We start from the raw sequence: 57,076 nt of genomic DNA on the forward strand, positions 1-57,076 counted from the left end.
ATCGGCCACCGCTTTGTCAAAAACCGCATCTGCTTTACTTTCCAAACGATTGATTTTTTTACATGTATCTTTGATAGCTTTAGGGTTTTTGAGATCTTTTAATTCTTTAATTCCTACTTCAATTAACTGACAAGATTCAAGATTAATTTCGGTTAACTTTCGAATGGATTTGGTAATTTTATCCACCTGATACAAACGAATACGACTGGCGCCACCATGCATATTATCGGCTACATTGTCGATTGATTTGATAAGGGAATGAATATCTTCACGGTCAAATGGCGTAATAAAATTGCGACTTAATTCTAAGTGTGTTTTGTGAGCAATATCTTCAATAATAGCTTCCAATTCTTCAACCTTGCGAAACAATTCCTCGCGCTCCGCCTTGGGAGCATTGACTGCATCATGCAACGTACTTGCCATCATGGTCAAGTTTTTTGAGGCTTGCTCGAGTAATGGAAAGAATTTTTTATCTTTAGGAACTAAGAACTGAAATATACTGTTGAGTGTCATGTTTTATTAATTTTATACCGCAAAATTAGAGTCATAATGTTAAGTTAACATTAACAAAAAAACAAGTCCCCGTTATTTTTTTACAATAAATTAATATAGAACATTTTTGGTGATTAGTCCAAATTCAATCGTTTTCGTACTTTAGCGACGCAAAAAATAACCCCATGGACCTGAATTTTAATAAAAACGAAGACCACAATAAATTACTGCTTTCCGAACTAAAACAGCGCTTTGCTAAAGTTAGATTGGGCGGTGGCGAAAAACGCATTGAAAAATTGCATGCAGAAGGCAAAATGACCGCGCGCGAACGTATTGATTACCTGTTGGATCAAGATGCGCAAAGTATTGAAATTGGCGCTTTTGCTGGTGACGGAATGTATGCCGAACATGGCGGGTGTCCCTCGGGAGGTGTCGTGGTCAAAATTGGATATATTCACGGAAAACAATGCATGGTTGTTGCCAATGATGCCACCGTAAAAGCGGGTGCTTGGTTTCCCATTACGGGAAAGAAAAACTTACGTGCCCAAGAAATTGCGATAGAAAATCGATTGCCCATCATTTATTTGGTGGATTCGGCCGGTGTTTATTTACCCATGCAAGACGAAATCTTTCCAGACAAAGAACATTTTGGTCGTATTTTTAGAAACAATGCCATCATGAGCAGCATGGGAATTACCCAAATTGCAGCCGTTATGGGGAGTTGTGTAGCGGGTGGAGCCTACCTTCCGATCATGAGTGATGAAGCGCTAATTGTAGATAAAACAGGAAGTATCTTCTTGGCAGGAAGCTATTTGGTCAAAGCTGCAATTGGGGAAAACATTGATAATGAAACTTTGGGCGGAGCCACAACCCATTGCGAAATATCGGGTGTAACCGATTATAAAGCCAAAGACGATAAAGATGCTTTGGACCGAATTCGACGTGTGGTTCAAAAAATAGGCGCATACGAAAAAGCCGGTTTCGATCGTATTAAAGCGGAGAAACCAGCTTTAGAACCGAGTGACATTTATGGGATTTTACCAAAATCACGCGCTGATCAATACAATATGATGGAAATCATCAAGCGTTTGGTCGATCAATCGGAATTTGATGAGTATAAAGCGGGGTATGGACAATCCATCATTGCGGGGTATGCTCGTATTGACGGCTGGGCTGTAGGCATTGTAGCCAACCAACGTACGGTTTCTAAAACGAAGAAAGGGGAATTACAATTTGGAGGCGTCATCTATTCGGATAGCGCTGACAAAGCGACTCGATTTATCGCCAACTGCAACCAAAAGAAAATTCCGTTGGTATTCCTACAAGATGTTACCGGATTCATGGTGGGCTCCAAAAGTGAACATGGGGGTATCATTAAAGATGGAGCCAAAATGGTAAATGCAGTATCCAACTCAGTAGTGCCTAAGTTTACCATTGTAATCGGAAATTCATATGGAGCAGGTAATTACGCCATGTGTGGAAAAGCGTACGACCCACGGCTTATTGTTGCTTGGCCCAGTGCCGAATTGGCCGTCATGGGAGGTGCTCAAGCCGCCAAAGTGTTGATGCAAATTGAAGCAGCATCCCTCAAAGCGAAAGGAGAAGTTGTTGATGAAGTGAAAGAACAAGAGTTGTTTGACCGCATCAAAGCGCGCTACGATGCACAAGTTTCTCCTTACTACGCTGCTGCGCGATTGTGGACCGATGCCATTATTGATCCGCTGGAAACACGTACTTGGATCTCTATGGGAATTGAAGCGTCTAATCATGCACCTATTGAAAAGAAATTCAACTTAGGCGTGATTCAGGTTTAAATTTCTATACATTTAGAAAAAAAATGCCCCGAGCCAAAAATAGACTTCACCCAAAAGTTTATACAAATAAACAATTAATTTTGATAATAGAAGCCGTCTCAGAACTTAAGACGTTTTTTTGTGTTTTTCTTTCATAAAAGGTTTATGATTTGTGCATTTATATCTAATTTACAGATAATTAGACATGAATTTCAAGCACTACAATCAACGTCAGACTACCCTTATACCTTATTCGTTTAACGATTTCATTTCCGAGAAACATCCTGTTCGAGTAGTTGACCAAGTTGAGAAATTAATTAACATTCAACCTTTGTTAAAAGTATCCCGTTGGGTGTAATTATTTGAAGTAAAATGAATAAATGTTGGTCAAGATACTGAAATTCAGCATCTTGAAGTCGCCAAACAACCAACATTTATGACAGATATAGTTAAAAATTATATTAGAGTTTTAAAAGTTATAAGTTTTTTTTACCCGAGCAAAGCGAATTGGCAAAGCAATTGTGAATTAAAATTTATATGTGGCGTAGGTAGAAAAGAAAAAATTTCTGATTTAGAATTAGTTGCAATGAGTTTAACAGCGGAATTTATATCAATTGACAGTGAGAATTTTTTGATTAAAGGAGATAAAAAATCAAAAAAATCCTAATTTAATTGAACAAAGTCAGTTCAATAAAAGAAGACGAAAATTGTTTTTTTTTAGAAGAAGTTAGAATTGGTAGTGTCTCACTAACGGTGTAAGTATAAAATTAATGGGGTTTATGGAAAAAACGTTTTGGGATTGCAAGTTGATTTTTTTACATAAATTAACATAACTTCCAAAAATTATGTCAATTAACAGTTATTTTATATAGCTCGCATGAGAGTGGCGTACCTTTGTTTAACATCCCTTTGTAATCACTTTAAACGTCTACCGACTCATGAAAATACCCACTGTAATTCAGCACTGGCGCAAAAAATTAACTCAAGCGGTAACGGGTCGTTTGGGACAATCTCGTCGTCCTATTCATAATCCTTCTAATTGCACCCCTACTCCCATTCGCCGTATTTTGATAATTCGGCCAAACCATCGTTTAGGGAATACTCTTTTGATTACGCCTATCGTTGCCGAAATGCAGCAACTTTTTCCTATGGCCACTGTAGATTTATTCGTCAAAGGAGGCATTGCATCCGAGGTTTTTCGTGAATATTCTCAAGTAGACCGTATTTTACCGTTACCCAAAAACCATTTTAAGGCTTTGGGGAAGTATCTGTGGACGTGGGTGCGATTGCGCCTGCGTGTGTATGACTTGGTGATTAACAGTGTTTCGCATTCGTCTTCGGGGCGTTTGGCCACAGCTTGGGCGAGTGGAAAATACAAATGGTATGGGGATCGAAATGAAAATTTACAAGACCTTCGCTCCCAACTAATTCCGCACATGGCGCATGGTCTGGTCATGGATTTTCGTACGTTTTGGATACCTCAAGTGCTTTTTATGACTCCTCGCCCGTTGCCATTGATGGACATAAAACTTTCGGCAACTGAAAAAAATATAGGGAGAGCGATTTTGGAATCATTAGTCTCTAGCGAGAAAAAAACCATAGCCTTGTTTACGTATGCCACGGGTGCCAAATGTTATTCGCCGGAGTGGTGGATTCCTTTTTACCAGCACCTACAAACCGAGTTTCCGGACTATCACTTCATCGAAATTCTACCCGCTGAAAATGTGTCTCAAATTGAATTTGCCGCACCAATTTTATATTCAAAATCCATTCGCGAAATGGCCTCTGTAATTGCCAATTGCACGCTATTCATTGGCGCTGACAGTGGTGTCATGCATTTGGCTAGTGCCGCATTGACGCCTACCTTGGGACTCTTTCAGGTGACCGAACCCGCGGTATATGGCCCGTACGGAAACCATAGTTTTGCAGCCGACACGCGTGTCATGTCGACAGAAACCTTGTTGGAACAGATTCGCCAAACTTTACGCCACATTGAGCGTGAAAATAAACAACGTATGTGGCCGAAAGTGGCGTAAAAATTAGATACTGTAGCACTCCCCAATCACTTTGCGAATGGAGATAAACCCAATGGCATTCAAGTCCATGGAAGGCGGATGACACCATTGCAGGGCGGCAATTTCGTCGGTAGCGGTGATGCCGATTTCAGGATTCTCAAGTTCGTATTCGTAAAAAATGTCAAGGGTTTTGTAGGGAACGGTTTTATACAAATAATGATTAGCCGCCGTGGTAACATACTTGAGCTTCCTCGGATCGAGAATGATGCCCAGTTCTTCTTTGATTTCGCGGCAAGCAGCAGCCTCAGCCCGTTCGCCAGGGTCAATAAAGCCGCCCGGTAAATCGAGGGTGCCGGCATCGGGGTCTTTTTGACGCACCGTGAACAACACCTGATCGTGATAGCGCAATACAACGGCAACTGCCGCAGCTACATTGTGATAGTATACAAAACCACAATGATTGCAAGAGATACGATACGCCTTTGTTTCGGTGATTTTGGTGGACGTACAACGGGGACAAAATTGAAAAAGCATGGTTGGGCATTTGTTCAAATGTAGCAAAAACTAGCGTAAATTAGTTACCTTGCTCCAAAATTGAATCATGAGTTACGTTTTTACGCACGACCAAAACTTTGCCCAGCAAACCTATACCCAAGCCGATTTACAACACACCGAATTTGAGCAATGCACCTTTACCGATTGCGACTTTACGGGCTGTTTCTTTCAGAACGTGACCTTTGTGGATTGCAATTTTGTGCACTGTAATTTTAAAGGAACAAAGCTAAATCATACCGCGTTACGTGGTGTTTGGTTTACCGATTGCAACCTTACGTTGGTCAATTTTGCCATGACGGATCAGGTGATTTATGAATTTCACTTTAAAGATTGCTTACTCGATTACAGTCAGTTTTACAAACTGAAATTACGGCAGATTCAGTTCATTCACTGCAGTATGATCGCCACCGATTTTATGGAAACCGATTTGTCGGGCGCCTTGTTTGACTCGTGCAATTTGCGCCGTGCGGTTTTTAGTAATACCAATTTAGAAAAAGCCGATTTCTATACGAGTTATGAATACCGTATTGATCCTGAAAAAAATAAAATGAAAAAAGCCATTTTCAGTGCGCAAGGGCTGAGTGGCTTGTTGGAGAAATATGCTTTGGTAATTAAACCCTAAATCAGCTACTTATTTCTTCTTGGCTTGTACCATTTCCTTTTTTGTAGCATCAAAGGTCCACGTTAACGTAGATGTTTTATTCTTTTGGGTGACCGTTCCATTGGGGTTGATGACCAATTCATAGCCTTCGCGACGCACACGCATTTGGGTTTCACTAGCATTTTTATTAAGGTCTAAATACACTTTTTCAGTGATGTTATTGGTGACTTGTATATTGAAAAAAACTTGCTTCTTATTAGCCCATTCATAAATAGCATGGGTAACGGTGGTAATTTCTTCCGTTTTATCGGTAGTGGTCACCGTCTTTTTTTCGGTCCAGGACACCGCATACAATTTACTTCCTGAGGCCGTAAAGGGAATAATTTTACAATCGACAGGATTTAATACTGTGGCATTCGCCTGTATTACAACGGTTTCTTTTGCCTTGGCGCCTTCCATTTGAACCAACTGCAAATTTTCACCTTTGAGTTCCAAGACAAGATTTTCGACTTTAGCTAATACAGGAGTGGATGCCAGAGCTTTTTTCTTTTGGGCGTTGACCAACGAGATGAAACACAACATAGAGAAGAACACGATTTTTTTCATAGTGAAAAGGATTTATGTGTTCCGAATATACAAAATATTTTGATGTAAAAAAAAACAGACGAACTCCGCTTGGAAATTCGTCTGCTTTTATGGAGGAAAAAAGGGTTAGTCTTTGCTAGACTTCACGGCCAAGTTATAAATGACCAAACCGAAACCAATTTTGTTGATGGCATCGGCAATGTTGTACGCCACATCTACATTTCCTTTGCCCAACATTGAAGTGTACCAACCTTCGGTACCCAACATGTAGCCCAACGGATAGATTGCCCAACCTACTAATACAAACCAGCATAAAATTTTGTGGGCTTCGAGTACCGAACCACCCGCAGCTTTGGCCAACTTGGAAGCTTCACCCAACCAAATTTCATACACGATAATAAAGTAAGCTAGTCCTGATACCAAGCCCCACAACCAAGCGTTTCCTGGATCAACGGCTTCACCAAAGTACCCCGTGATGAGCATCACCAAAGAGTAGCCAATCATTTTCCATAATAAGGACGTTTTGGCTCCCGCTACTTTGAGAATCAAATAAAATTCCAAACACATCAAAGGCACAGTCAATACCCAGTCGACATAGCGGAAAAAGGTGGGCGATTCTCCAAAAGCACTCCAATAATCACGCATGTAAAAATAGTGTACTGCCGCAATGAAGGTAATTAACCCAGAAACCAACACTGAGGTACGCCATTTTTTGTCAAACTGACTTAAGGATAAGAAGAAAAAGGCCGAAGCCGCCATCATGGCCATACATCCGATGAAAAATGTAAATCCAATGTAATCGGTAGGCATCATTTTGGCTACCCAACCGGTCAATAAACTGAAGTTTGTCATAATTTGTTGTTTTAGTTGTTATTATTAATAAATTGTTTAAATAAAATTACAAAACATTAAACACCAAAAAGTAATTTTTTACTATTTTTATTATATTAATTAAATAATTTTAACAAACTAAGCATGGAAATCACACTTCACCTTCGGATTTTACTGACTTTTTTCATGTTATGGTTGTCCAATTTTATTTCTATTGAAAATCAGCAGTTTATTGGTTTTGTAGGAATTGCCTTACTTGGAATTGTTCACGGTGCTAATGATTTAACAATTGGGCAACAATTAAAAGAGGACATTTCAAAATCTTGGGGAGTGAGATTGTTGTTGAAATACATCACCATTGTATTATTAGGTATGGTTGTATTCACGCTCCTTCCCTCCTATGGATTACTTCTTTTTATACTCATCAGCGGCTATCACTTTGGCAATCAGCATTGGACGTTGGAAATGCCTTCGTCAGTACAGCGCCTTTGGATGCTTTTTCAAGGCAGTTATGGTTTATTGGTGTTGGGCATTCTTTTTTGTTTTCATGAAAAAGAAGTACAGGCGATTGTTCAAACCATCACGCAAAAGTCGTACCCTGATTTATGGATTCAAGAAATCACGTTGTTCCTCGGACTGTTTGTTTTGGGATTAGGAAGTTTTTTAGTGAAACAAAGTGTGGCCTTTAGGTCGAGTATTGGGCGGAATCTTTTTTACCTTATCGTTTTTAGCCTTATTTTTTATCATGCCGGATTGATATGGGGATTTAGCATGTACTTTGTGTTATGGCATAGTGTGCCCTCGATTCAAGAGCAGATTCGGTTTTTGTATGGAACAGAAAATGCGCGCTCATGGTGGTATTATTTTAAATCGAGTGCGTTGTATTGGAGTTTGGCGGTGGGAACTATGGGTATTGCCTATTGGGCTATTGCCAATGATACTGTGTTTAAAGCCATATTCTTTTCCTTGATGGCTGCCATTACGTTTCCGCATACCTTAATCATCGCGCAAATGAAAAGGGCGATGCAAAAAAAAAGTCGGACCCTAAGATCCGACTTCTATTGATTTCCGTTGCTCACGGATTATTTTACTTCTTCAAAATCCACGTCTTGCGTTTGATCGCCGGTCGCTTCTTGCTGCGGCTGAGCCTCGTGGGTTTGTCCTTCAGCTTGGGCTTTGTACAACTCTTCTGAAGCATTTTTCCAGGCTTCGTTGATTTTGTCTAAAGCGGGCTGAATGGTGTCTACGTCTTTGGTTTCGTAAGCCTTTTTCAAGTCCTCCAAAGCAGCAGTGATGGCCGTTTTATTGCCTTCTGACAATTTATCCCCAAACTCGGTCAATTGCTTTTCTGTTTGGAAAATCATGCTGTCGGCTTCGTTAAACTTATCGGCTTTTTCTTTAGCCTTGCGGTCGGACTCGGCATTCATCTCGGCTTCTTTCTTCATGCGATCGATTTCTTCAGGTGTTAATCCAGAAGAGGCTTCGATACGAATGTCGTGTGATTTACCGGTTCCTTTATCGGTCGCCGACACTTTGATGATTCCGTTGGCGTCAATGTCGAAGGTTACTTCAATTTGAGGCACACCGCGAGGCGCTGGTGGAATGCCGTCTAAGTGGAAACGCCCAATGGTTTTGTTATCGGCCGCCATGGTGCGTTCGCCTTGCAACACGTGAATTTCTACACTGGGTTGGTTGTCGGCTGCCGTAGAGAATACTTGTGATTTTTTGGTTGGAATGGTCGTGTTGGCCTCGATTAACTTGGTCATCACATTCCCCATCGTTTCAATTCCTAACGATAATGGGGTTACGTCAAGCAAAAGAACGTCTTTTACATCGCCGGTCAATACCCCACCTTGAATAGCAGCACCGATGGCTACTACTTCGTCGGGATTTACTCCTTTGGATGGTTTTTTACCGAAGAATTTTTCTACTTGCTCTTGGATGACAGGAATACGTGTAGATCCTCCTACCAAGATCACCTCATCGATATCGGAGGTAGATAACCCTGCATCTTTCAAGGCTTTGGCTACGGGTTCCATCGAACGTTTTACCAAGCTGTCGGCCAATTGTTCGAACTTCGCACGAGTTAAGGTTTTCACCATGTGCTTGGGTCCGCTGGCCGTTGCTGTAATATACGGTAAGTTGATTTCGGTTTGTGTCGATGATGACAACTCGATTTTAGCTTTTTCTGCTGCTTCTTTCAAACGCTGTAAGGCCATAGGGTCTTTGCGCAAATCGACGCTTTCTTCGCTAATAAATTCGTTGGCCATCCAGTCGATGATCACTTGGTCGAAATCGTCTCCACCTAAGTGCGTATCTCCATTGGTAGATAAAACTTCAAACACGCCGTCGCCCAATTCAAGAATTGAGATATCGAAAGTTCCTCCTCCTAAGTCGTAAACCGCAATTTTTTGGTCTTTTCCTGCTTTATCCAAGCCGTACGCTAGAGCCGCTGCTGTGGGTTCGTTGATGATACGCATTACCTTCAACCCGGCAATTTCCCCTGCTTCTTTGGTCGCTTGACGTTGCGCATCGTTGAAGTAGGCCGGAACGGTAATTACCGCTTCGGTTACCGCTTGTCCAAGGTAATCCTCAGCGGTTTTTTTCATTTTTTGTAGCGTCATGGCCGACAATTCTTGTGGGGTATACAAACGCCCATCGATATCGACCCGTGGGGTGTCGTTGTCGCCTTTGACCACTTTGTACGCTACGGTAGAAGCCTCTTTGGCACTTTCCGTATATTTATTTCCCATAAAGCGTTTGATGGACGCTATGGTTTTGGTCGGGTTGGTGACGGCCTGACGTTTGGCAGGGTCTCCTACTTTGATTTCGCCGCCTTCCACAAATGCAATGACTGAAGGTGTGGTGCGTTTCCCTTCTGCGTTAGCGATTACTACGGGTTCTCCCCCTTCCATAACGGCTACACATGAATTGGTTGTACCTAAATCGATACCAATAATTTTTCCCATGATGTTAATCTCCTTTATTTTATTTCTGTTGAATGACCTCTCTAGGAGTAGGCCGTGCGTTGGCACGACTGGGATATGACAACTTTTATGCCAAGGCGATTTGAGGTAGTTTTTGTCAGGGATTGGGTGACAAGTTGGCAGGGATGGCGCAGTCGCAGTCGCAGTCGCAGTCTCAGTCGCAGTTTACTGTATTCAGGGTTTAGTAAGGACTCAGTCCCGTAGGCTCAGTAGCTCAGCGGCTCAGCAGCATAAAAAATACCTATATTATGGGATTTCTCCTTCGTCAAAATGACAAACGGGGCGTGTAATAAAGTTTTAGCGACGCTAAAACATTTTCAATGTATCAATTTAGTTATAACTCTCTTTTAAAATAGAGATTCTCCCAACCGAGCAGCTGTCATTTCGACGATAGGAGAAATCGCACTAGGGGTGGCAGGAATTTAACAGCCAAAAAGGGTCGGAATCAGTTGCAGTAGCAGTCTTAAGCTCTGAAGGGTCGGGATCAGTAAGCAGTTACAGTGGGCAGTGGGCAGTATTCAGTACTCAGTTGGGATCTCAGCAGCTCAGCGGCTTTTTTTGCCACGAAGGCACAAGCAATCGAGAAGCATTAAAAAGAATTAACTTGTTCTAAAAACTTAAATCCTTACTATTTAGAACACAAAAGTCTCAATATGTGCCTGTAATTTCGAGTCTGAGTTACTGCCATCACTTTCAACCTCCAATATTATCGAAGCAATTTGGCAAACGTATACAAGTCTTTTATTTAGCAATTAAAAAGACCTGCTGCAACGCACGAAATGATATGCGCCACATCATAGTATTGCCTGATGTGCATCATCTTTTTTCCCAAAGTAAAAAATCAATTTTGTCTTGTGGAACCCTGATTGATTATGCTATCGGTCAACTTTCCTCCACCTTTTAACCCATGTTGTCTTGCCTTAAAAAACGCGGTATACTATTAGAAAAAACCACCCACGGTTTTGAAAATCTCGGTGTGCTTAATCCCGCCGTACTTCGCAATCGAGATGGCATTCACATGTGGTACCGTGCGATTAGTAAAACCCATAGTTCTGTGATTGGCTATGCTCGTTTTGATGTACAAGGCCAACTCCTCCAGCGGGATGAAATTCCCTCCATTTATCCCCAAGCTTCATACGAGTGTCATGGGGTGGAAGATCCGCGTATTGTGATGATTGAGGGGCTTTTTTATCTTACCTACACTGCATTTGATGGACTCAATGCGCGCGGGGCTCTTGCTATTTCAAGTGATATGATTCATTGGGAAAAACAGGGTTTAATTGTTGCCGATATTCGTTTTGCCGATTTTATCCTTCTGGCTGAATCCAAGCGTCCGCTCAACGAAAAATACCACCGCTACAACCAACCGCCCCAGGGCATGCCAAATTCCCTAGAATGGAAGTTATGGGATAAAAATGTAATCCTTTTTCCCCGCCGCATTCACGGAAAACTCTATTTGTTACACCGCATCAAACCCGACATTCAATTGGTTATCATTCAGGACTTCAGTGACCTCACTACCGCTTTTTGGGAAAACTACTTTTTACATTTTACCGAGGGAATTCTCCTCAGTCCTAAATACGATCATGAAGTAAGTTATGTGGGAGGAGGCTGTCCACCTATTGAAACCAAATTAGGTTGGCTTTTGATTTATCATGGGGTACACGATACACTAGACGGATATGTATACAGTGCATGTGCGGCTTTATTGGACTTGGAAAACCCACAAATTGAACGGGGCCGACTATCCTACCCGCTTTTTGGTCCCGAATATGAATATGAAATTCACGGAATTATCAACAACATTTGCTTTCCTAGTGGAGCAGTGGTCGTTGACGAATTGCTCTACATTTTTTATGGAGCCGCCGACAAACGCATTGCTTGGGTGACCCTCTCGTTACCCAACTTACTGGACGAACTGCAACGTAACCCCCTCGAAACCCATGCGACTTAAAATACAACGCGCATCGCGTCTCCTCTTGCCACAATATACCCAGCGTATTCCCGCACCTCAGCCTTCACCGGCCGCTGTGCCCCAACCCGATTTGGTCATGATTACCACTTACCCTCCGAGAGCTTGTGGTTTGGCTACTTTTGCCTCCGATTTGATTGAGGCCATACAAACGCAGTACGAACAAGCTTTTACGGTCAAAATTTGTGCCCTAGATGTTCCTGAAGCAGTTTATCCCGCTGTTGTGTTTCATGTGTTACAACCCGAAAGCAGTGCTTCATACCACACTCTTCTAACCAAAATGGGGCAATTGCATCAGCAAGAATGGGTTATTGTGCAACATGAATTTGGCCTCTTTCGTTCGCATGAGTTCAAACTTTTAAATGCTTTGAATCAAATGGAGAAAAAAGTCATGGTGGTACTCCATACGGTCCTAGCCCATCCTGATGAAGCTACCCTGTTGTTTATGAAACGACTCGTTTTCTTGGCCCATACCCTGGTAGTAATGACAGCACACTCTCAAAAACTATTGGTCGAACGTTATGGTTTTCCCGCTTCCAAAATTAAAGTGATCCCCCACGGAACCCACTTGGTCGATCACTTGCCGAAAGCTGTTCTCAAAAAACGTATGGGGTGGGAACAACGCACTTTGCTTACTACTTTTGGACTATTGAGCTCAGGGAAAAATATTGAAACCACCCTTGAGGCCCTTCCGTTGGTCATCCAACGTTTTCCTGATGTTTTATTTTTAATTGTTGGGAAAACCCATCCTGGAGTTGTTGCGCAAGAAGGCGAACGCTATCGCCATTTTTTGGAAGAACGGATTACCGCTTTGGGCTTGCAACACCATACCCATTTTATCAATGAATATGTAGCGCTTCCCAAACTATTAGACTTGCTGCAAATGACCGATATCTATTTGTTTACCTCCAAAAATCAGGAGCAAGCAGTTAGCGGCACTTTTGCCTATGCATTGAGTTGCGGATGCCCTATCATCACGACTCCGATACCGCATGCTAGAGAACTTGTTCAAAAGGGCAGCGGCCTCCTTTTTGATTTTGAACAACCCGTTCAGCTGGCACGGCAACTCATCGCTTTACTCTCCCATCCCGAATGGCAAGAAGAACTTCGAGGAAACGGTTTGCATCAAATGGAACCCACCGCTTGGGAAAATACAGCCATGCACTATGTAAACTACCTGAAACAGCAAAGTACGACTCGAATACTGCTCACCCTTCGACTTCCAAACATAACCCTCAAACATGTTTGGGCGATGACAACTGGCAAAGGCATTTTACAATTTGCTCGACTTAATCAACCCGATACGAGCTCAGGATATACGCTTGACGACAATGCCCGTGCGCTCATTGTTACCGTGCAAAACTATCAAATCACGCGAAATCCGGCCTTGCTGACCGCGATGGAACGCTACCTTCAATTTATGCTTTTTTGCCTCCAACCCGATGGTCGTTTTCTAAACTATGTTTCCTATGCCCACCAATTTACCGCGCAGAACAAGTCCGATAACCTAGAAGACTCCTTTGGACGGGCGATATGGGCATTGGGGTATTGTGCTGCATTTGCTCCCACCGATCAAGTATCGCTCCAACAACCCATTCAGAACTTGTTACAAGCGACCCGGGACCCTCGTTTGACCCTTACCTCCCCTCGGGCGATGGCGTTTACCCTGAAAGGACTCTACTTTGTATACGAGTCGGGAAACGCCGATTATTGCACCGAAATCGAAATCCTTGGCGATCGCTTGCAGGGGATGTACGGGCAAACCGCTACCGACAACTGGCCGTGGTATGAGCCCTACCTCACCTACGGCAATAGTGTGTTGCCCGAAGCACTCCTTATGGCTTGGAAAGTAACCCACCGTATTGATTTTAAAACCACAGCGGTCTTATCCTTTTCTTTTTTATTAAGTATCCTTTTTCGTGATTCCTATTTGAGGGTCATCTCCAATAATGGATGGTTTCATCAAGGGCAAGCGTGGGATCGATTACCTCCTGGGGGCGAACAACCGATTGATGCGGCTTATACCGTTCTTGCCTTGGATACGTTTTATCGACTGCTCCAACAACCCATATATGCACAACAGATCGAAACGGCCTACCGTTGGTTTCTTGGCCTAAATCATCGGGGGGAAATGCTCTATAACCCCAAAACAGGGGGCTGCTACGATGGTTTGGAAGCCGATCATGTTAACCTAAATCAGGGCGCCGAATCGACCTTGAGTCATCTCTTGGCTCGGCAAGCCTTGGAACTTCACCAACGTAAATACACCAAACAACTTCAAAATCAAATGCACACATGAGTACAGACGAATCATTACAATTTACGGTTCAACAAGCGTTACGCTGGGAACCTCAAATGCACGACGTTCAATTAGGAGTAACGGCCCACCAAGGCATTATAACGCTTACAGGAATACTGCCCAATTACTTCCTGAAGGTTGAAGCGGAACGCATTGTAAAAAATATTGATGGGGTGCGCGCTATTGTTGAAAAAATAGCCGTGGTTTTTCCACAAGACCAAACCCTCTCCGATGAAAAATTGGCCGTGAGCATCTTACGGTTGTACCAATCCAGTTTTACCATTCCCGATGAACGTATACGTTTCAAAGTGGAAAACGGATGGGTTACGCTCGAAGGAACGCTACATTGGAACTACCAGAAAAAAGCTGCAGAAGCTGCTTTAAGCAGTATCAAAGGCATACGGGGTATTTCTAATTTGCTGCATACCCAATCCGATTACGAGAATGAACTCCTACAGGAAAGCATTGTCAAAGCCCTTCACCACAGTGCTGTGCTGTCGGATGCCGTAATTGCAGTTACCCTAGATCACCGCAAGGTTACCTTAACAGGGAGTGTCAATAACCTCTATGAAAAGGATGAAGCCGAGCGCTTGGCGTGGAATGCTCCCGGGATTGCTTCGGTATCCAATGAAATTGAAATCCGACCCTTTGTAAAAGTTTTTAGTGATGAACGCGAATGATGACCTCCAAAAAAAAGTTCAATTTGCTCTCTTTTGGGAGCCCTATATTACGGGGGCTGCAATTGGAGTAACGGCTCATGAGGGGATTGTCACCCTGAGTGGAACCGTAGCTCGCTACGATATGAAATTGGATATCGAACAAATTGTCAAGAAAGTCCGGGGAGTAAAAGCTGTGGTTATGCACATCAATGTACATGACCACCCCCAAGCAGCCGACGAGGACAGCTTGGCCCAACAAGCCTTACAAGCACTGGAGCTTCATACTTCCATTCCTCCCGAACACATCAAAATTGTGGTGGCCAATGGCTGGATTTACCTCGTCGGCTCGGTCGATTGGCAGTACCAAAAACAAGCCGCTGAAAAAGCCGTCTCGCGTATTATAGGAGTGAAAGGAGTCGTCAATTCATTGCTCATCCATTCCGATCGAACGGATATGTTGGAAAAAAAAGCATTGTATGATGCTTTCGACCGCAGTAGTATTCTTCGTGGAAAAACTATAGACGTTGGGGTTCATCAAAACGAAGTCACCCTCACAGGGGTTGTAGATTCCTTGTTTCAAAAAGAGGAAGCTGAACGGATTGCTTGGAATGCTCCTGGCATCTGGCGCATACATAATCAACTCGAAATTATCCATACCTAACGGTTGGAATTTCATTAAAACCAAAAGCTATGGGAAAAATTCTTGTCACCACTGACTTTTCTGGGCATTCGCGGAAAGGCATTCGTTTTGCATTTCAATATGCCCAACAAACCCAGTCCAAAGTGGTATTGTTGCACGTGCTAAACCTTTTTGACCCTGAAATTGCGATCGACTTGCGAACCGCCACCCCACAACTCCGGTGGGAGGAGGCCTTACAACTCAAAACCAACCAACTCAAGAAATACATTCATGTGGTTTTTCCGTCGGGTATACCCAAAGTGGATTATGAAATTGTATGCCTCAAACTCGAACGTAGTTTAGCTTCAACAATCATTCATTACACCAAAATGGAAGCCATCGAAATGGTTTTTTGTAGTGAAAATGGGGTTTCTATATACAAAACCTTATTGGGTAGTCTTCCAGAAGCGCTGCTGCAGCATTGTCCCGTTCCTTTATGTATTGTGCCGAATCGCTACCGAACAACACCTATCCACTCGCTTTGTTACCTCACCGACATGGCGCATATCGATGATGAAATGGCGCAGATTACAACGCTCCAACGTCGCTTGGAGGCGAGGGTAGATGTCTTATTCTTTGCATATGAAATGGAATTGAAAGCGCGGTTTACCCAATTGCATAAAACAGCAAAAAGTTATGAAAACAACACGGTACGATTTCAATACATTCAGCTGATTCCTCAAACGCCATTCAAAGAACTGTTGCATAGGTTGTTGCAACCCTTAAAACCGTCGCTGGTGGTATTGTTTCGTACTTCCAACCGTTCTTTAATGAGTCGGATGCTTTTTCCGTCCAAAACTTCGGCCTTGATATTGGAAAATCATCTCCCCCTCTTGGTCATTCCAAAACCCTAATAGTACACCATGGCTTTCCGTCCTTATGAAAACGAACTTGTAGGCTTGGGGCAGTTTACGCTCTTTTTCGGCCGCTTTTTTCGCGAATTAAATTTCAAAACCCTATCCAGTCGCGAGCTGCTCAAACAATGTTATGAGTTGGGCTACCGCTCCCTCCCTTTGGTCACCACAACGGGACTGATTATGGGATGGGTGCTCACCATACAGTCCCGTCCTGCCATGGCTAAATTTGGCGCGGAGTCGTGGATTCCAGGTATGGTAGGTCTCTCATTGGTACGCGAAATTGCCCCGGTTATTACAGCCTTAATTTGCGCAGGACGAATGGCTTCGGGCATAGGTGCCGAATTAGGTTCAATGCGTGTCACCGAACAAATCGATGCTATGGAGGTGAGCGCTATCCGCCCCTTTCGGTATTTAGTTATTACACGTACTTTGGCCACTACATTGATGCTCCCTATTCTCGTGCTGTATGCGGATGCTATCGGACTTTTGGGAGGGTATTTAGGCATTTCAAGGCATTTAGATCTAACGCTTGGTCATTACCTCCGGCAGGTTTTTGACTCTTTGGCTTTCAGTGATTTGATTCCTGCCGTGATCAAAACCTATTGCTTCGGCTTCTTTATTGGATTGGTCGGGTGTTTCAAAGGGTTTCATGCCCAAGGCGGAACGGAGAGTGTAGGACGCGCTGCCAATCAAGCGGTAGTCACGGCCTCGCTGAGTATTTTTTTGGTCGATTTAATTGCAGTTCAACTAACTGATTTACTATAATGACTCCATTGATTGCATTAGAACATGTGTACAAAGCCTACGGCCCCAAAGCAGTGCTGGTCAACCTAAGCTTGGTTGTCTATGCAGGGGAACATGTTGTCGTATTAGGCCGCTCGGGTTCGGGAAAATCGGTCGCCATTAAATGCATTGCTGGACTAACCAAAATCGACCAAGGTGTGGTGCGGTTGATGGGACATGACATTACCCACAGCGATGAAAATGCGTTGAGTCCGTTGCGCCAAAAAATGGGGTTCCTGTTCCAAAGTGCAGCCCTTTACGACTCGATGACCGTGGGGGATAACTTGGCTTTTACACTCAACCATAACCAACCCGGACTGGCCCCTGAGGTTCTTGAAAAAAAAGTACGCGCCACCTTACAAAACGTTGGATTGGAGTCGGCTATAGACCTGATGCCGGGTGCACTCTCGGGAGGAATGCGGAAGCGAATCGGACTCGCGCGCGCCTTGATCATTGACCCTGAAGTATTGCTGTATGATGAGCCTACCGCCGGACTCGATCCGATTACAGCCAAAGAAATTACTGACTTGATGTTGCGCATCAAAGCCGACTACCATCCTACAGCTGTAATCATCACCCATGATCTCGCGTGTGCGGCCCATACGGCCGATCGGATTGTGGTGTTGCATGAAGGACAAATTATCCAATCGGGTACCTATGAAGCCTTGGCGCAAAGTGATCATCCGATGGTTCATGCTTTTTTTAATCCGTAAGCTATGGACAGAAACCCTACATATTATTGGAAAGTAGGCCTCTTCAGCTTGGTGGGGTTGTTGCTTTTGGTCATTGCCGTTTACACTTTGGGCTTTAACCAAAATCTATTCCGATCGAGTTTTGTGGTCTATGCCCGTTTTCAAACCGTAAGTGGTCTTCGGCAAGGGAGTACCATACGTTTGGCAGGGATTGGCATTGGCACAGTGACCCGCATCGCATTTGAACCCGAAGGAACGGTATTGGTCAAATTGGCTATCGACAACGACGTTCAATCGTATTTGTACAGCGATGCCTTGGCCACGATTGGGAGCAACGGTTTGGTAGGCGATAAAGTATTGGAAATCAAAGCTGGAACGAGTGCATCGGGACCATTACAACACAACGACACCTTGCAGTCGGTTGCGTCAATTGAGGTAGAAGTTATTTTGGAAAGTGTATTACAAAGCGCCAAAAATGCCGAAGGCATAACTGCCGAATGGCAAACATTCAGCCACCGATTGAATCGCGAAAATGGGCTGGTCTCTCGATTGATTCGTAGTCGAACATTTGCGGATAAAATCGAACAAGTTGTCACCCAATTGGAACAGAGTACTGGGGCTTTGGCTCAATTTACACCGCAGCTGAACAACCCCCAAGGATGGGTTCATAGGGCGTTGACCGACCCCACTTGGAGCACCCATTGGAGTGAGAGTTTGCAAGAGCTGCATACCACGGGTACAGCGTTACGACAATTTTCGACCCGACTGAATGAATCGGATGGATTATTACAGCATTTGATACAGAATGATTCGTTGCGGGAGTCATTTTCGCAAACCGTTTACCATATAGAACAAACCGCCCAAGGATTGCACACGCTCACCCAAAGGTTAAATCAACCCGATTCGGTGCTCTCAAAACTCATCAATGACCCACGCCTTGGCCAATCGGTCGATAGCACATTGATTCAATTGGAGCAAAGTCTTCGGGAATTTCGAACCCTCGAAGCTGCTGCACGCGAATCGTTTTTGCTGCGGGGGTATTTTAAAAAAAAGCAATAACCTAATCCCTATTAAATATGAAAAATGAACGAACCTTGGCTATTTGGATGGATTATTCCAAAGCCTTTCTCATTGAATTTACCGACAAAGCACGTGAAATTGACACGGTGGAGGTCCAACCCGTAAAAAACACCTATGGCAATGGATTGCACAGCTACCATGAAAACCAAAAGAGGAAAGAAAATCGGCATACATTTTTCAAAAAAATAACCCAGAAAGCTAAAGACTACAGTCGGGTGATTTTATTTGGTCCGTCGAGTGCCAAAGTGGAACTATCGCACCAATGGAGAAAAGAAGGCTTGTTTACCGACCAAGGACTCGAAGTAATTACTACGGGGCGACTAACCGAAACGCAGCGGTGTCATTGGGTCAACAACCACTTTTTACCTCCTGTGGTGGCTCCTTAAAACGACTGTAACATCAAAAAAATCTGATTTTTATGTTGAGTACCGGACTTTTTTTGTGGACAACCACATAAGTTTAGCCATGCCAAACGGGTTTGGATTCGGGGACATCTAGGAGGACAAAATAGATTGAGCCACCGAGTACCAAAGCCACAATTGGACTGAAGAATACAAAGTCATAGGGATTCATATATCGCATAACAGCATAGACAATCGCTAAAGTAAGTCCAAAAATCCACATTCGTTTGGTATACGAAATAAAGGCAGGCAACAAAGTAACGCCCATCCAAAAATAGACGCCATAGGCTTGAAAAAAACGGTCTCCATTTTGAATAAAACGCATCTCGTCGCCCTCAAGTGTGACCGACACTTCGTAAAAAATGTAATCCCAAGTGGTAAATAAGGCGACAACTATGCCAAGGTAAACAAAGAAAATCAAAAGGCGTCGAATGGCCCATACCGTTTCGATGCGTTGTAAGGCAAAGGGAATCCAAACGGGCCAAATGACTTGGGAGATAATCAATAAAAAGAGCGTAAAAAATCCCTTTAGGTATTCGTACTCTGAATTGTCAACGGCCAAGGCGACGAGGGCGGTACAAAACTGTTCCATCGCCAGAATAAGGAGAATCATGGCAAAGGGAAAATAACGTGGGTGGTTGACTCGTTGCACCGAGGCAAAGGCCATGAGCGCAAGGATTACCCCTGAAATAATCGGAAAAAGTACATTGTAATACATTGGAAGTATGGGTTGGTTAAGTTCCTCTAAAGTAGCCTACCTAACAAGAAAGAAGCATGATTTAAATCAGAAAAAACGCTTGATATCCGACACAATGTATTGTGAAGAAGCACCCCATTTTTGTACTAATTTGTAAAAAAAATTAACGTTAAAAAAAAATTAAGGGCGATTTAAATGACTACCTTAGACTTGATTATTTTATCATTTGTTAAATAAAATAAACGCTTATGACCACCTCTCGTATCTTAATCATCATGGAACAGCACGATGAAGACCGATATCTTCGAGACTTACTAACTTTGGCTGGCTACGATGTTTTGTTGGCTCACGACGGTAAAACGGGCATTGCTATGGCACAAACCGAAAAACCCGACGCTATTCTTTGTGAGGTGTTTATGTCTGAAATGGATGGGTTTAGTGTCTTGGTAGTCTTGTCCAAACAACTAGAGACAGCCTCGATACCGTTTGTCTTTTTTGCCCATACCTACCACAAAGCCGATATTCGAAAAGGGATGGAGTTGGGTGCCGACGATTATTTGTCGCGGCCGTTTAGCGATGTACAATTATTAAATTCGTTGGCGGTACGTTTACAGAAGCGGGAGAATCAACTCGAATATTTTAAAAACACCTACCGAATTGACCAAAACAAATCTTTGTATCAGCAGGGAAAATTGGCGTTGGAATTACTCAAAGATCAATCGATACAGCGAAAAATCAAAAAGAAACAGATTCTGTTTTACGAGGGTGACAAGGTGGTAGGCATCTATTATGTGCGCAAAGGAGCGATCAAAGTTACCAAAATTGCGCAAGACGGAAGGGAACTTACGGTGCGTATTCACTCGACGGGCGATTACATTGGGTTGCACAATTTATACAACGAGCAAACACATACAGATAACGCTGAAGCGATGTCGGATTGTGAAATCAGCATCTTACCCATTCAGGAGTTTGAGAAGTTGATCGAGCATCATCCAGAGATGGCAGGTAAGTTTATCCATATGTTATCGCAAGAGTCGAGTAAAACCGAGGAGCATTTGATTCACATTGCCTACGACTCGGTACGCAAGCGCATTGCCAATTCGCTGATTAGTTATTTCAACACCTACTGTCCCAACGGCGAAAGTATCCACCTGAGCCGAAACGAATTGGCCAACATCTCGGGCACTACGCCGGAAACTGTAAGTCGAACGTTGACCGACTTTGAGCAGGAAGGACTCATCCGCAAAGACCAAAACCGTATTATCATTGTACAAGCGGATAAGTTGCATTATTTGAAGAATTAGGTTTAAAGCCCGCCTGCCGTAGGCAGGTTTATTCCGCTTCGCTCCATCTGTTATCAGCCCCGAAGGGTCGCAGTCGCGGTCGCAGTCGCAGGCGCAGTCGCAGTCGCAGGCGCAGTCGCAGTCGCAGTCTCAGTCTCAGTCGCAGTCGCAGTCGCGGTCGCAGTTTTCTGTATTCAGGGTTAAGTAAGGGCTCAGCAGCTCAGCTTCTCAGGAGCTCAGAAGCTCAGAAGCTCAGAAGCTCAGAAGCTACCTAAAAAGTGTCATATCAGTGCTATATTCGTGCTATATCTTAGGGGGAGCGACGGGGAAAAATGGGCTACACAGCCACTTTACGCGGGTGGAGGACCGCTTGGGGGAAAAACCCCGCGCCTTGGGGGTAAAATACTTTGAAGAATTAGGAAAAACCCTAAGGGGGAATCCAATGGGTTTGTGCACCTTTGCAGTGGTTAGTTAATAGATCTTACGGTTTTCCGTACCCGCGCCTATATTGGCCTTGCGTTTTGTTGAATCCTCAATTGGCTTGACCAATTGGGGATTTTTTAAAACTCTCGAAATTATTGAAGAAGCATTATTATGTAAAGAATTGAATAGAATAAAAAGAGATACAAAAAAAGTTCCCATTCAGTATTCCAATGAAACTCCATTAAAGCGACAAAAAACTTAGTTGGGTTTGAAATGTAACTTTATACAGCCGCTCCATCCTTCTCAATAATTATCAAACAACGTCCTCTGATACCCAATCCCATTAAACTTATTGATTAACTCGCGGATGAATTCGTAATGTTTCACGTAAGGGTTGGGCACAGTGATGAGTTGGAGCTTTTTATTATGAATCAACTCCATTTTAATTTTATCGGATTTAAGGGTGCGGGGGTTGTGGTAGTTTGAAGTTGTATATCCTTCGTTTTTTCAATCAAATAAATCTTATTTACGTTTCAAAATAGACTTCTACCTTGTAATCATTTCAATTTTCTCCATCAACATTGCAAACCGTTCTTCTCTAATTAAGGGATGAATATGCATTGCTAAGATTTCATCCGCTTGTTTATGGTTTTTGATTGTGGTCAATTCCTCTTTTATATACTGAAGAACTTCCTCATCGGCCGCTAAAATTTCTTCTACGATTGTTGTGCAATTGTCTATTAGATAGATAATGTCTTCAAAATCGTGACTGCCGTAAAAATCATTTTTCCCTCTGTCTTTGAAAGCTTCTACCTTGGTAGCTAAAAAATAAGGTATAGGCAATACATTTATGCTTGTTTCATTCTCTAATTTTATTTGCCGCAAGTATTTAAAACCAGGTTTGTACCATCTATTTGAAATACCCATATTACTATCATCCGCAGGCATAATGTCTACTGCAATGCCGTGATATTGGTATGAACATATGGATTGGCCTTGTGGATCGGGATAGAATTCTAATGCTGCAAGGCGTTCTTGCATTTGGGCCCATTCGTTATAATTGGCTAAATTGATGGTCATGTCAATATCTGCCGTTGGACGAATTTCTTCAGCTGCTGGATCGTCGGTATATAAACTGATTACCGCTCCACCGATGAATACCATTTTATCGTTTAATTCTTGTAATCCTTGCGCAACTTGTGCTACTAAAGCAAGATTTATTACTTTATTATGCATTTAAAATTCTTTTTTCAAGCTCTTTTTTTGCAATTTCTTTTTCTCTAATTCGTCCAACTCTTACCGCATCTACCAGGGTAAGTAATTCATAGAGTTCTTTATCACGTAAAGTAGCCTCGACTACAGTACTGTAAAGGGGTTCAATAGCTTGCCCTCTTTCCAATCCCCTAGCATAAGGCCAAACATACTTTTCGTTTGATTTAATAATTTGATTTAAAGGTTCTGCCGCATGTGCCGTTAAAACACCCCTTACGATTGCTCCAGGTTGTTGAGGAAAAGCATACGCAACACCATGAAGTAAAAACTCAGTGAATGCCAATTTGTTTACATTTTTCCTTGTATCATCTAGTAACCCTGCATATTTTGAACGATTCAGGGATTGACTGACTTCCGATTGACTTATTCCAAGTTCTTGAGCGACAGTATGGTGAAACCATGTTTTACTACCAAGTGCTATGATTTTTAATAAAATCACTATGTCTTGAGGTTTCAAATTATTTTTAGTCTGTGCCATATATTTCATATTGCAATATGCAATATTAAAGATTATTTTCTTGTAAAACAATAATTTAATGGATTATATTTAATATTGCGATATGCGATATTTCGTTACAAAGGGCTTACAGCTTTGGTGCATCTTGATTTTTTCTATCGCAAAACCTTCAAATTATTTTAAACTATCGGAAAAATGAGGAAGTTAACCTTCAATGGGAGAGCTTCGACTAATTTAAAATCAACAGTAGTTTAAAAGATAGTCTTTCAATACCCTTCAAACAACGTCCTCTGATACCCAATCCCATTAAACTTATTGATTAACTCGCGGATGAATTCGTAATGTTTCACGTAAGGGTTGGGCACAGTGATGAGTTGGAGTTTTTTATTATGAATCAACTCCATTTTAATTTTATCGGATTTTAGGGTGCGGGGGTTGTGGTAGTGCTCGGCGCCGTTTAACTCAAAGATGACCTTGGGTTGGTTGTTTTCGTAGAGCACGCCATCGTATTCTTTTTTGTTGATTAAGGTATTGTGCCGTTCTTCGGGGAATACCTCAATGACTTTTACATTTCTACGGAAACGGGTTTCCTTGAGCGAACAGTAATGCTGCATGGTTTTGTAGAACTCGTCTTCAAATTTGGAGTTGTTGGAAAAGCCAATCGTTAATTTATTGACCTGACTTTGGGCGACTTCCGCAGTTCCGTTTTTATAGGCATAAGCGACCAATGCATACAAATCGTCGTCTTTTTGGGATAAGATTTTGATAGCCTCGAGGTCGGTTACCACAATCAAATTCTCTTTGGCACGGGTGACACCAACGTTCAATAACTCACTGTTGTTTTTGATCCAATCATAGGTTTTGGGTGACGTTTTGGTAGACAAGGCCGTAGAAATGATAATCGTTTTATTTTCTTGACCTTGCACTTTGTGAATGGTGCCACAACTTACCGAGGGATCAATAGTACCCGCTTTTTTGGCTTCTTTCAAATAGTGATTGACCACTTCTTCCTGGTTTCTGAACGGTGTCAAAATAAAGGCATCGGTGAGGTTGTTCTTTTGAATGTACTCCACAATGGCAAGGGCTTCCTCGAGTTGTCCGTTTTTATTTTGCTGATTGGCATTTGTCACCGAAAGTAATTTTACTGTACCTGGATTGCCAACCGCCGTTAGGTTTAAACGTTGGTCGTAAAACCGTTTGTTGGAATAATTGATGATTTTTTGTCCGCAACGGTAATGGTAACTCAAGAGAATCTCACGCGAAATGGAATCCAACTTCTTGTAGGCGGAGAGTATCGAGTTGTGGTAATAATCGTATTCGTCGCTAATTTGAAACTGTTGCATCAATTTCCAGTTCTTCTCTTTATCAAAAACGATAATAGGTTTGAGTTGGTTGGTATCGCCAATCAAGACCATGTTTTTGCATTTGGAAATCGGAATTAAACTCGTGGGGATTTCGCACTGCCCCGCTTCATCGATGGTGAGCAAATCAAATTTAAAGCGCTGGCCTAAACGACGGCTGGAAATGTTGGTCGTGAGGATGATGGGGAAAACTTTGGTGAGCTTTTCTATATTTTTATCGTCGGTTAACCAGGTATTGAATTCTTTAATTTGTTCGTTCTCTTCTTGAATGTGTAGAATTTCGATTAATTCAATAAACTCTTTCGTTCGTAAACGCTTGATGTATTTCAGGGATTCGAAATAAAAGAACTGCAGCAGACTGTGGTTGTCTTTGATGATTTCAAATATGCCTTTGACATCGTCATCCGGGGTTACTGGAATGGAGTTGATTTTGGCTACTAACTTTTCACGTTCTTGTTCCAACAACCAATACTTTCCTTTGGCCATTAATCCGTCGATAAACTCGAGGTTTTGTTCTAAATCGGCCCGTTCTTCATACTGTTGCAGTTTGTGTAACAGCTGTTTGTTTTTCTCTCTTGAATTTTGTTTCAGGTTGAGCAAAAGCGTTTCCTTGGGAACATCGTTGGTCTTGTAGTGATATAATTTTTTTATGGTTTGTATCGCTTCCAACGTGCATTGTTTGTTGCCTAATCGTAGAAAGGGAATCAAGATTTCTTTATTTCTATAGGTTCCTAAGTTCAGTTTCTCTTTAATTCCATCAATCGGAACATTATTGTTGGAGGAAATGAGCAGGGTTTTGTTGTTGGTCAAACAATTCACCACGATATTCAAAATGGTTTGCGTTTTTCCGGTACCTGGCGGTCCTTGCACATAAGTCACCGGATATTTTAGCGCATTGTAAATGGTGCGTAATTGATCGATGTTTACATTGTTATCATACAAAACGATATGAGGTTCAGCCCTATTCTTACGGTCTAATAAGGAGGAGTTTTTAAAAAATGCTTTTAAAGGAATTTGCATTTCTTGGTTCTCGTGTTCCGTATGAATATGGTCAAAAATGGGGGCAATATCAATTTTGGAATAGCCGAGTACGACAATTTCAGGTCGGGTATTGAGTAGTTCGCCTTGTTTGAAATTTTCAGCAATGGCATCAATCGTTTGGGATGGATTATCCAGATAGTGTTCTTCAAAATCGGACGGACTGAAATCGGTGTAATACGATAAGGAATATTTGGTGTCTTTGATGTAAAAATTGGGATTGAACTGCGTGGCGTTCACCACCCATAATGTCTTTTTAACGGGATCGAAGGACAGCTCCCGATAGGCTACTACAAACTTACCTCGCGATTCTAGGTCGATTGAAAATTCACATAGTGCCAATTTATAATCGTAATGCTTTTTGTAATCGTTATGGTAAATTTCTTTGATGATTTGTTTTTGCTGGTCGTTGGACAGTTGATAGGGAATTTGCTCCTTCAGCGCGGTCAAATCAATTGCGGAAATCAAATGTGTTTTATGCAGAAAAGGGTCGTTGTTCGCTTTATGACATTCGAGGTAATAATTAAGCACATCGTTGTTGTAGCGATCAAATTCATAGACGGCTAGGGTTTCATCTTCATTTAGCTTCTTGATGAGTTCGGGGGGCACTTCATAATGAGAGAACTTGAGGATTTCGGCGTGTTGTATCCCTGAGATTGAAATTGTTTTTCTGTATAAAGGTTCGTCCTTCATGACATTAAACATATCCACGACAATCTTATCATCCCCTTTAAGATCTAAAATGGAAATCCAAAAAGGACTGACTTTTCCTTCCTTATTTTTGTATTTGATGCTAAGGTATCGTCCTCCTCGAACGGCTTCGGCTATAGCGACTGTTGTACGCTTATGAATCATTTTTGTGCTTTTATAGGGGGTCTGTCGGGAATTCTGTTGTATCAAATATAAGGAGTTTGGGGGTATAAATTATGAGTTATGAATTATGTGTTATGAATTATGTGTCCCTGTAATGAAAGATGTGATTTCTAACTTGGGATTTGGGATTTGAGTGATTAGCCCTGAAGGGTCGGGAGAAGTCGCGGTTGCCCGTTGTTTCTTATAGAATGCAAAGCTGTATTTTTTTTTGCAAATTCAGATAAATAAAAAACCGCCTCGATGTAGAGGCTGTTTTTTGTAGTAACGTGGGTACTTTTATTAGGGTAGTAGCTGTCCGATAACTTTATTTTCGGATAGGTATTTTGAGCTGTTTTTTGCAAGTCAGTTGTGGTAAGAGATTGAATGGCTTACTCCATTTTCAACAAGGAAAGTCCGTCGGCATTGTTCATATAACTTCGTGTTAAATAGCTTAAACAGTACTGATTTTCTTTCAGTTGCTTTTTTTTGCTCCAACAATTCTGCCTCATTGAACTAATTAAGGTCTTTTACTTCGGGACTTTGGGTAATAATTTTTTGAAGTTCTTGAAGGACTGAAGCAATCAATTTTTCGATGTTTTCCAGCCCACAAGGAAAACTGATATTGGGATTATAATTTGAATACGGATATTTGATTATCATCCCTCGAGCACTGTCGCCATATACGCCACTATCGATTTCACGCAACTGCTCTATTAATTTAATGGTTAAGACTTTGCCCAGCGCCCGTAATTGTAAGGCTTCGGTTGTGTCATAAGGGGCTTCGCCATAGAACATGATTTGCACATTACTTTTGGAATCTTTCCCAAACTACCAAATCGCTGTAATCGTATAATTTTTACCGTTTATTTGTGTGGAATAACCAACCGTTTGTCCCCATAAAGCACTTCCTAAAGGGGCTTGAGTCGAAACGGCCAAGATGGTGTGGTTGCCCAACGTGATTTTAGGAAGCGCTGCAGCGATAAACAGCCTTAGACCGTTTACCTCTACCAAACTTCCTAAAGCGACGCGCGTGTGACGTACCGAGGGATCCATTCGATCTATGATGGCTTTTTGTTGGAGTACTTCTTGCAACTTCACCGCCAATTTTTCTTGCTCCAAATGCATCATAGATAAGGCAGTTTCATGTTTGTCTCCTGCTGATCCTTTGGCATCGTTTTGTGCCCCGTCGGTGAGCTGGGCAATCATATCCTGAAAGACATCAATTCGGTCTTGCAGTAATTGCTGGTAATATGCTTTTATTTCTGACTTCATGAATAAAAAAACCTGCAAGATGGACTTACAGGTTGGGAAAGTTACGATAGAAAAAATTAGAAATCAAACTTAAAATGGGCGCCCAATAAAAGTTGTATGCCTTGAACAGGATAATTGAACCAACGTTGGTAATTTTGATTGGTCAAATTGTGTCCTCGTAGGAAAAACGTAATCCGGTCACTATGTTTGTAGCCTACATGCGCGTTGAGATCGATAAAACTTTTTAGTGTAATATCGCGTGTAATAAAGGTAGGCTGCACCACGGCCGAATCATCGGTATAACGGAATTGATCTTTGCGTTCCCCAACAAAAAATACTGAGGCCCCTGCATACCATTTGGGGGTAAACACCACATCAATAGCGGAGCGCATTTCAAGGGCAGGCAAGTTCCATGCTTCTGCTTGTGCATCGGTACTAAAACTGCTTATAGTGGCTTGACCGCTCCATTGTACATTTTTGGAAATATCGGCTTTTAGTTCCCCAAACACCTGTAACGTATTTAATTTATCATACACTACATTAAAAGAATTTGCCCAAATATAGCCGTTGGGATTGGTTGAAAAACTGTCATAAACATTAGAGGTAAACAGCGCACGATTGTCTTCCGTAAGGTAGGAAGCACGCACATTATACCCGATGGTATTGGCTAGTTTTCCTTTTAATCCGACAAAAATATCGTATTTCTGATCGGTTGGAGCAATTGCTAAGGTGGGTGAAACAAAGAAGTTTTCTTGCACAAAATCGCGGTACGAGTTTTGCTTCAAATTTCCTTCAGCTCCAGCATAAGCAACCATAATATCGCCGACTACTTTATAACTTACATTGATTTTGGGATAGACAAAAAAGCGACTCTCCCCTCCTTCTGTGGCGGCACTGTAAAAGAATGCTGCTCCTAATTGAGCCGAAAAATCACCGTCGGTTAGTTGAAACGAGGGTTGCACGCCGATATTGGCAAACCCGTAACTGATTTCGGTTGCCCCAACATAGCTTCGCGCAAAACTGCCATTGAGGTAATCAAAAACTACATCCAAGCCAATATTTTCACCCGCTACGGGAAAGGCAAAAGAAGGTTTTAGCACGACCCGATTCTCAGCCGAATCAAAACGATCGGAAAAACGAGTAAAGCGCAACATTGCCTCTTTGAAGGCTCCTTGATTGAATCCAACGCGCCCACCTGCATACAGTGTTTGGTACACTTGTCTGGGTTCGATACCCCTGTAAAAAAGATCCGCTTGTTCCGAAGTGAGTCCTTCGGTAAAATAGCTGTTAATGCCATACCAACGATAGGCTTGCCGCTGGAATCCGCCCTCGGCTGCCCATGACATGGTACTGGATTTCCCACCGTAGGTAAGGTCCAAACCTGTATTGGAAAATTTATCCTCCAACTCCACATTTTTAATGCCTCCTTGGGATGATAAATGTCGTAACATCAAACCGAAGTAATTGCCGTCTTCAAAATTGTGGTTTAAAAACAATTCCCCATTGACATTGCCATAATTTCCGGCCGCCAAGGTGGCATAATTGGAAAATAAGCGCGCTTTAGTATCTTGTTCTACAGCAGCGGCCTTTCCTTTGGCTGGGGTAAACGTCGACGCCACGGGAAAAGAAAAAATGGTGTATTGAATGGTTTCCCGTTTGGTTGTTTCTTCATCATCCAAACTGGGTGTTTCTTTCACTTTGAAAGCATCCGAAATTGTTGGCGTATAGGGCTTTACTACATTGACCACTTCGGTGCCGATATTTTGATCTTGTTTTTGGGCATATCCCTCAAAAGCACTCAAGAAAACACTACTTAATAGAATATATTGCAAACGTTTGTTCATCATGGCATCTGTTATTTTTCAAGTGACGAATTGGTTTTTGCTTCTTCAGCTTTGATACGGGTAAGTTCGGCTTGGGCTTCTTGCACCACATCGGAATAATCGGTAAAGTTTTGGCTCACCCCTTCCAAAATAGCGGTGGCTTGGAAACTGTCTTTCAAACCGTAATAATTTTTAGCCATGACTATCAATCCTTTGGCACCAAAATATTTGTAGCCCGAATAATCCTTGGCCAATTTTTGAACCACTTTATTCGATTCGGCAAATTTTCCATCCTTATGTTTGAAATAGGCATCGTAATATAAGGCTTCTGCGGCCAATTCACCTTTGGCAATTTTCAACAAATTGGCATAGGCCATACGCGCTTTGGGTTCGTCCTCCGACTTAATCGCCGATCGAGCAACGATAATTTGAGCATCGCTCTTTATTTTATTATCCGTTTTCGGATTGGCTAAAACTTTATCAGCATATACAACCGCTTGGGCATAATTCTCGGTTTCGTAATACGCCCGCATCAAGTTGGCTTGAGCAAAGGTTTTGTTTTGTGGAAAATCAGCTTCGGCTTCCAAACGTTCCAAGACAGGCTTCGCGGCCGCATAATTATTCTTTTTCAAATGAATCTCACACAAACGCGCCAAAGACTGTTCGGTAAATTCGTTTTTCGGACGTGCAATCACTTGCTCATAGCGGGGCACAGCATTTTCACTTAACCCATCGGCATAATACGTTTGCGCTAAATAAAAATTGGCTTTCAACGCATGAGCGCCCTGCGGAAATTTGGCCAAATACCCGTTTAAAGAGGAAATAGCCAACTTGGTGTTGTTTTGCAAATATTGCTTTTCGGCAGCTGTATACGTGTCGTCATCCAACTCTTTGTCGGTCACTTCGACAAAATTGAGGGTGCGTACCCACGAGGCATACTCGTCAACTTTTCCGTTATCGACATAAATTAATCGCGCTGTGGCTACCGCTTCCAATGCCTCTGGGGTTCCGGGATAATCGGCAGCGACTTTCTTGAATTTGCCTAAGGCTGCCTCATCTTGATTGCCGTTATAGTACACCAATCCTTGACGTAACACCGCTTTGGCAGCATAGGTTCCACTTGGAAATTCTTTCAACAACGCATCATAGGTTTTGATGGCTTGATCCGCTTTCCCTTCAGTTACATAAGTATTCGCCAACTCAAACAAGGCGTCGTCTCGGTAGGGTGAGGACTTGAAGCTCTGTAAAAAACGGTTGAAGTCTTCAATCTTGCGGTCATTTTTGGACACAAATCCATAACTGATGGCTTTTTGGTAGGCGGCGTAATCGGCATCCACCCCTTTCATATCTATGGCTTTGTTGTATGCATCCATCGCGGGCCAATATTTGGACGTCACAAAACGGCTGTCACCCAAGCGCAAATAGGCATCATTCAAACGTGTTCGATCATCTTTGACGGCGTCAATTTGCTTTTGGAAGTAATTGCCCGCTTGATCGTATTCCTTTTGCTTAAAATAACAATAGGCAATCGCATAATTGATGTTTTTGTACTCAGGTGTATTTTTGGCTTCGGCCATACCCTCAAACTGTTTGAAACTCAATAATGCCTCTTGAAAGTTATTGAACAAATAATCGATTTCCCCTTTCCAGAAGATAGCGCGTGCCGTGAATTTGGCATCCCGCGGATCGCGAAGAGAGGCTTTGAATAAAACCTGTGCCTCTTTATAATCCCCGTCGGTATACAACTCCAAGCCGCGATAAAACGCTACTTTTTGGTAAGCAGCACGCAATTCTGGCGCTTTATTTTGTTCCAACAAATACAGGGCTTCTTTGTAATTTTTGGAAGTGATGTACGAATTAATCAACAAGCCCTCAACCTCAGCTTTGTTGGGAGAATTTGGATACTTTTTCAAAAACACTGAGAGTATATCCGGCACACTTTGAAACGAGTTTCCGATATCGTAACTCAATTTGGCGTAATTCAAACTGGCGTCTTCTTGAATTTTGAGATCGAAATCCATTTCTGAAGCGCTTTTAAAAGCCGTCAACGCCTGTGGTTTCCGATCGGTGCGCATATAGCTCTCTCCCAAGTGATAGTAAGCATTTTGCGCTACTGCATCTTTACCGTCGATGATTTTATTGAACTGTAAAATGGCATTTTCATAATCTTTTTGCTGGTAATAGGTATACCCTAATTGGTAATAATCCGTATTACTCCATTTGCCCTTTTTCCCTTTGTATTCCTTTAAATACGGTAAGGCTTCGGCGTAATTTTTTAGGTTAAAATAACTTTCGCCGATAATTTTATTCAGCTCCGACTTTTCGGCTGGCGACGATTTGGCCATGGCCGTTTTCCCTTCGGTGATCGCCTTTTCAAAAGCGCCCTGACGGAAACTCATGTCCGCTTGGAAATACGAAAGTTTCTCTTTGTATTTTTCATCCCCAGCAACTTGCTCAAAATACTTGGAGGCATCTTTAAAGTTATCGCCTTCGTAGGCAATGACACCCAGATAATAGCGTGCTTGTGGGCCATAGGTTTTGGTATTGGCGACCCGGTTGAAATAATTGGAGGCTTCTTTAATTTTCTTATCCGCAAAATAGGCATACCCTTTTTGAAAATTGAATTTATCCTGCTGCTCTGGAGTAAGCGCACTTTCGTCAACTTTATCAAAATAGGTCAACGCCCGTCCGAAATCATTTTGTGCAAAATAATAATGCGCCATGTCGATATACGTTTGATTCAACTTGGTACTCGACGGATAATTCGTAGCAAACACCTCCACCAATTGCGGCGCATCGGGTTGGCTGAGCTGCAAGGCACATGAAGCGATGTAGTAAGCACAATCGGCTTGTATGTCGGGATTCTTTTGACTCCGACGAACCGTTTCAAACAACCATTGGGCAGCTTGGTATTGTTGATCGTTGAACAAAGCAACAGCGCGGTCCATTTCGGAGCGGTTGTGGGTGTATACTGCCGATTGTTGGGCGGTCACTATCGGGGTGACTGCCAAGCCATTAAACAGTAAAAATAATTCTAATTTGCGCATGAAAATCCAATTTAGCGATAATTCAAAAATAAAGTACTCCCTTGGATAACGGGAGGTGCCGATGTTTTATTATAAACATTTTTCTTAACAAAAAGACGATGTTGTGTTCCTTTTCAACATCAAAATCATCCAAAAAAAGCTTGATTCAACCCTCTTCCCATGTGCTCATAGGTGATTGTTTCCCACCCACTTCATAAAATTTATTTTGAAAACCTCCGTTATCTTACTACTTTTACCCCACTTAACAACCATACTTATGTCAAACGCTGTCGTATCGTTACAACAAGCCACTATTTATCAAGAGAATCGGGTTATCCTCTCACAAGTCAATTTGGAAGTCAATCCGGGTGATTTTTTATATATCATTGGAAAAAGTGGTACGGGAAAAAGTAGTTTGATGAAAACTTTGTATGGCGATTTGTCGTTGACCCAAGGACAAGGCCATGTGGTGGACTATGATTTGGCCGCTTTGAAAGAAAAAGACATTCCTTTTCTTCGCCGAAAATTGGGCGTAGTGTTCCAAGATTTTAAACTCCTCCCCGACCGTAGCATTCAAGAAAACATGTTGTTTGTGCTCAAAGCAACGGGATGGACCGATAAAAATGCCATGCAGGATAAAATCGATGAAGTGCTGACCCATGTGGGCATGAAAGGATTTGCAGCCAAAATGCCGCACCAACTCTCGGGAGGTGAGCAACAACGGGTGGCCATTGCACGGGCTTTGTTGAATGACCCGGAAGTCATATTAGCCGACGAACCTACAGGAAATCTCGATCCACAAACGAGTGCTGAAGTCCTGGAATTGTTGAAAAAAATTAACGCCAACGGCAAAACCATCATCATGGCGACCCACGATTATGCGTTGTTGTTAAAATATCCTTCCAAAACCTTAAAATGTGAAGACGGAGCCCTGTTTGAAGTGGTTCAAAAAACGGTGTAATGCTGTCCATACTTCTACCTATTTATCAACTCAATCCATTTCCTTTGGTGAAGGAGTTGCAGCAACAATGCATCGCCTTGGAATTTCCATTTGAAATTCTTGTCTATGACGACTCAACAAATTCAAACACAACCATAGCGGCTAACATCAACAACTTATCACATTGTCATTACCATATTAATTCAAAAACACTAGGCCGAAGTGGTAATCGAAATGCTTTAGCACAAAAGGCCAAAGGGACAGTGCTTCTATTTTTGGATGGTGATATGTGGCCAAAAAGCAAAAATTTCATTGCGCATTATATCGCTTCAAGTACGCATCATCCTGTAGTATTTGGAGGAATTGCTTACCGTGAAACAATGCCTGAAAAAAAATATCAATTGCGTTGGCTTTTTGGTCAATCACGAGAAGCGTACTCGCTGAATCAACGAACAAAAAATCCATATACAACTTGTTTCACTTCCAACTTATTAATCGCTAAAAAGATATTTGATTTATATCCTTTCGATGCAACTTTAACCGCCTACGGGTATGAAGATTTACTTTTCATAAAAACGTTACAACACAATGGGATTCCTATTCATCATATTGAAAATCCAGCCTATCACGATGGATTAGAAGATGCAGACGTTTTTTTGGCCAAAACCACTGAAGCCATTCGCCATGCGGAAAAATTACTCTCGATGGGAAAATTAGAAGTAAGTGATTTGAGGGTTGTTTTTTGGAGTCATCGTATAAAAAAATGGGGCGTTCAACCGTTGTTAGCTCCAATTTTAAGAATAATTGCCCCTGCTTTACAAAAAAAATTAGTTGGACCGTGCCCGAAATTATGGGCATTAGATGCGTTCAAACTATATTGCCTTTGGCGTTAGAACGAATCGATTCTAACAACGTAACCCATTGCTTCATAACTTTTTCAGGTTGAAAACGCGCAACAGACGACATCGCAGTTGAGGCATGTGGAGTATTTGGAAAATCATGTGCAATTTCATTCATTGCCGACAAATAGGCCTCCGAATTACCCTCAGGTATCAAATAACCATGTTCTTTTGTAAGCAATAATGCTCGTGGTCCCACGGGGCAATCATAGGCCACGCAAGGGACTCCACAAGCCATTGCTTCCATTAATGCCATAGGGAGACCCTCAAAACGGGATGTCATTAAAAACATACCCGATTGTGCATAAATTGCTGTAATATCAGGCGTGGGTTCTTTAAAATGTACTGTATCCAAAATTCCTAATGAAGAAGCTTGTTTTTTTGAAGAGGCTTTGGAGCCAGATCCGAAAATATGCAGCTTCCAATCAGGATGCAACGTAATGAATTTAGACCAAATAGGTAAAATACGATCTATCCCTTTTTCATAACTATGGCGTGCGACCATAAGCGCTATTTTTTGAGGATGTCTGGGTAATGGAACAATCCAATTAGGATTTGGAATTACTACGGTTGAGGGCAACTTCCATTCTTCTTTTGCCTTCTCTGACAATACTACTAGACAATTAAAACGGGCAGCCAATCGACGTTTTATAAGCAATTCGAAGATGTATTTTACATTTTTCCATCCCCAATCACTTGACGGATAAATGCGATTGTAGTACGAGCCGTGCACTTCAAAAACCAAAGGAACATTTAACTTAAAAAAAGGAAGAAAGTACCCTTTAAAACCATCACAAACCACTACAACTTCTGGCTTAACTATAGCAACAGTGTCTTTAATTCCACGCCGGTATTGTTGAAAATATGACCAAGGATTGCCCTCCAAACTCAAGTAATATATTTGTATACGTGAATCCAATGGATAAAAAGAAAGTGTTTGGTCATGACATAGGAGGTGAATGTCATAATCAAAATGAGTGACTAAGTAGTTGAGCTTGTATGCGATGACACGTTGCACCCCTCCTTCCCCAGAGACTCTTGGAAGTACATACAACAGTTTCATGAGATAAACTTCAAAAACTCTTTGTAAGATCGAATATATTCTGTTTCATCATAAGGCTCAGAGGCCAGAACCAAACAAACAGCACCTGATGAAAAATTTTCTAGTTCACGCCAGGTATTGTGAGAAATCAATAAGCCTTTATCGGGACGATTAAGAGAAATTCGTTGGGTTGTTTTTCCATCTTTCAACACCACATCAAAACTTCCCGAAACTGCAATAAGTACTTGCTGCAAGGTCTTGTGCGCATGTCCTCCCCTTCGTGCTCCTGAAGGAACATCATATAAGTAATAAACGCGTTTAACTTCAAAAGGAAGTGTATCCCCCTCCAAAATCGCTATATTCCCTTTGGGATTCTTTACTTTTGGTATATCTATCCAATCAATAGTCATAGTTTTTGGCTTATCAAATTTAACCACTGCGCGCCAATCTGCTCCATTGAATATTGTGCAACAGAAGACTTTGCATGGTCTTTACAGCGTAAATATAAGTCTTTATCACTAATCATCCGATTAAGAGCTTGAATAAAAGTCGCTTCATCTTGATTAGGAACCAACAATCCATTGCTTTCATGCTGAATAATTTCACTGGGCCCTGTTGGGCAATCGTAAGCAATTACAGGAGTTCCAAAAACCAAAGATTCCAACAATACGGTAGGAAAACCTTCATTCTTACTCGTTAGCACTGAAAACAAGGCTTTTGTATAATAATCATTTGTATTCGTCACGCGGCCAGGAAAATGAATTAACTTGGAACAGGCCAATTGTTCGGCTTGCCTTTGATACTCTGGTAGAAGATACCCTTCACCTAATACAAACAAATGAATACCTTTTTGAGGTAGTTCCGATTGGGCATACATCGCTAGCAATCGATCATACTGCTTGATTGAATCATTCATTCGTCCTACAGCCAAAATAAAGGGGGGTAAATCCAAGGAGGAAAAAACAGAAAATGTGGGATAGGTTACGGGGATATGAATAACATTTTTTAAACCATATTGCGATTCCAACAATTGTTGAATCCCCTTTGATACAGCAACTACCGCAGCAGCCTTTTTGTATATCCAACGAGCACCCCAACTTCCCATTGGAATATACCACTCGGTTCGAGCACTATGTACCATCAATATGTAAGAACTTTGGTATATACAACGATGAATAAGCAACTCTTGAAGGCTTCTTTTCTTAACACGAGTGTCAATAATAACCGTAAACGTATGGGTTTTAAAAAAATTGCGAAGGGCAAAAAAGCGACGGAAACGATGCAAAAAAAAGGGCGATTTTTTTTTCAACCAACCCAAATTGAATACTTCACCTTTATAAGGATACTCAATCGCATCTAAAACCAAAACATGGTGCACATGAATCCCTTTTTCAACCAAGAACGTTGACAATTGTGCGGAAAATCGCTCGGCGCCACCCCCAGCCAATTGATCGGAAACTAAACAAACGGTTATGTTATTTGATGGTACACCCAAAATTTTCTATTTTAGCACGAACAAATATAACGAAAGTGAGGATATTACTGTTGGGGGAATTCAGCCGGCTGCACAATACGTTGAAAGAAGGGTTGGAAACCTTGGGTCACGAGGTCGTTTTGGTCAACAATGGTGATGGTTTCAAAAACTACCCTGCCGATTATTCTATTCGAGCTCACTTTTTTACTTCTCGCTTAGGAAGCTTAATTCGCAAAGCATGGCATCGCCTCTTTCGGTATGATTTGGCCTTACTCGAACATGGTGTACGATGCTGGGGACTCATTCACAAACTTCAAGGTTTTGATATTGTACAATGCATCAACGAAAAACCCATTCAAACGCTCCCTCGTTTAGAGTATTATTTATTGCAAAAAATTATTCGTCAAAACAAACACTGTTTTCTACTCAGTTGTGGTGTAGATGCGATTAACCTTCCGCATTTATTGGCCCAAAAAGAACGCTACTCTATTCTGACGCCTTATTTTGAAAATCCAACAGCCACTGCGCAGGAATATGCTTTCATGTGGGAATACCAAACGCCTTCCCACCAAAAAATTCATCGATTGCTGATGACCCATTGCCAAGGAATAATAGCTTCCGATCTCGATTATGTGGCGCCTCTAAGCAACCATCCCAAATACCTTGGGTTAATTCCGAATCCAATCAATACGCAGAGAAACAGCTATACCCCGCCTGCTCTCGGTGAAAAAGTGGTTATTTTCTTAGGGATTAATTCGGGAACTTATCTTGTAAAAGGGATTCATTTTTTTGAAAAAGCATTACAGGAAATCCAATCCCGATGGGGCGATCGAACCGAAATTATCATCACCCGCGATGTTCCCTATGCAACCTATCACACGCATTTTCAACGTGCCCATTTATTGTTGGATCAAGTCTATGCATTTGACCAAGGATACAATGCGCTTGAAGCTATGGCCCAGGGGAAGGTGGTTTTCACGGGAGCAGAACAAGAGTTTTTAACGCATTATGGAATACAAGCCAATACGGTAGCCATCAATGCATTGCCCGATGTGGATTATTTAGTGAAACAAATCGAAAGCTTTATTCAATCCCCCGAAAAAATTAAAGAGGTCGGTGAACGTGCCCAAGCATTTATCCGCCAGCACCATGATCACATTTCTATTGCCAAAACCTATTGCCAACGATGGGAGTCCGCAATCTAAGTTTTTACCTCATCCTGATGGCTGGCGCAGCCTATATCGCTACACAGGGTTTGGACCTTTGGGATAGCGGATACATTATCGGTTACAGTTGGCGCATGGCTGAAGGAGAACTACCCTACAAAGATTTTTTTTACAAAGGTCCACCGGCAACACTCTTTCTTTGGTCGATTGGGGTTAAAGTACTACCCGTTTGGGGACAGTATTATTTTTTAAAACTTATCAATTGGTTGCTTTTCGGTTGGCAAACACAGTTGTGGCTAGCGGGAATTGAGCGTGGTTTGGCGTGGAAAATACCCAATCGCAACCTTATCGGATGGATTGGAGTTGTTTTTTCTGTTCAGTTTTTTCCTATGTATCCTTGGCCTACCACAGACGGACTGTTGTATAGTGCAATTGCTTTTTATTTGTGGACCTTGTGTTTTAAAACCTATAAAATCAACTTTTATATTCTCTGGATCGGACTTTTTAGTATAGCAGCCGCTTTGACCAAACAATCTTTTTATGCGGTTCCAGTTGCTTTTTTATGTGCCACAGCCCTACGCTATCCGTGGCGAACAGTGGGGTATCTTTTCCTGAGTCAACTGTTGGGATTGGGATTGTTTCTCGGATCACTTACATCCTTTACCTCCTTGGAAAATTTTCTCTCACACACTACGGGAGAGACCACCCTAACCGCGTTAATTTACAGTGGCGTAATCAATTATTTCACTGTTTATCAACAACTTGAACTCCTTTGGGCTCCTTTACTTTGCATGGTGTTGGCCTGGGGAATATGGGTATTGAAATCGCGCTGTCGTTGGGAAAAAAGTTTGCAATTATTAGGACTATGCTTTGGAATCTATGGTATAATTTGGGCGGTTGTTGTCTCTTTTCAAGAGGGCTCGCGACTCCTCTGGCTTGGAATAGTAATCGGTATGATGGCTTTATTGGGTACCAAAACTAATCGACACAAAGCGAGTGTTTTGGGAATCGTTTTGGCAGTGGCATGGTGTGCCGCCATCAGTTTGGGCTATCCTTTCCCAATTTTGATGGGAACTAGCTTATTGGTACTTTTGCTGTGGCTTTTACAAACGCATTTCCCGTCTTACACGTCACTCTCTCAAGGTATTTTGATCATCGGAATAATTTGTGGAACGGCCTACCAATACCAACCCTATGCCGAACGTCCGCTCAATGAACTGCATTACGACTTGGGCACAGTGAGTCCAAAACTCGCCGGTATAAAAACGAGTAAAGTACATTACGAAAAGTGGCAAGAACTCCAAAAACTCCAGCGTCAATTTTGCCATAAAACACCAATTGTTGCTCCCAATATGGCTTTGTTTTATTATGCTATGGACATTCAAAATCCGCTCCCAGCCGATTGGTTGTTGAATTGGGAAATTCATCGCGATCCCAAAACCTTGTTGGAGATTGCCAGTTCGAAAGAAAACGTTATTTTCGTGGAAAAGTCTTTTGTACGCGGGAATGAACATTTCATGCCCCAAAAACGTGAGGATTTTAGTATGGTTACGGATTATATCGTTCGTCACTTTCGTCTTCAACAGGAAACAAAACATTTTTTGATTTACAATGGAACTCCCTTAGATGCACCCTTACCTCAGACTTCTTCGCCCCGAACATTACCTTAAAAACAGCTTTGTAGGGGCACCGCTTTTTTTTGCAGGTCATGAACTCGGGAAAGGGATTTGGCCTACGCTGGGTACCTTTGTTGCCTTTTGTGGTATGGCAAGTGCCGTTTACATTTTCAATGATTACCATGATATCGCCGAAGACCGACTGCATCCTGAAAAAAAGAAGCGTCCCTTGGCAGCAGGCAGCATTTCGGTGCAATCAGCTTGGCGTTTGGGTGGGTTACTTTGCCTATTAGCAATAGTTTTGGGCTATTACATACATCCTGGAGTAGCTGTGGTACTCGGAGTCTATGCCCTAGTCAATGTAGCCTATACACTACAACTTAAAAAGTGGCCTTACCTCGACATCACCATTATCGCACTCGGTTTTGTCCTCCGTTTGGTGGCAGGAAGTTATGCAAGTCAGGCAAACTTATCATCGTGGATTTTGGGAGAAACGTTTCTTCTCGCTTTATTTTTAGCCTTGGCCAAACGACGCACCGAAGTCCTTCTTTATAATCGTGGCCTGGTAACGCGCAAGAATATTGACCGCTATAGACTAAAATGGGTTGATTTTGGACTGATCGTATTGAGTATACTTTTACTTTCGGGCTATATTTGGTATTGCTTTACCCCCGAAGTTATGCGACGTTATGGCTCTGAATGGGTAGTGGTATCGGCAGTTTTTGTTGCGATTGGACTCTTACGCTACCTCCAATTGGCTTTAATGAAACAAACCCTTAAATCGCCGAATAGTGTCTTGCTTGACGATCGCATTATTCAAGGAGCGCTATTGGGTTGGATTATCTTTTTGGGAGGATTGTTATATGGCTAGTGAAAAATTGATTTTGGTGGACTTTGATCATACCTTGTACCGTGGGGATAGTTTAGTAGAATTTACCCGATATGCGGTGGGAACACGCCGATGGTTTTGGGGTATAGTCCGATTAATGCCTATACTCATCGCATATCGAGTCCAACTACGCGATGGAGCTTTTACCAAAGCGACTTGGTTGCGCTATTTCTTTGGAGGATGCCCTGCCGACAAATTTCAAGCCATGGGAAAATCATTTGCGTTAGATCAAATTGACCGTCACCTCAACACCACACTTTACCACTATTTAAAGATACAACACAACAGCACGATTGTCATTGTCACCGCCTCGGCAGCAGAATGGATTGGTGCTTGGACTGAAAGGGAGGGCTTTCAGCTTTTAGCCACAGGTTTGAAATTTGCCGATGGAAAGTTAAAAGGAGAACTAGAGGGTACCAATTGTAATGGACCTGAAAAGGTGCGGCGCGTTAAAAAGAGCTATGAATTGAACCAATACTCAACAATTGAAGTCTATGGAAATGGTCGAGGTGACCGCGAACTATTGGGATTGGCGAAAGCGGTACAACAACACCAATAGCAAAAGATAAACCGCATAATTTAGGGTATAGGCATACAATAAACCCAACAGACCATAGATTGGAATCCACAAGGAACATAAAATATACAGTAAGGCCAAGGAACCCATTTCGGTGATTAAAAATTGAAATGTTTGTCGTTTGGCAAAAAAACGATACCCCAACAATAAAGCTAAGGCTTTACAAAAATCACCTAGCAATTGCCAGACCAATACCGAAGTAATCGGCTGAAATTCATCGGTATATAAAAATGTAATTAAAGGATTGCGCAACAGGTAAATCAAAAGCAATCCCAATCCAAAAAGCGGTATGATTTTTCCATAATACGCTCGAAAGACTTCCCAATCGGCAGTACGACTTTCTGATTGCACCAGCTTGGGCAGGAAATACAATCCGATGAGGGTAGTGACAAAAACAAAATAAAATCCCGACAACCGATTCAGTGCTTCCCAATATCCCGCTTGTTCCAAACCATGAAAAGCAATCAATTTTTTTCGAATAAGAATCAGCACCCAAGGTCCTACCACAGAGGACGCCAATGCCATGAGCGAATAATGACTTAAATTGCGGATGAATGACCATTGTACCATAGGTCGGAATTGTTGTAATGTTTTTCGAAGCACCCAAACAGATAAACCAAACGATACCGCAGGGGCAACAACGACGGCCAATAAGGCGCCCCAAGTGGCATAGTAATACACCAACCCAACCGTAGCACCTAATCCCAAAACAGCGCCTAAGGTTTGAATTTTAACCACCTGACGAAAAGCCTCCAATCCGTTGAGAATCGCTACCAAAACAATCGCCACTAGATACCAAGGTAATGCTGCGGCAATCCACCACCATAAGGAGGTATCAGTGGTAAATCCTTCCAGTAACATAGGATTCCAAAGCACAGCCAAACTCCCAATTCCTATGGAAGTTAGAAGCGCAACTGCCGTTAACACAGTCAATACCGTATTTATAAATGTAGCTTGTTTATTGTGGTCATTGCGGTATTCGGTGGTGTATTTGACAATTCCATTGGTCATGCCAAGCGTGGCTATATTTTCTACGGCAGTGATAAAATTTCGAAGGTTGCCCACCCATGCCATTCCCGTAGGTCCGATACATAGGGCCACTACTTTAGCCGAAATCAATCCTGTCCCCATACGCACTAGTACCGACAGACTATTGAGCGAGGTAATCCGCCAGAGTTCATGTTCTTTTATGTATTGGCGCCATTTCACCCTGGAAATGCATTTAAACAGTCAATAATAACTTGCTGTTCCTCAAAAGTAAGTACGGGACTTATCGGCAAACTCAACACTTCGCGATGCAACTGTTCAGTCACTGGTAGGGCATCGGTTGCGATATTTTGTAATGCCGCTTGTTTGTGAGGCGCTATAGGATAATGAATCATGGTTTGAATTCCATTGGCCAACAAATAGGCTTGCAACGCTTCGCGCTTTGGTGTTCGAATTACATACAAATGAAAAGCATGCAGTGATGGATCAGCCACCTGTGGCAATTGTATTTGGGGATGATTAATTCCTTTAGCATACCGTGCAGCCAATTGGCGACGGTGCTCATTTTCGTCCAACAAATGAGGTAAGCGCACCTGTAAAAATGCCGCTTGAAGTTCATCCAAACGCGAATTGGTTCCAGGCAACGTATGTACATATTTTTCGGGAGATCCGTAATTGCGAAGAAGACGAACCTGCGCGGCAACTTCGGGATCATCGGTTACAACAGCCCCAGCATCGCCTAGTGCGCCCAAGTTTTTACCGGGATAAAAACTGAACGTTTTACAATAACTTCCAAAAAACGAAATTCCATGTGCTTGGGCAGCGTCTTCAAAAAGTGCCAACTGATGTTCCTCGGCCAAAGCGGCCAAAGCTTCCATCGATGCCCGTTGACCGTACAAATGCACCACCATAATCCCTTTTACTTTAGGCGTAATAGCACGTTTTGCTTGTATTGAACAAAGGGTAAACGTCACCGGATCGGGTTCGACTAACACCGGAACCAAGCCCGCTTGCTGGATACCCAAAATGGTGGCAATATACGTATTGGCAGGCACGATAATGCCATCGCCTTCCTGCAAGCGACCCAGTTGAATATAAGCCCGGAGTAGTAGTGCAATGGCATCCAATCCGTTGCCAACTCCAATGGCATAACGAGCGCCGCATAAAGAGGCAAATTCAGACTCAAATTGCTGTACCGCGTCGCCCAAGATAAACCATCCTTTGTGGAGCACTTCGTCCAGTTTTTGATGGTAGGCCTCAGAATAGCGCGCGTTTATTTTTTGAAGGTCTAAAAACGGAATCATAGTAAAACCTGACTTAAATGGGTGTGATGTGCAGTGGCCACTCGATAAAAATGTTGAACAACAGGTTGCGCACCATACGATTCTTTCCAAAACTGTAATCCGCTGTTGACTTGTTTGCCTTGATTTTCATTGGAAATGCCAAAATCAAATACCTCACATTGGGCATACACTTCGGTTATCAAATGATGGTATAAGAAGTCCAAAGCTCCAGTTTCAGAGCGGCGTTGGTCGGCAGCTACATATTGCGGATGGGCCACCCTACCGGTATCAAAAACCGTAGTTCCAGCCACCAATTGCGCTCCTTCATACACGTTAAAATGGCGAATGTGATGTGGGAATTTTTGGTGTAAATAGGTTATTTCTTCCACAGAATGTACCGGTTGCGTTTGATGTCGATCGCGTAAGTTGGGAATCAATAAGGTATGCCAAAACGCCTCAAAATGAGTTTCCTCTACCAAAGTGAGTCCGTTTTTTTGTCCTCTACGAATACTCTCCCTGCGGGTTTTACTAATGGCCAACGGCTGCCGCAAATTGACCGTAGCTAATAAATCGGCGCGATGAATCTTTGCCCCACACAACTGCATCAAATAAGCAATATCACCATTGAATTCGCCACAATAAAAGTGAGGAATCTCTTTGAGATATAGTGTTGCAAATCCTTGGGCTTCCGCATATGCCAACAAAGCTTTGAATATTGCCAACACCTCCGAAAAATGAAGCCCTTTCAAAAGCACCAATCCGCCATAGGTTAACCCATAATGCGAATAAAGGCCTTCTTCAATACGATGCGCTGGCAAAACAGCATAGAATCGGCCATTTTTTTCAACGCATAAAGAAGCATCATGAAATCGATCGGCATGGTACTCCATAAAATGCCGGTGAAACAGAAAAGTACCATTACGGGACTGGGCTACAAAAGCATTCCAGGCATCAAAATCGGCGGGGGTATATGTTCTAACCTGATACAAATCGACTGGCTATCTGTGAATTAAAATGTTCAAAGGGCAACAAACCCTTTTCAAAAATACGCATAAATCAAAATAAATCACTAATTTTCGAAACATTAAACAGTTTTCAATGTACTTACGTTTACTTTTATTCATCGCCTACTGTTGTCTTTTTCCAAGTGAAATGAATGCCCAAGACATCACCTTATACCAACAATTTAACGGCCGCTACGACTTTACTTTTGTGGGGAATACCCTCAATTTGGGGGAAAATAATACAAGTCAAGGGTGTGCCGAATTGATTGCGCCGTCTTCGAGTGCATTGATGAATTTAACCCCAAGCCAACAATTGCACAAAGCTTATTTGTACTGGGCTGGCTCGGGATCGGGCGATACTACAGTTCAACTGAATGGGCAACCGATTTCGGCGCAACGACTATTTACCAATACTTTAATAAATAGTGGACTCACCTATTTTAGTGCTTTTGCCGAAGTCACCGAAGCCGTGGCAAGCACAGGCAATGGAACCTATACGTTATCCGAATTGGATGTTAGCGCAGTACTGAATTCTAATGCGGGGTATTGCACCAACCGCACGAATTTTGCGGGCTGGACATTGGTTATCATTTACACCGACCCTACACTACCCATCAACCAATTGAATCTTTATGATGGGTTACAAAATATCCCTACTTCTATTGATATCACGCTGACTAATTTGAATGTGGTGGATAATGACGGAGCCAAAATTGGTTTTGTTGCCTGGGAAGGCGATCGCGGGTTGGCCGTAAATGAAAGTTTACGCATCAACGGGACTGTTTTGAGCAATCCACCACTGAATCCCGCCAATAATGCGTTTAATGGAACCAATAGCGTTACGGGGAGTAACCAATTGTACAATATGGATTTGGACATTTATTCCATTCAAAACAATATCCAATTGGGCGATACCTCTGCCTTGATACAACTCACTTCAGGTCAAGATGTGGTGCTGATGAATGTTATTTTAACCAACTTCAATAGTCAACTCCCTGATGCCGTTTTGGCTATTGATGCCATAGAAAAAATCTGTGATTCCAAAGTGATCACCTTGCAATATACAGTCTCCAATCCAAATGCCACCGACCCTTTGCCAGCCAACACCCCCATAGCGTTTTATGCTGAGGGAATCTTACTGGGACAAACGGTTACCCAAACGATACTTCCTATCAATGGGAGTGAATCAGGACAAATTACGCTAACATTACCCAATACCATTGTTTCAACATTTACGGTCGTGGGTCAGGTAGATGATACAGGCAATGGACAAGGGGTAGTTTTGGAGTTGAACGAAACCAATAATGGAGCGAACTTTTCGGATACCCTTATTTTTAAACCCGAGGTGACTGATTTAGCGCCTTTGGTGAGTTGCAACTTAGGATTCACCCGTGGGAACTTTAATTTTCAAAATTATGCCGATACCGCTTTTGATGCGAGTGAGGCAACGTTTATTGGATTTTATGAAAGTTTTGCCAACGCTGATGCCGGAATCAATCCGATCGCCAATCCCGAAGATTATACGGCTTTACAAACACCCCAAACCATTTATTTTCGGGTTGAAAATGCAAGCTGTTATCAAATTGGACAATTTGAGTTACAAACAAAAAATTGCCCCCCAAGGATTTACAATTACGTTTCTGCCAACAATGATGGAGCCAATGATTTCTTTACTATCGAAGGACTTTACGGCATTTTTTTCCAATTTGAGTTAGAAATCTACAACCGATGGGGGCGTTTGGTTTGGAAAGGAAATCATACACAATCGCCCTGGGACGGATTTGCCAACCAACCTCATACCGTGAGTAACTACATTTCCCCAAAAGGAACCTATTATTACATACTGAGATTAAACGACCCGAGCTTTCCAGAACCCTACGTCGGTTGGTTGTATTTCACCTTTTAAGAATTCCTACTTTTCTTGTATTTTAGCCGTTTAAAATCAGTTGTTTTGAAACAAATACAATCGCCTCAAAATCCATTGATAAAATCGTTGCTACTCCTGCAAGAAAAAGCCAAAGCGCGCAAACAATCGGGAACTTTTCTCATTGAAGGCCAGCGGGAAATCACGTTGGCTTTGCAAGGAGGATATCATTTGGAAACGGTTTTATTTGTCCCCGAAATGATTGAAATAAAACCCCTTCAGTCCAAATTACCCCAAACGGTAGCCTGGATTGAAATCAGTCGAGAAGTCTATCAAAAATTAGCCTATCGCGATACCACAGAGGGAATTATTACGGTTGCAAAAATAAAAAATCACAAACTCGAGGCGTTGATTCTCCCTCAAAACCCGCTGCTACTTGTGGCAGAGGCTATTGAAAAACCTGGAAATCTAGGCGCTTTGTTACGAACTGCCGATGCCGTGGGCGCCGATGCCGTGGTAATTGCCAATCCCAAGACCGATTTGTACAATCCCAACATTGTGCGTTCGAGTGTGGGTTGTTTATTTACCAATTCAATTGCCACGGGAACTTCAGCCGAGGTTATTTCTTTTTTACAACAAAAAAACATTGCCATATACAGTGCCACGTTGCAAAACGCCAACGCCTATCATGAAAATGATTATACAGGACCAACCGCTTTGGTCGTTGGAACAGAAGCTACCGGACTCACTGAAGCGTGGCGTGAAGCCGCAACACAAAACATTATCATTCCCATGTCGGGGACCATCGATTCGATGAATGTATCGGTAGCCGCCGCAATTTTACTTTTTGAAGCCAAACGTCAACGCGGCTTTACATAAAATCTTTCCCCCATGAAACAACTCTTTTTTTCAATGCTTTTCCTTTCCATAGGAAGTGTACAAGCCCAAATTACTGAAGCGCAAGTCGATGATGTGGTCGAACGAACCCGCAAAGCCTTTAATGTTCCCGGAATCGCCGTAGGCATTGTCAAAGATGGAAAACTAGTGCTAGCCAAAGGATATGGAATACGAAATACCAAAACCCAGGAAAAAGTCGATGCCCAAACCTTATTTGCGGTAGCCTCCAATACCAAAGCCATGACAGCAGCGGCCTTGGGACAGTTGGTCGACCAAAAAAAATTACACTGGGACAATAAGGTGGTACAATACCTTCCTAATTTTAAAATGTATAATGCGTATGTAACCGCCGAATTTACTATCAGGGATTTACTGACGCATCGCAGTGGCTTAGGATTGGGCGCAGGAGATTTGATGATTTGGCCCGACGGACATAATTTCACGCGAAATGATATCGTGCAAAACATCCAGTATTTAAAACCTGTATCTGGATTCCGGGCCCGATACGATTACGACAATCTGCTGTATATTGTTGCAGGCGAAGTTGTTGCAAAAGTAAGTGGTCAATCGTGGAATGCCTATGTGGAACAACATTTAATGACCCCTTTACGCATGTCGCGTAGTGCCACTTCTTGGGAACGGGTAAAAGATACCACCAATTGCAGTGTACCGCATGTGCCTACCGAGAATGGACTACAAGTGATTCCGCGCTACACCAATTCAATTTTTGATGCCGCTGCTGGCGTGTATACCTCGGTTGAAGATTGGAGCCATTGGGTTATAGCGCAGTTGCAACAGGGAACTTATGGACCTTTGGCAACGGAAACCCTTTTTTCGAAAACCACACACCAAGAAATGTGGAAGCCCCAAACGTTGATGCCTATCACCGGAGTGGCCCCCTACCGATGCCATTTTAAAGCCTACGGACTGGGCTGGCAATTGACCGATATCAACGGTCATTTACAAGTTTCACACACGGGAGGTTTGGATGGAATGGTCACCCAAACCGTACTGTTTCCTGAGCTCCAACTAGGCATCATCGTGTTTACCAACCAACAAAGTGGCGCCGCTTTTACCGCAATTTCCAACACCATCAAAGATGCCTATTTGGGTTTGAAACACCCCGATCATGTAACCACCCTACAATCGGATCGTGCCACCAAAGAAGCGCAAGCCGATCAGATTACTGCTGCCATCTGGCGTCAAGTAGCCGAAAACGAGCAAGCAAAAGGCTATCGCCCGAAAAAGTTCATGCTGGGGGAGTATCATGACCCTTGGTTTGGAGCGGTCACCATCAGCGAAGGCAAAAACAAAATTTTATTTACCTCCCACCGTTCGCCTCGCCTTACGGGCACACTTCACTGGGTGAAAGACGATCACTTTGCCGTAAAATGGTTCAACCGCAGTATGATGGCCGACGCTCATGTGTATATAAAACGAAATGCCGATGGAAAACTCATCGGTTTTACCATGGCGCCTATTTCGCCATTGACCGATTTTAGTTACGATTTTCAAGATTTGGAGTTTACAAAAGTCGATTAGAAAAAGCCATTTGAGTGTTGCAAAATTGCCTGAAAAAGTTGTACATTTAGCCAACTAAGCGATTTCCCATGCACGAGATAGATTTAGAAGAAGAAAAAAAAGCCCTAGCACGCGAGTACAAGGAGCTGTTGCGGATTAGTTACCAAACCTTAACCGAGGACGATAAAAAACTGATTCGCAAAGCCTTTGATGTAGCTGTAGATGCCCATAAAGACCAACGTCGGAAGTCGGGAGAAGCCTATATTTTTCATCCCATCGGAGTGGCCAAAATAGTCGCCTCCGAGATTGGATTGGGGGCTACCGGAATTGCAGCGGCGTTGTTACACGATGTGGTGGAAGACACTCCTATTTCGGTAGAAGATATTGAGCGCTTATTCAATCCAAAAATTGCGCAATTGGTCGCTGGATTGACCAAGATTTCGCAGGTTAAAAAGGACATGAACATCTCGATGCAAGCCGAGAATTTCCGTAAAATGTTGCTCACCTTAAACGATGATGTTCGAGTCATTCTCATCAAAATCGCCGATCGCTTGCACAACATGCAAACCATGGATTCCATGCCGCAGTACAAGCAGGAAAAAATCGCTTCGGAAACCCTGTACATTTATGCCCCACTCGCCCACCGTTTGGGCTTGTACAACATCAAAACGCAGTTGGAGGACTTAGGGCTAAAATACACCGAACCCGCCATTTATAGTGACATTGTAAGCAAAATTAAAGAAACCAAAGAGGAGCAAGATGCCTATATTAAAATGGTATCCGATGTGTTACGCAAATCGTTGGATGAAGAAGGGATTGAGTATACGTTGAAAGGCCGTCCTAAGTCTATTTACTCCATCCGACGTAAAATGCTGGTGCAACGGGTCACTTTTGATGAAGTGTACGACAAATTCGCCCTTCGGATTATTTACAAGTCCAATCCCCATGATGAAAAATTCCTAGCCTGGAAGATTTACTCTGTTGTAACCGACCACTATCGCCCGAGTCCGAGCCGCCTTCGCGATTGGATTTCCTCCCCCAAATCGACGGGATATGAAGCCTTGCACATCACTGTTATGGGTCCGAAAGGCCGCTGGGTCGAGATTCAGGTTCGCAGCGAACGCATGGATGAAATTGCCGAAAAAGGGTATGCAGCCCATTACAAATACAAACAAGGAGCCACTGAAGAATCGGGCTTAGAAAAATGGCTGAACCTGTTGAAAGAAGCCTTAGAAAACTCTGAAACCAACGCGGTTGACTTTGTGGAGGATTTCAAAATGAACTTGTATGCCAAGGAGATTTTTGTTTTCACCCCCAAAGGCGAAATCAAATCGTTACCGAAAGGGGCTACTTCTCTAGATTTTGCTTTTAGCATCCACTCCGAAATCGGGATCAAAACGCGCGGTACTCGGGTCAATGGACGATTAGTGCCTTTAAACCATGAATTAAAAAGTGGCGATCAGGTTGAAGTCATCACCTCCCCACACCAAAAGCCAACGATCAACTGGTTGGACTATGTAACGACCTCTCGTGCAAAGAATAAAATTCGCAGCGTTCTCAATGAAAACACCAAAAAAATTGCCGAAGAAGGCAAGGAATTGCTCATGCGAAAACTGAAGCATTTGAAGATTACCTTAAATGAATCGGTGGTGAATGAGTTGGTGAATTATTTTAAACTGAAAACCAGTTTGGACCTGTTTTACCGGGTGGGAATTGGCGCAATTGAAAACCAGCAATTGAAAGACTATGCCGCCCAGAAAAGCAATACGTTGATTAATTTCTTTAAGAATAAAATCAAACGCAGCCATAGCAACAATCCCGAAGAAATCAACCGACCCGAGTTGACGAGCAACTATGATCTGTTGGTTTTTGGTAAAGAACAAGACCGCTTGGATTACAAGCTGGCGTCCTGTTGTAATCCTATTCCAGGAGATGAAGTTTTCGGATTTGTAACCATCAACGAAGGCATCAAGGTGCATAAAAAGGACTGTCCCAATGCTATTAGCTTACAATCCAATTACGCCTACCGCATTATGCAAGCCCGTTGGATCGATTCAACCAAACAAGAGTTTAAAGTGATGCTAAACATTACAGGAATGGATACTTTGGGCTTAACTAATGAGCTAACCAAAGTGATTTCCAACCAAATGCATGTAAACATACAAAGCATTTCCTTGAGTGGCGAAGCGGGAATTTTCAACGGACAAGTTACCGTGATTGTTCAAAACAATCAGATTTTAAAGCGCATGATTGAAAATATCAAAAAAATTGACGGTATTGAAAAAGTGACGCGCGTGTACAATTAAGTAAAGTAACCTATTAGTCTATAAAAAAGGAATCCAATTAACCGTTGGATTCCTTTTTTTCTACTTTTTTATCCTCAATTTTGAGAGGCTTAGTATCGGTAAAATGACCGTTTTCATCCACATAGATGAGCATGCTATCAAACCCTTTGCCCTTGTTATTGTGTAACTTTCGGTCGGCTTTCTTTTGATCTTTTTCTTTTTGTTTGAGGATTTTTTTCTTGTGTTGTTGTTTTTTGGAAAACGAGTCTGCCATAGAGAATAATCGAATTAATGAGTAAGTTGATGAATTGGTTTGCCATTTTGTTTGACGATTTGACGCCACATGGCCGATTCGTTGGGCGTACAAAAACTAATCGCTTGACCGCTCAATCCGGCGCGACCTGTGCGACCGATACGATGGACATAGGTCTCCACTTCGGTCGGTAAGTCGTAATTGATCACCAAAGGCAAGGCTTCGATATCAATGCCACGGGCGGCAATGTCGGTAGCCACCATCACTTGAATGATTTGCGCTTTGAAATCAGCCAATGCTTTTTGACGGGCCGATTGCGACTTGTTGCCGTGAATAGCTGCCGCAGTAACGCCTTGTTTGCTTAATTTTTGAACCAATTTATTAGCACCGTGCTTGGTTTTGGTAAACAACAAACATTGGTGCCCGTTATGATTGCGCAATACCGATAACAAAATCGGTTCTTTATCTTGCGGTTCCACAACATATACGGCCTGTTCAATAACCGCTTTAATCGACGACACCGGTTGGGCATCAACTTGCTTTGGATTGTTGAGAAAAAGCGGAATTAATTTGCGAATGGTATCGGGAAATGTGGCCGTAAAAAACAAGGTCTGACGCTGTTGCGGTAAAAAACGCAATAAGGCTTTCATATCGTGAATGAATCCCATGTCGAGCATGCGATCGGCTTCATCCAAAACAAGGGTTTCTAAATGGCGAAGATCGATAAGATTACGGCGTAATAAATCCAATAATCGCCCCGGAGTAGCCACAATAATAGCCGGCTTTTGGTGTAACGCTTGAATTTGTTTTCCTTCCGAAACACCGCCAAAAATGGGCTGAGAACGAAAAGGCAATCCCGAGCCCAATTGTGTAAAAGTAGCTTCAACTTGTAGCGCCAATTCGCGGGTGGGAGTCACCACCAAAACACGGATTTGTGCCGAAGTTGTGGGTTTATTTTGGGATAGTTGTTGTAAAATGGGCAACACGAAAGCAGCGGTTTTTCCGGTTCCTGTTTGCGCACAACCAATTAGATCGTGGCCTTGTAACAAAAGGGGAATGGCTTTCTGTTGAATGAGTGAAGGCTGGGTGTAGCCCGCTTCGGTGATCGCTTTTTGGAGCACGGGAAGCAATGAAAAATCTTGAAATGTCATAGGATCGAATGTAAAATTAAATTCGAACTTCCTATAGTATTCGTCTTATGAAGTAGAAAGGGAAAAACAGGATTGACCAACAACACACAGAACGCCAAAATAGACGTTCTGCATTGTTGTAGGGCTATAGAGCGACTCTTGCACGCCGAAAGGCAAATACCAAGAAGTCGATTAGTACCTTTTGTACGATTGAAACGAGTTACGCGATTGTGGACGCTCTTCACGAGGACGTGCCTCAGCAACGTTAATGTCGAAATTGTCTACTGTAGTGTTGTTTAATCCTTGAATCGCGCGTTGGCCTTCTTCTTTTTGAGCCATTTCAACGAAAGCAAATCCACGAGGACGTCCCGTTTCACGATCAGTAATAATTTTTGTAGAATTAACTTCACCATACGCGCTGAATAATTCGCGCAAATCTGATTCTGAGGTATGGTAGCTCAGGTTGGAAACATAAATGTTCATAATAAAATTGTTTTAATGATTAAAAAAAGGCAGTACTGAAACGCCAAAACTGAAAAAGAAAAGAAGTCATTAAAACAAAATTCACTATCCAGAACGAGCATTGGCAGAGAACCAATCGGGTACAAAGGTAGCGGTAAAGTAACGTTTCCGCTTTCAAAAACACATTTATTTTCATTTTTACAGTCATACCAAGGGTTGCCAAAGCAGGTAAAACGAATAAAAAAGGGAATCCAGCGCTTAAACCAACGATTTTTAAACTTCAAAAAGGCATCATCGTTGCCCAATTTTTACAGCTGTTTAGGGAATGAAAATAGGAATCGTTTAAAAATGAGCGTCAAGTTTTGCCTCTTGGCAACAAAAAAGTATCTTTGTAACCTATGACACAAATTGCTTCGGATAACGCTAAAAATCAGGAGACCGTAAAGAATGTTTTTACGGCCTATTTGGAAACCAACGGGCATCGAAAAACACCCGAACGCTATGCCATTTTACAAGAAATTTACGATAGTGAAGAACATTTTGACATCGAGAATTTGTATATCAAAATGAAAAACAAAAACTATCGGGTGAGTCGAGCGACCTTGTACAATACCATTGAACTCCTTCTCGATTGTGGACTGGTGCGTAAACATCAATTTGGTCAAAATCAGGCGCATTACGAAAAATCATACTTCGACAAACAACACGATCATATTATTATGACCGATACAGGCGAAGTGATCGAATTTTGTGATCCACGTATTCAAACCATCAAAAAAACCATGGAAGAAATTTTTGGGATAGAAATTCACAACCATTCCCTCTATTTCTACGCCAGTAAAAAAGCATAACTCCACACAACACAAACAACACAACAATGACTGTAGATTTACTGTTAGGATTACAATGGGGTGACGAGGGCAAAGGAAAAATTGTCGACGTACTCACCTCAAAGTATGACATTATTGCCCGTTTTCAGGGCGGACCCAATGCGGGGCACACCTTAGAATTTGATGGTATCAAACACGTATTGCGAACCATTCCTTCTGGGATTTTTCATGCTAATTCCATCAATATCATCGGGAATGGTGTGGTAATTGATCCTGTGGTCTTTCAAAAAGAAATTGAAGGCTTGGCACAATTCAATATGGATGTAACGTCCAAACTGTTCATTTCACGAAAAGCACATCTTATATTACCGACCCACCGATTATTGGATGCCGCCTCAGAAACCGCCAAAGGAAAAGCCAAAATCGGTTCTACTCTCAAAGGTATTGGTCCAACCTACATGGATAAAACGGGACGCAACGGTATTCGTGTAGGCGATATTGAGTTGAATGACTTCAGGGATCGCTACCGCCAATTGGCCAATAAACACGAGGAAATGATTAAGTTCTACGATGTGGCTATTCAATACAATTTGGCAGAAATGGAAGCTGAGTTTTTTGCCGCTATCGAAGATTTAAAAAAATTGACCTTTATCGACAGTGAAGAATATTTAGCCCAAGCCCAAAAAGCTGGAAAATCCATTTTGTGTGAAGGCGCTCAGGGATCCTTACTCGATGTGGACTTTGGAACCTACCCTTTTGTGACTTCCTCCAATACAACTGCCGCAGGAGCGTGTACCGGATTAGGTATTGCACCCAATAAAATCAAAGACGTTTTCGGAATATTCAAGGCCTATACTACACGAGTAGGAAGTGGCCCCTTCCCTACTGAATTGTTTGATGAAGTCGGCGCTACAATGGCTCGAGTAGGCAACGAATTTGGATCGGTTACAGGACGCCAACGCCGCTGCGGTTGGTTGGACCTCGTAGCTTTAAAATATGCCATTCAAATCAATGGGGTGACCCAATTAATGATGATGAAAGGCGATGTACTTTCGGGATTCGAAACGTTGAAAGTCTGTACCGCTTACCAATACACGGGGAAAACCATTCACCATTTGCCCTACAACATTGAAGAGGAAAATGTCACGCCAATTTACACGGAATTCAAAGGCTGGAACGCCGATTTAACTGGATTAACAACCTATGACAGTTTGCCTCATGAGTTAAAAGAATATATCGCATTTATCGAACAGGAAGTCGAAGTACCTATTAAGGTTGTCTCTGTTGGTCCCGATCGAAAACAAACGATAGTGAGATAATAAAAAATGCCCCAAATAGTGTCTAACTTTTTGGGGCATGTTCAATTGAACGGTTTTTTTGCTTTATAACTTTAACACCAAGGATTCACTTCCTTTTAACTTCACTGGAAGTTGCCCTTTGCCCTGACTCACTTTCAAAGAAACCGTAGTGCCGTACAAAACATCTTTCATGGGATATGTACCGTCTTTGAGTCCCCACAACCGAATCAACTCAGCGGGAATTTGCAACGTGTAATCCACCTCACGGTACGAATCAAAATTAGACACAACGATCAACTTCTCCGTGGCCGACCAACGTGCAAAAGCGTATTGCTGTCCGTCGTAATTGGGTGTTGACGCATTGGGTGCGTGTAAGTCCATATAATTGCCCATCACCGCCGAACTTTTGGCACTAAAGGTCAATAATCGTTTGTAGAAATCCCGGAGTGCTTTTTCACTATCCGAAAGTTGTCCGCCATCAAATTTACCGTTGTTCATCCATCGTTGGTGATGCGGTACGCCCACGTAATCAAAAATACTGGTACGCGTTGGTTTTCCAAAACCACCTTCCTCCAAACCGGGTTCGCCTACTTCCTGTCCAAAATAAATCATAATAGGAGCTGAACTCAAAAGGGTTGAAACCACCATTAAGGGTTTCCCGCGTTCTGGGGTTCCCGCAAAATCAATACTTGCCAAACGTTGCTCGTCATGGTTATCTAAAAAGTGTAACATGTGACGCTCAATATCTTGGTTGCGTTTGCGAATGTCGGTCAATCCATCAGAAAGCGCCTGTCCACGAATCATTGCTTTCAAATGATCATAGGTTTCCACCTTGTCGTAGAGGTAATCCATTTTACCTTTAAAAATGTAATTGCGGTACTCGTTGGGATTGTATACTTCGGCCAAAAGAAAGGCTTCAGGATTTTTCATTTTGATCGAGGAGTTCAAAAAACTCCAAAATTCATAAGGAACCATTTCAGCCATATCATAACGGAAACCATCGACTCCTTTTTCCAACCAATACAGGGCAATCTCGCGAAACTTCAACCACGAATTGGGCACATCCTTGTCTTTCCAATACGCGTAATGCTCCGCATAGGTTTTTTTCTCAAAACCCTCAGGCAATTCAGGGAAATCTTTGGAACCATCGGGACGGATACCATAATTTACCTTAACTGTTTCGTACCAATCGTTTATATCAGGCTTTGCCGCACGAGAGCCGTTTCCGGTCCATTTGGCTGGATTTTCATCAAATTGTCCATCCAATAACGGATGTTCATCCCCGCCAAGAGGCTTGTAATCGGGTGATGTGGGCACTTGAAACGGTTGCCCTGGAATGTAATAAAAATTATTATTGCGATTGTACTCTTGCGTCACGTCATCGTCTTCCCCAAAGTCTTTTACACCCTCGGGTTTTGACAAACTCTTGTATTTACGGGCAATGTGGTTGGGAACGATATCAATGATGACTTTCATCCCGTTTTTATGGGTGCGTTCAATCAAGGCTTCAAACTCTTGCAATCGCGTCAAGGGATCGACAGCCAAGTCGGGATTCACATTGTAATAATCCTTGACAGCATAAGGCGAACCCGCTCGTCCTTTGACCACATCGGGATCGTCGTCAGAAATGCCATACGGTTTGTAATCTGCCACCACCGCATGATGGGGAACTCCCGTATACCAAATGTGTGTAACGCCCAACCCTTTGATTTCCTCTAGCGCTTTGTCGGTAAAATCATTAAATTTTCCAACGCCATTTTCTTCTTTGGAACCCCAAGGTTTGTTGGTGGTGTTGGTATTGCCAAATAATCGGGTAAAAACTTGATAAACGACTTTTTTCTGTTCCACAGGTGTTACTTTTTTGGGGGGTTGTGATGGAGTTTTGGGGGCTTGTG

Annotated in this window: 49 protein-coding genes and 1 pseudogene (1 of these 50 running past the window's edge); 27 read left to right on the top strand and 23 right to left on the bottom strand. The window is 42.4% G+C overall.

Features of this window, described 5'->3' with window-relative positions:
• Positions 1-513, bottom strand: the 5' portion of a protein-coding gene (locus tag ABWO12_RS00875; protein ID WP_353086390.1) for a DUF47 domain-containing protein. 132 nt of this gene lie to the left of the window's left edge; 513 of the gene's 645 nt are visible here — the first part of the coding sequence; the start codon lies at positions 511-513; its stop codon lies off the left edge, out of view.
• A 164-nt stretch (positions 514-677) separates the two neighbouring features.
• Here ABWO12_RS00875 and ABWO12_RS00880 point away from each other — a divergent pair, with 164 nt between their 5' ends.
• The 3 genes and pseudogenes from ABWO12_RS00880 to ABWO12_RS00890 all read left to right on the top strand — a co-directional run bounded on the left by ABWO12_RS00880 (position 678) and on the right by ABWO12_RS00890 (position 4,321).
• On the top strand, positions 678-2,306 hold the full coding sequence (locus ABWO12_RS00880) for an acyl-CoA carboxylase subunit beta (RefSeq protein WP_353086391.1): 1,629 nt from the start codon (positions 678-680) through the stop codon (positions 2,304-2,306).
• 415 nt (positions 2,307-2,721) lie between these two features.
• Positions 2,722-3,004: pseudogene (locus tag ABWO12_RS00885) on the top strand (IS982 family transposase); the annotation flags it as partial.
• 219 nt (positions 3,005-3,223) lie between these two features.
• The gene (locus ABWO12_RS00890) at positions 3,224-4,321 is read left to right on the top strand and encodes a glycosyltransferase family 9 protein (RefSeq protein ID WP_353086393.1); all 1,098 of its coding nucleotides are present in this window, start codon (positions 3,224-3,226) and stop codon (positions 4,319-4,321) included.
• A 3-nt stretch (positions 4,322-4,324) separates the two neighbouring features.
• Here ABWO12_RS00890 and ABWO12_RS00895 read toward each other — a convergent pair whose 3' ends face one another.
• Positions 4,325-4,834: an NUDIX hydrolase gene (locus ABWO12_RS00895; RefSeq protein ID WP_353086395.1), complete on the bottom strand. Its 510-nt coding sequence runs from the start codon at positions 4,832-4,834 to the stop codon at positions 4,325-4,327.
• Positions 4,835-4,901: 67 nt separating this feature from the next.
• Here ABWO12_RS00895 and ABWO12_RS00900 point away from each other — a divergent pair, with 67 nt between their 5' ends.
• On the top strand, positions 4,902-5,477 hold the full coding sequence (locus ABWO12_RS00900; RefSeq protein WP_353086396.1) for a pentapeptide repeat-containing protein: 576 nt from the start codon (positions 4,902-4,904) through the stop codon (positions 5,475-5,477).
• A gap of 9 nt (positions 5,478-5,486) precedes the next feature.
• Here the strand turns inward: ABWO12_RS00900 and ABWO12_RS00905 are convergent, their stop codons facing one another.
• Entirely contained in the window at positions 5,487-6,062 is a 576-nt protein-coding gene (locus ABWO12_RS00905) for a hypothetical protein (protein WP_353086398.1), read from the bottom strand.
• A gap of 105 nt (positions 6,063-6,167) precedes the next feature.
• A complete protein-coding gene (locus ABWO12_RS00910) occupies positions 6,168-6,893 on the bottom strand; it encodes a bacteriorhodopsin-like (RefSeq protein WP_353086399.1) in 726 nt (241 codons plus the stop codon).
• A gap of 123 nt (positions 6,894-7,016) precedes the next feature.
• On the opposite strand from ABWO12_RS00910, the gene ABWO12_RS00915 reads away from it, so the two are divergent.
• On the top strand, positions 7,017-7,937 hold the full coding sequence (locus ABWO12_RS00915) for a Brp/Blh family beta-carotene 15,15'-dioxygenase (protein WP_353086401.1): 921 nt from the start codon (positions 7,017-7,019) through the stop codon (positions 7,935-7,937).
• 17 nt (positions 7,938-7,954) lie between these two features.
• Here ABWO12_RS00915 and dnaK read toward each other — a convergent pair whose 3' ends face one another.
• On the bottom strand, positions 7,955-9,841 hold the full coding sequence (dnaK, locus tag ABWO12_RS00920) for a molecular chaperone DnaK (RefSeq protein ID WP_353086403.1): 1,887 nt from the start codon (positions 9,839-9,841) through the stop codon (positions 7,955-7,957).
• A 925-nt stretch (positions 9,842-10,766) separates the two neighbouring features.
• On the opposite strand from dnaK, the gene ABWO12_RS00925 reads away from it, so the two are divergent.
• The 9 genes from ABWO12_RS00925 to ABWO12_RS00965 are packed head-to-tail and all read left to right on the top strand — an operon-like array spanning position 10,767 to position 19,266.
• Positions 10,767-11,813 carry a glycoside hydrolase family 130 protein gene (locus ABWO12_RS00925; protein WP_353086405.1) on the top strand — a complete coding sequence of 349 codons (1,047 nt, stop codon included), beginning with the start codon at positions 10,767-10,769 and terminating at the stop codon, positions 11,811-11,813.
• A complete protein-coding gene (locus tag ABWO12_RS00930) occupies positions 11,803-14,130 on the top strand; it encodes a glycosyltransferase (RefSeq protein WP_353086406.1) in 2,328 nt (775 codons plus the stop codon). Before ABWO12_RS00925 ends, ABWO12_RS00930 begins: the two co-directional genes overlap by 11 nt.
• On the top strand, positions 14,127-14,810 hold the full coding sequence (locus ABWO12_RS00935; protein ID WP_353086408.1) for a BON domain-containing protein: 684 nt from the start codon (positions 14,127-14,129) through the stop codon (positions 14,808-14,810). The genes ABWO12_RS00930 and ABWO12_RS00935 overlap by 4 nt, the downstream gene beginning before the upstream one ends.
• A complete protein-coding gene (locus tag ABWO12_RS00940; protein ID WP_353086409.1) occupies positions 14,797-15,450 on the top strand; it encodes a BON domain-containing protein in 654 nt (217 codons plus the stop codon). Before ABWO12_RS00935 ends, ABWO12_RS00940 begins: the two co-directional genes overlap by 14 nt.
• A 29-nt stretch (positions 15,451-15,479) precedes the next feature.
• Positions 15,480-16,322 (top strand): universal stress protein, encoded by an 843-nt coding sequence (locus tag ABWO12_RS00945; protein WP_353086411.1) that lies wholly within the window; start codon positions 15,480-15,482, stop codon positions 16,320-16,322.
• A gap of 9 nt (positions 16,323-16,331) precedes the next feature.
• The gene (locus ABWO12_RS00950; protein WP_353086412.1) at positions 16,332-17,090 is read left to right on the top strand and encodes an MlaE family ABC transporter permease; all 759 of its coding nucleotides are present in this window, start codon (positions 16,332-16,334) and stop codon (positions 17,088-17,090) included.
• On the top strand, positions 17,090-17,821 hold the full coding sequence (locus ABWO12_RS00955; protein ID WP_353086414.1) for an ABC transporter ATP-binding protein: 732 nt from the start codon (positions 17,090-17,092) through the stop codon (positions 17,819-17,821). The genes ABWO12_RS00950 and ABWO12_RS00955 overlap by 1 nt, the downstream gene beginning before the upstream one ends.
• Positions 17,822-17,824: 3 nt before the next feature.
• Entirely contained in the window at positions 17,825-18,859 is a 1,035-nt protein-coding gene (locus tag ABWO12_RS00960) for an MlaD family protein (RefSeq protein ID WP_353086416.1), read from the top strand.
• Positions 18,860-18,876: 17 nt separating this feature from the next.
• Positions 18,877-19,266, top strand: a complete 390-nt coding sequence (locus ABWO12_RS00965; RefSeq protein WP_353086418.1) for a hypothetical protein — start codon at positions 18,877-18,879, stop codon at positions 19,264-19,266.
• A gap of 73 nt (positions 19,267-19,339) precedes the next feature.
• Here the strand turns inward: ABWO12_RS00965 and ABWO12_RS00970 are convergent, their stop codons facing one another.
• Positions 19,340-19,999 (bottom strand): hypothetical protein, encoded by a 660-nt coding sequence (locus tag ABWO12_RS00970; RefSeq protein WP_353086420.1) that lies wholly within the window; start codon positions 19,997-19,999, stop codon positions 19,340-19,342.
• Between the two features lie 227 nt (positions 20,000-20,226).
• On the opposite strand from ABWO12_RS00970, the gene ABWO12_RS00975 reads away from it, so the two are divergent.
• A complete protein-coding gene (locus ABWO12_RS00975) occupies positions 20,227-21,282 on the top strand; it encodes a cyclic nucleotide-binding domain-containing protein (protein ID WP_353086422.1) in 1,056 nt (351 codons plus the stop codon).
• A 948-nt stretch (positions 21,283-22,230) separates the two neighbouring features.
• On the opposite strand, the gene ABWO12_RS00980 is transcribed toward ABWO12_RS00975, so the two are convergent.
• The 7 genes from ABWO12_RS00980 to ABWO12_RS01010 all read right to left on the bottom strand — a co-directional run bounded on the left by ABWO12_RS00980 (position 22,231) and on the right by ABWO12_RS01010 (position 32,785).
• Positions 22,231-22,920 carry a nucleotidyl transferase AbiEii/AbiGii toxin family protein gene (locus ABWO12_RS00980; protein ID WP_353086424.1) on the bottom strand — a complete coding sequence of 230 codons (690 nt, stop codon included), beginning with the start codon at positions 22,918-22,920 and terminating at the stop codon, positions 22,231-22,233.
• A complete protein-coding gene (locus tag ABWO12_RS00985; protein ID WP_353086426.1) occupies positions 22,913-23,434 on the bottom strand; it encodes a hypothetical protein in 522 nt (173 codons plus the stop codon). Before ABWO12_RS00985 ends, ABWO12_RS00980 begins: the two co-directional genes overlap by 8 nt.
• A gap of 245 nt (positions 23,435-23,679) precedes the next feature.
• Positions 23,680-26,667, bottom strand: coding sequence for a DEAD/DEAH box helicase (locus ABWO12_RS00990; RefSeq protein WP_353086427.1), 2,988 nt, complete (start codon positions 26,665-26,667; stop codon positions 23,680-23,682).
• 510 nt (positions 26,668-27,177) lie between these two features.
• Positions 27,178-27,468 carry a hypothetical protein gene (locus ABWO12_RS00995; protein WP_353086429.1) on the bottom strand — a complete coding sequence of 97 codons (291 nt, stop codon included), beginning with the start codon at positions 27,466-27,468 and terminating at the stop codon, positions 27,178-27,180.
• Between the two features lie 24 nt (positions 27,469-27,492).
• Positions 27,493-27,936, bottom strand: coding sequence for a hypothetical protein (locus ABWO12_RS01000; protein ID WP_353086431.1), 444 nt, complete (start codon positions 27,934-27,936; stop codon positions 27,493-27,495).
• Between the two features lie 56 nt (positions 27,937-27,992).
• Positions 27,993-29,762 (bottom strand): TonB-dependent receptor, encoded by a 1,770-nt coding sequence (locus tag ABWO12_RS01005; protein WP_353086433.1) that lies wholly within the window; start codon positions 29,760-29,762, stop codon positions 27,993-27,995.
• An 8-nt stretch (positions 29,763-29,770) separates the two neighbouring features.
• Positions 29,771-32,785, bottom strand: a complete 3,015-nt coding sequence (locus tag ABWO12_RS01010) for a tetratricopeptide repeat protein (protein ID WP_353086435.1) — start codon at positions 32,783-32,785, stop codon at positions 29,771-29,773.
• Between the two features lie 256 nt (positions 32,786-33,041).
• Here ABWO12_RS01010 and ABWO12_RS01015 point away from each other — a divergent pair, with 256 nt between their 5' ends.
• Both ABWO12_RS01015 and ABWO12_RS01020 read left to right on the top strand, forming a co-directional pair.
• The gene (locus ABWO12_RS01015; protein WP_353086437.1) at positions 33,042-33,725 is read left to right on the top strand and encodes a cell division ATP-binding protein FtsE; all 684 of its coding nucleotides are present in this window, start codon (positions 33,042-33,044) and stop codon (positions 33,723-33,725) included.
• A complete protein-coding gene (locus ABWO12_RS01020; protein ID WP_353086439.1) occupies positions 33,725-34,597 on the top strand; it encodes a glycosyltransferase family 2 protein in 873 nt (290 codons plus the stop codon). The genes ABWO12_RS01015 and ABWO12_RS01020 overlap by 1 nt, the downstream gene beginning before the upstream one ends.
• Here ABWO12_RS01020 and ABWO12_RS01025 read toward each other — a convergent pair.
• From ABWO12_RS01025 to ABWO12_RS01035, 3 genes are read right to left on the bottom strand one after another with little or no spacing between them, the layout of a single operon-like run.
• Positions 34,572-35,666 (bottom strand): glycosyltransferase, encoded by a 1,095-nt coding sequence (locus tag ABWO12_RS01025; protein ID WP_353086441.1) that lies wholly within the window; start codon positions 35,664-35,666, stop codon positions 34,572-34,574. The two genes, ABWO12_RS01020 and ABWO12_RS01025, sit on opposite strands and share 26 nt — an antisense overlap.
• Complete coding sequence (locus ABWO12_RS01030) at positions 35,663-36,055, bottom strand: sugar 3,4-ketoisomerase (protein ID WP_353086443.1); 393 nt, start codon at positions 36,053-36,055, stop codon at positions 35,663-35,665. Before ABWO12_RS01030 ends, ABWO12_RS01025 begins: the two co-directional genes overlap by 4 nt.
• Positions 36,052-37,140, bottom strand: a complete 1,089-nt coding sequence (locus ABWO12_RS01035) for a glycosyltransferase (RefSeq protein ID WP_353086445.1) — start codon at positions 37,138-37,140, stop codon at positions 36,052-36,054. Before ABWO12_RS01035 ends, ABWO12_RS01030 begins: the two co-directional genes overlap by 4 nt.
• 35 nt (positions 37,141-37,175) lie before the next feature.
• Here ABWO12_RS01035 and ABWO12_RS01040 point away from each other — a divergent pair, with 35 nt between their 5' ends.
• The 4 genes from ABWO12_RS01040 to ABWO12_RS01055 are packed head-to-tail and all read left to right on the top strand — an operon-like array spanning position 37,176 to position 41,349.
• On the top strand, positions 37,176-38,324 hold the full coding sequence (locus ABWO12_RS01040; protein ID WP_353086447.1) for a glycosyltransferase: 1,149 nt from the start codon (positions 37,176-37,178) through the stop codon (positions 38,322-38,324).
• Positions 38,306-39,955 (top strand): hypothetical protein, encoded by a 1,650-nt coding sequence (locus ABWO12_RS01045; RefSeq protein WP_353086448.1) that lies wholly within the window; start codon positions 38,306-38,308, stop codon positions 39,953-39,955. Before ABWO12_RS01040 ends, ABWO12_RS01045 begins: the two co-directional genes overlap by 19 nt.
• Entirely contained in the window at positions 39,912-40,772 is an 861-nt protein-coding gene (locus ABWO12_RS01050; RefSeq protein ID WP_353086450.1) for a UbiA prenyltransferase family protein, read from the top strand. Before ABWO12_RS01045 ends, ABWO12_RS01050 begins: the two co-directional genes overlap by 44 nt.
• Positions 40,765-41,349 (top strand): HAD family hydrolase, encoded by a 585-nt coding sequence (locus ABWO12_RS01055; protein WP_353086452.1) that lies wholly within the window; start codon positions 40,765-40,767, stop codon positions 41,347-41,349. Before ABWO12_RS01050 ends, ABWO12_RS01055 begins: the two co-directional genes overlap by 8 nt.
• On the opposite strand, the gene ABWO12_RS01060 is transcribed toward ABWO12_RS01055, so the two are convergent.
• The 3 genes from ABWO12_RS01060 to ABWO12_RS01070 are packed head-to-tail and all read right to left on the bottom strand — an operon-like array spanning position 41,311 to position 44,626.
• Entirely contained in the window at positions 41,311-42,576 is a 1,266-nt protein-coding gene (locus ABWO12_RS01060; protein ID WP_353086454.1) for an O-antigen translocase, read from the bottom strand. The two genes, ABWO12_RS01055 and ABWO12_RS01060, sit on opposite strands and share 39 nt — an antisense overlap.
• Positions 42,573-43,658, bottom strand: a complete 1,086-nt coding sequence (locus ABWO12_RS01065; protein WP_353086456.1) for a DegT/DnrJ/EryC1/StrS family aminotransferase — start codon at positions 43,656-43,658, stop codon at positions 42,573-42,575. Before ABWO12_RS01065 ends, ABWO12_RS01060 begins: the two co-directional genes overlap by 4 nt.
• Positions 43,655-44,626, bottom strand: a complete 972-nt coding sequence (locus ABWO12_RS01070; protein WP_353086458.1) for a GNAT family N-acetyltransferase — start codon at positions 44,624-44,626, stop codon at positions 43,655-43,657. Before ABWO12_RS01070 ends, ABWO12_RS01065 begins: the two co-directional genes overlap by 4 nt.
• 109 nt (positions 44,627-44,735) lie before the next feature.
• Here ABWO12_RS01070 and ABWO12_RS01075 point away from each other — a divergent pair, with 109 nt between their 5' ends.
• From ABWO12_RS01075 to ABWO12_RS01090, 4 genes are all read left to right on the top strand, one after another.
• Positions 44,736-46,547: a T9SS type B sorting domain-containing protein gene (locus ABWO12_RS01075; RefSeq protein WP_353086460.1), complete on the top strand. Its 1,812-nt coding sequence runs from the start codon at positions 44,736-44,738 to the stop codon at positions 46,545-46,547.
• Between the two features lie 45 nt (positions 46,548-46,592).
• On the top strand, positions 46,593-47,384 hold the full coding sequence (locus ABWO12_RS01080; protein ID WP_353086462.1) for a TrmH family RNA methyltransferase: 792 nt from the start codon (positions 46,593-46,595) through the stop codon (positions 47,382-47,384).
• Between the two features lie 12 nt (positions 47,385-47,396).
• Positions 47,397-48,944 carry a serine hydrolase gene (locus tag ABWO12_RS01085; RefSeq protein WP_353086464.1) on the top strand — a complete coding sequence of 516 codons (1,548 nt, stop codon included), beginning with the start codon at positions 47,397-47,399 and terminating at the stop codon, positions 48,942-48,944.
• A gap of 68 nt (positions 48,945-49,012) precedes the next feature.
• Complete coding sequence (locus ABWO12_RS01090) at positions 49,013-51,229, top strand: RelA/SpoT family protein (protein WP_353086466.1); 2,217 nt, start codon at positions 49,013-49,015, stop codon at positions 51,227-51,229.
• A 37-nt stretch (positions 51,230-51,266) separates the two neighbouring features.
• Here the strand turns inward: ABWO12_RS01090 and ABWO12_RS01095 are convergent, their stop codons facing one another.
• From ABWO12_RS01095 to rbp, 3 genes are all read right to left on the bottom strand, one after another.
• Positions 51,267-51,482 carry a hypothetical protein gene (locus ABWO12_RS01095; protein ID WP_353086467.1) on the bottom strand — a complete coding sequence of 72 codons (216 nt, stop codon included), beginning with the start codon at positions 51,480-51,482 and terminating at the stop codon, positions 51,267-51,269.
• Between the two features lie 14 nt (positions 51,483-51,496).
• Positions 51,497-52,612 (bottom strand): DEAD/DEAH box helicase, encoded by a 1,116-nt coding sequence (locus tag ABWO12_RS01100; protein WP_353086469.1) that lies wholly within the window; start codon positions 52,610-52,612, stop codon positions 51,497-51,499.
• A 171-nt stretch (positions 52,613-52,783) separates the two neighbouring features.
• On the bottom strand, positions 52,784-53,074 hold the full coding sequence (gene rbp, locus ABWO12_RS01105) for an RNA-binding regulator (protein WP_353086471.1): 291 nt from the start codon (positions 53,072-53,074) through the stop codon (positions 52,784-52,786).
• A gap of 377 nt (positions 53,075-53,451) precedes the next feature.
• Between rbp and ABWO12_RS01110 the strand changes: the two genes are divergently transcribed.
• Positions 53,452-53,904, top strand: a complete 453-nt coding sequence (locus ABWO12_RS01110; protein WP_073363774.1) for a Fur family transcriptional regulator — start codon at positions 53,452-53,454, stop codon at positions 53,902-53,904.
• Positions 53,905-53,930: 26 nt separating this feature from the next.
• Positions 53,931-55,202, top strand: a complete 1,272-nt coding sequence (locus tag ABWO12_RS01115) for an adenylosuccinate synthase (protein WP_353086472.1) — start codon at positions 53,931-53,933, stop codon at positions 55,200-55,202.
• Positions 55,203-55,265: 63 nt separating this feature from the next.
• On the opposite strand, the gene ABWO12_RS01120 is transcribed toward ABWO12_RS01115, so the two are convergent.
• On the bottom strand, positions 55,266-57,029 hold the full coding sequence (locus tag ABWO12_RS01120; RefSeq protein WP_353086474.1) for an alpha-amylase family glycosyl hydrolase: 1,764 nt from the start codon (positions 57,027-57,029) through the stop codon (positions 55,266-55,268).
• Positions 57,030-57,076: the final 47 nt, after the last annotated feature.

The sequence above is a fragment of the Flavobacterium sp. genome (genome assembly GCF_040379285.1).
Lineage (GTDB): Bacteria > Bacteroidota > Bacteroidia > Flavobacteriales > Flavobacteriaceae > Flavobacterium.

Coding starts and splice junctions, on each gene's coding strand:
- ABWO12_RS00930 (WP_353086406.1), top strand. CDS start 11,803: ATGCGACTTAAAATACAACGCGCATCGCGTCTCCTCTTGCCACAATAT.
- ABWO12_RS01015 (WP_353086437.1), top strand. CDS start 33,042: ATGTCAAACGCTGTCGTATCGTTACAACAAGCCACTATTTATCAAGAG.
- ABWO12_RS00945 (WP_353086411.1), top strand. CDS start 15,480: ATGGGAAAAATTCTTGTCACCACTGACTTTTCTGGGCATTCGCGGAAA.
- ABWO12_RS01075 (WP_353086460.1), top strand. CDS start 44,736: ATGTACTTACGTTTACTTTTATTCATCGCCTACTGTTGTCTTTTTCCA.
- ABWO12_RS00975 (WP_353086422.1), top strand. CDS start 20,227: ATGACCACCTCTCGTATCTTAATCATCATGGAACAGCACGATGAAGAC.
- ABWO12_RS00890 (WP_353086393.1), top strand. CDS start 3,224: ATGAAAATACCCACTGTAATTCAGCACTGGCGCAAAAAATTAACTCAA.
- ABWO12_RS00905 (WP_353086398.1), bottom strand. CDS start 6,062: ATGAAAAAAATCGTGTTCTTCTCTATGTTGTGTTTCATCTCGTTGGTC.
- ABWO12_RS01065 (WP_353086456.1), bottom strand. CDS start 43,658: ATGATTCCGTTTTTAGACCTTCAAAAAATAAACGCGCGCTATTCTGAG.
- ABWO12_RS00980 (WP_353086424.1), bottom strand. CDS start 22,920: ATGCATAATAAAGTAATAAATCTTGCTTTAGTAGCACAAGTTGCGCAA.
- ABWO12_RS01000 (WP_353086431.1), bottom strand. CDS start 27,936: ATGAAGTCAGAAATAAAAGCATATTACCAGCAATTACTGCAAGACCGA.
- ABWO12_RS00990 (WP_353086427.1), bottom strand. CDS start 26,667: ATGATTCATAAGCGTACAACAGTCGCTATAGCCGAAGCCGTTCGAGGA.
- ABWO12_RS00960 (WP_353086416.1), top strand. CDS start 17,825: ATGGACAGAAACCCTACATATTATTGGAAAGTAGGCCTCTTCAGCTTG.
- ABWO12_RS01085 (WP_353086464.1), top strand. CDS start 47,397: ATGAAACAACTCTTTTTTTCAATGCTTTTCCTTTCCATAGGAAGTGTA.
- dnaK (WP_353086403.1), bottom strand. CDS start 9,841: ATGGGAAAAATTATTGGTATCGATTTAGGTACAACCAATTCATGTGTA.
- ABWO12_RS00950 (WP_353086412.1), top strand. CDS start 16,332: ATGGCTTTCCGTCCTTATGAAAACGAACTTGTAGGCTTGGGGCAGTTT.
- ABWO12_RS01115 (WP_353086472.1), top strand. CDS start 53,931: ATGACTGTAGATTTACTGTTAGGATTACAATGGGGTGACGAGGGCAAA.
- ABWO12_RS00955 (WP_353086414.1), top strand. CDS start 17,090: ATGACTCCATTGATTGCATTAGAACATGTGTACAAAGCCTACGGCCCC.
- ABWO12_RS00935 (WP_353086408.1), top strand. CDS start 14,127: ATGAGTACAGACGAATCATTACAATTTACGGTTCAACAAGCGTTACGC.
- ABWO12_RS00910 (WP_353086399.1), bottom strand. CDS start 6,893: ATGACAAACTTCAGTTTATTGACCGGTTGGGTAGCCAAAATGATGCCT.
- ABWO12_RS00900 (WP_353086396.1), top strand. CDS start 4,902: ATGAGTTACGTTTTTACGCACGACCAAAACTTTGCCCAGCAAACCTAT.
- ABWO12_RS00915 (WP_353086401.1), top strand. CDS start 7,017: ATGGAAATCACACTTCACCTTCGGATTTTACTGACTTTTTTCATGTTA.
- ABWO12_RS01045 (WP_353086448.1), top strand. CDS start 38,306: ATGGGAGTCCGCAATCTAAGTTTTTACCTCATCCTGATGGCTGGCGCA.
- ABWO12_RS00965 (WP_353086418.1), top strand. CDS start 18,877: ATGAAAAATGAACGAACCTTGGCTATTTGGATGGATTATTCCAAAGCC.
- ABWO12_RS01030 (WP_353086443.1), bottom strand. CDS start 36,055: ATGACTATTGATTGGATAGATATACCAAAAGTAAAGAATCCCAAAGGG.
- ABWO12_RS01050 (WP_353086450.1), top strand. CDS start 39,912: ATGCACCCTTACCTCAGACTTCTTCGCCCCGAACATTACCTTAAAAAC.
- ABWO12_RS01095 (WP_353086467.1), bottom strand. CDS start 51,482: ATGGCAGACTCGTTTTCCAAAAAACAACAACACAAGAAAAAAATCCTC.
- ABWO12_RS01090 (WP_353086466.1), top strand. CDS start 49,013: ATGCACGAGATAGATTTAGAAGAAGAAAAAAAAGCCCTAGCACGCGAG.
- ABWO12_RS00940 (WP_353086409.1), top strand. CDS start 14,797: ATGAACGCGAATGATGACCTCCAAAAAAAAGTTCAATTTGCTCTCTTT.
- rbp (WP_353086471.1), bottom strand. CDS start 53,074: ATGAACATTTATGTTTCCAACCTGAGCTACCATACCTCAGAATCAGAT.
- ABWO12_RS00985 (WP_353086426.1), bottom strand. CDS start 23,434: ATGGCACAGACTAAAAATAATTTGAAACCTCAAGACATAGTGATTTTA.
- ABWO12_RS00880 (WP_353086391.1), top strand. CDS start 678: ATGGACCTGAATTTTAATAAAAACGAAGACCACAATAAATTACTGCTT.
- ABWO12_RS01100 (WP_353086469.1), bottom strand. CDS start 52,612: ATGACATTTCAAGATTTTTCATTGCTTCCCGTGCTCCAAAAAGCGATC.
- ABWO12_RS01110 (WP_073363774.1), top strand. CDS start 53,452: ATGACACAAATTGCTTCGGATAACGCTAAAAATCAGGAGACCGTAAAG.
- ABWO12_RS01055 (WP_353086452.1), top strand. CDS start 40,765: ATGGCTAGTGAAAAATTGATTTTGGTGGACTTTGATCATACCTTGTAC.
- ABWO12_RS00925 (WP_353086405.1), top strand. CDS start 10,767: ATGTTGTCTTGCCTTAAAAAACGCGGTATACTATTAGAAAAAACCACC.
- ABWO12_RS01010 (WP_353086435.1), bottom strand. CDS start 32,785: ATGCGCAAATTAGAATTATTTTTACTGTTTAATGGCTTGGCAGTCACC.
- ABWO12_RS01025 (WP_353086441.1), bottom strand. CDS start 35,666: ATGAAACTGTTGTATGTACTTCCAAGAGTCTCTGGGGAAGGAGGGGTG.
- ABWO12_RS01005 (WP_353086433.1), bottom strand. CDS start 29,762: ATGATGAACAAACGTTTGCAATATATTCTATTAAGTAGTGTTTTCTTG.
- ABWO12_RS00895 (WP_353086395.1), bottom strand. CDS start 4,834: ATGCTTTTTCAATTTTGTCCCCGTTGTACGTCCACCAAAATCACCGAA.
- ABWO12_RS01020 (WP_353086439.1), top strand. CDS start 33,725: ATGCTGTCCATACTTCTACCTATTTATCAACTCAATCCATTTCCTTTG.
- ABWO12_RS00970 (WP_353086420.1), bottom strand. CDS start 19,999: ATGTATTACAATGTACTTTTTCCGATTATTTCAGGGGTAATCCTTGCG.